At 56.7% G+C, this 57671-nt stretch carries 43 protein-coding genes and 12 pseudogenes (1 of these 55 running past the window's edge); 21 read left to right on the forward strand and 34 right to left on the reverse strand.

The features are described 5' to 3' along the window. Positions 1–709: 709 nt before the first annotated feature. The 4 genes from AC0V2S_RS18720 to AC0V2S_RS18735 form a co-directional block, all read right to left on the reverse strand. Complete coding sequence (locus tag AC0V2S_RS18720) at positions 710–931, reverse strand: hypothetical protein (protein WP_475511039.1); 222 nt, start codon at positions 929–931, stop codon at positions 710–712. A gap of 53 nt (positions 932–984) precedes the next feature. After that, on the reverse strand, positions 985–1812 hold the full coding sequence (locus AC0V2S_RS18725) for an Eco57I restriction-modification methylase domain-containing protein (protein ID WP_475511040.1): 828 nt from the start codon (positions 1810–1812) through the stop codon (positions 985–987). Positions 1813–2278: 466 nt separating this feature from the next. After that, positions 2279–2953, reverse strand: coding sequence for a DUF5710 domain-containing protein (locus AC0V2S_RS18730; RefSeq protein ID WP_475511041.1), 675 nt, complete (start codon positions 2951–2953; stop codon positions 2279–2281). Positions 2954–2985: 32 nt separating this feature from the next. Continuing rightward, a complete protein-coding gene (locus AC0V2S_RS18735) occupies positions 2986–3375 on the reverse strand; it encodes a helix-turn-helix domain-containing protein (RefSeq protein ID WP_475511042.1) in 390 nt (129 codons plus the stop codon). A 320-nt stretch (positions 3376–3695) separates the two neighbouring features. Here AC0V2S_RS18735 and AC0V2S_RS18740 point away from each other — a divergent pair, with 320 nt between their 5' ends. Then, entirely contained in the window at positions 3696–3899 is a 204-nt protein-coding gene (locus tag AC0V2S_RS18740; protein ID WP_475511153.1) for a hypothetical protein, read from the forward strand. Between the two features lie 16 nt (positions 3900–3915). Continuing rightward, a pseudogene (locus tag AC0V2S_RS18745) lies at positions 3916–4418 on the forward strand (transposase); the annotation flags it as partial. Between the two features lie 215 nt (positions 4419–4633). Here AC0V2S_RS18745 and AC0V2S_RS18750 read toward each other — a convergent pair. From AC0V2S_RS18750 to AC0V2S_RS18775, 6 genes and pseudogenes are all read right to left on the reverse strand, one after another. Further along, complete coding sequence (locus AC0V2S_RS18750) at positions 4634–4948, reverse strand: hypothetical protein (RefSeq protein ID WP_475511043.1); 315 nt, start codon at positions 4946–4948, stop codon at positions 4634–4636. Positions 4949–5160: 212 nt separating this feature from the next. Then, positions 5161–6393, reverse strand: a complete 1233-nt coding sequence (locus AC0V2S_RS18755; RefSeq protein ID WP_475511140.1) for an OmpP1/FadL family transporter — start codon at positions 6391–6393, stop codon at positions 5161–5163. Between the two features lie 102 nt (positions 6394–6495). Continuing rightward, on the reverse strand, positions 6496–7251 hold the full coding sequence (locus AC0V2S_RS18760) for a transporter (RefSeq protein WP_475511044.1): 756 nt from the start codon (positions 7249–7251) through the stop codon (positions 6496–6498). A gap of 129 nt (positions 7252–7380) precedes the next feature. Continuing rightward, positions 7381–8025 carry a DUF3313 domain-containing protein gene (locus AC0V2S_RS18765; RefSeq protein ID WP_475511045.1) on the reverse strand — a complete coding sequence of 215 codons (645 nt, stop codon included), beginning with the start codon at positions 8023–8025 and terminating at the stop codon, positions 7381–7383. A gap of 188 nt (positions 8026–8213) precedes the next feature. Next, positions 8214–8477, reverse strand: a complete 264-nt coding sequence (locus tag AC0V2S_RS18770) for an alkyl sulfatase C-terminal domain-containing protein (RefSeq protein WP_475511046.1) — start codon at positions 8475–8477, stop codon at positions 8214–8216. A 10-nt stretch (positions 8478–8487) separates the two neighbouring features. Continuing rightward, positions 8488–9905 (reverse strand): annotated as a pseudogene (locus tag AC0V2S_RS18775) (alkyl/aryl-sulfatase). 763 nt (positions 9906–10668) lie between these two features. On the opposite strand from AC0V2S_RS18775, the gene AC0V2S_RS18780 reads away from it, so the two are divergent. Both AC0V2S_RS18780 and AC0V2S_RS18785 read left to right on the forward strand, forming a co-directional pair. Further along, complete coding sequence (locus AC0V2S_RS18780) at positions 10669–11067, forward strand: Imm50 family immunity protein (RefSeq protein WP_475511047.1); 399 nt, start codon at positions 10669–10671, stop codon at positions 11065–11067. A gap of 63 nt (positions 11068–11130) precedes the next feature. Continuing rightward, the gene (locus tag AC0V2S_RS18785) at positions 11131–11526 is read left to right on the forward strand and encodes a hypothetical protein (protein WP_475511048.1); all 396 of its coding nucleotides are present in this window, start codon (positions 11131–11133) and stop codon (positions 11524–11526) included. Positions 11527–11661: 135 nt separating this feature from the next. Here AC0V2S_RS18785 and AC0V2S_RS18790 read toward each other — a convergent pair whose 3' ends face one another. Then, positions 11662–11994, reverse strand: coding sequence for a hypothetical protein (locus AC0V2S_RS18790; RefSeq protein WP_475511049.1), 333 nt, complete (start codon positions 11992–11994; stop codon positions 11662–11664). A gap of 144 nt (positions 11995–12138) precedes the next feature. Then, positions 12139–12428: pseudogene (locus AC0V2S_RS18795) on the reverse strand (DUF4113 domain-containing protein); the annotation flags it as partial. 1932 nt (positions 12429–14360) lie between these two features. Between AC0V2S_RS18795 and AC0V2S_RS18800 the strand changes: the two are divergent. From AC0V2S_RS18800 to AC0V2S_RS18815, 4 genes and pseudogenes are all read left to right on the forward strand, one after another. After that, positions 14361–14523 (forward strand): annotated as a pseudogene (locus tag AC0V2S_RS18800) (STAS domain-containing protein); the annotation flags it as partial. A 1-nt stretch (position 14524) separates the two neighbouring features. After that, a pseudogene (locus tag AC0V2S_RS18805) lies at positions 14525–14874 on the forward strand (STAS domain-containing protein). 1866 nt (positions 14875–16740) lie between these two features. Further along, positions 16741–16869, forward strand: a complete 129-nt coding sequence (locus AC0V2S_RS18810) for a DUF2188 domain-containing protein (RefSeq protein ID WP_475511141.1) — start codon at positions 16741–16743, stop codon at positions 16867–16869. 280 nt (positions 16870–17149) lie between these two features. Beyond that, entirely contained in the window at positions 17150–17515 is a 366-nt protein-coding gene (locus AC0V2S_RS18815; protein WP_475511050.1) for a hypothetical protein, read from the forward strand. Positions 17516–17612: 97 nt separating this feature from the next. Here the strand turns inward: AC0V2S_RS18815 and AC0V2S_RS18820 are convergent, their stop codons facing one another. Then, the gene (locus AC0V2S_RS18820) at positions 17613–17972 is read right to left on the reverse strand and encodes a histone-like nucleoid-structuring protein, MvaT/MvaU family (RefSeq protein ID WP_475511051.1); all 360 of its coding nucleotides are present in this window, start codon (positions 17970–17972) and stop codon (positions 17613–17615) included. Positions 17973–18028: 56 nt separating this feature from the next. After that, positions 18029–18658, reverse strand: coding sequence for a TetR/AcrR family transcriptional regulator (locus AC0V2S_RS18825; RefSeq protein ID WP_475511052.1), 630 nt, complete (start codon positions 18656–18658; stop codon positions 18029–18031). An 851-nt stretch (positions 18659–19509) separates the two neighbouring features. Between AC0V2S_RS18825 and AC0V2S_RS18830 the strand changes: the two genes are divergently transcribed. The 4 genes and pseudogenes from AC0V2S_RS18830 to AC0V2S_RS18845 all read left to right on the forward strand — a co-directional run. Further along, positions 19510–21426, forward strand: a complete 1917-nt coding sequence (locus tag AC0V2S_RS18830; protein ID WP_475511053.1) for a DUF1302 domain-containing protein — start codon at positions 19510–19512, stop codon at positions 21424–21426. Positions 21427–21451: 25 nt separating this feature from the next. Then, positions 21452–22825 carry a DUF1329 domain-containing protein gene (locus AC0V2S_RS18835; protein ID WP_475511054.1) on the forward strand — a complete coding sequence of 458 codons (1374 nt, stop codon included), beginning with the start codon at positions 21452–21454 and terminating at the stop codon, positions 22823–22825. A 689-nt stretch (positions 22826–23514) separates the two neighbouring features. Further along, positions 23515–25167: pseudogene (locus AC0V2S_RS18840) on the forward strand (winged helix-turn-helix domain-containing protein); the annotation flags it as partial. A gap of 111 nt (positions 25168–25278) precedes the next feature. After that, a pseudogene (locus tag AC0V2S_RS18845) lies at positions 25279–25467 on the forward strand (response regulator transcription factor); the annotation flags it as partial. On the opposite strand, the gene AC0V2S_RS18850 reads toward AC0V2S_RS18845, so the two are convergent. Then, positions 25464–26480 (reverse strand): AraC family transcriptional regulator, encoded by a 1017-nt coding sequence (locus AC0V2S_RS18850; RefSeq protein ID WP_475511055.1) that lies wholly within the window; start codon positions 26478–26480, stop codon positions 25464–25466. The pseudogene AC0V2S_RS18845 and the gene AC0V2S_RS18850 overlap by 4 nt on opposite strands. Positions 26481–26573: 93 nt before the next feature. Here AC0V2S_RS18850 and AC0V2S_RS18855 point away from each other — a divergent pair, with 93 nt between their 5' ends. The 3 genes from AC0V2S_RS18855 to AC0V2S_RS18865 are packed head-to-tail and all read left to right on the forward strand — an operon-like array spanning position 26574 to position 30696. Then, on the forward strand, positions 26574–28157 hold the full coding sequence (locus AC0V2S_RS18855; protein WP_475511056.1) for a GMC family oxidoreductase: 1584 nt from the start codon (positions 26574–26576) through the stop codon (positions 28155–28157). 38 nt (positions 28158–28195) lie between these two features. Beyond that, entirely contained in the window at positions 28196–30175 is a 1980-nt protein-coding gene (locus AC0V2S_RS18860; RefSeq protein ID WP_475511057.1) for an alkyl/aryl-sulfatase, read from the forward strand. 17 nt (positions 30176–30192) lie between these two features. Next, positions 30193–30696 (forward strand): hypothetical protein, encoded by a 504-nt coding sequence (locus tag AC0V2S_RS18865; protein WP_475511058.1) that lies wholly within the window; start codon positions 30193–30195, stop codon positions 30694–30696. A 354-nt stretch (positions 30697–31050) separates the two neighbouring features. Here the strand turns inward: AC0V2S_RS18865 and AC0V2S_RS18870 are convergent, their stop codons facing one another. Then, positions 31051–31290, reverse strand: a complete 240-nt coding sequence (locus tag AC0V2S_RS18870) for a methyltransferase domain-containing protein (RefSeq protein ID WP_475511059.1) — start codon at positions 31288–31290, stop codon at positions 31051–31053. A gap of 821 nt (positions 31291–32111) precedes the next feature. Between AC0V2S_RS18870 and AC0V2S_RS18875 the strand changes: the two genes are divergently transcribed. Together AC0V2S_RS18875 and AC0V2S_RS18880 are read left to right on the forward strand one after the other, a co-directional pair. Next, entirely contained in the window at positions 32112–32696 is a 585-nt protein-coding gene (locus tag AC0V2S_RS18875; RefSeq protein WP_475511060.1) for a hypothetical protein, read from the forward strand. A gap of 236 nt (positions 32697–32932) precedes the next feature. Then, positions 32933–33750 (forward strand): annotated as a pseudogene (locus AC0V2S_RS18880) (transporter). 374 nt (positions 33751–34124) lie between these two features. Here the strand turns inward: AC0V2S_RS18880 and AC0V2S_RS18885 are convergent. From AC0V2S_RS18885 to AC0V2S_RS18920, 8 genes and pseudogenes are all read right to left on the reverse strand, one after another. Next, on the reverse strand, positions 34125–35717 hold the full coding sequence (locus AC0V2S_RS18885) for an arylsulfatase (RefSeq protein WP_475511061.1): 1593 nt from the start codon (positions 35715–35717) through the stop codon (positions 34125–34127). Between the two features lie 155 nt (positions 35718–35872). Beyond that, positions 35873–36873 (reverse strand): annotated as a pseudogene (locus AC0V2S_RS18890) (HAD family hydrolase). Continuing rightward, a complete protein-coding gene (locus AC0V2S_RS18895) occupies positions 36870–38180 on the reverse strand; it encodes a BatD family protein (protein ID WP_475511062.1) in 1311 nt (436 codons plus the stop codon). The pseudogene AC0V2S_RS18890 and the gene AC0V2S_RS18895 overlap by 4 nt, the downstream one beginning before the upstream one ends. Continuing rightward, entirely contained in the window at positions 38177–39781 is a 1605-nt protein-coding gene (locus tag AC0V2S_RS18900) for a VWA domain-containing protein (RefSeq protein ID WP_475511063.1), read from the reverse strand. The genes AC0V2S_RS18895 and AC0V2S_RS18900 overlap by 4 nt, the downstream gene beginning before the upstream one ends. Next, positions 39781–40777, reverse strand: a pseudogene (locus AC0V2S_RS18905) (VWA domain-containing protein). The gene AC0V2S_RS18900 and the pseudogene AC0V2S_RS18905 overlap by 1 nt, the downstream one beginning before the upstream one ends. Continuing rightward, a complete protein-coding gene (locus AC0V2S_RS18910) occupies positions 40764–41252 on the reverse strand; it encodes a DUF4381 domain-containing protein (RefSeq protein WP_475511064.1) in 489 nt (162 codons plus the stop codon). Before AC0V2S_RS18910 ends, AC0V2S_RS18905 begins: the two are co-directional and overlap by 14 nt. Then, complete coding sequence (locus tag AC0V2S_RS18915) at positions 41249–42175, reverse strand: DUF58 domain-containing protein (RefSeq protein ID WP_475511142.1); 927 nt, start codon at positions 42173–42175, stop codon at positions 41249–41251. Before AC0V2S_RS18915 ends, AC0V2S_RS18910 begins: the two co-directional genes overlap by 4 nt. Positions 42176–42195: 20 nt before the next feature. Next, on the reverse strand, positions 42196–43176 hold the full coding sequence (locus AC0V2S_RS18920) for an AAA family ATPase (RefSeq protein WP_475511065.1): 981 nt from the start codon (positions 43174–43176) through the stop codon (positions 42196–42198). Positions 43177–44395: 1219 nt separating this feature from the next. Between AC0V2S_RS18920 and AC0V2S_RS18925 the strand changes: the two genes are divergently transcribed. Next, positions 44396–44569, forward strand: a complete 174-nt coding sequence (locus AC0V2S_RS18925) for a carbon storage regulator (RefSeq protein WP_475511066.1) — start codon at positions 44396–44398, stop codon at positions 44567–44569. Positions 44570–44902: 333 nt separating this feature from the next. Here AC0V2S_RS18925 and AC0V2S_RS18930 read toward each other — a convergent pair whose 3' ends face one another. The 4 genes from AC0V2S_RS18930 to AC0V2S_RS18945 all read right to left on the reverse strand — a co-directional run bounded on the left by AC0V2S_RS18930 (position 44903) and on the right by AC0V2S_RS18945 (position 49038). Further along, on the reverse strand, positions 44903–46063 hold the full coding sequence (locus AC0V2S_RS18930; protein ID WP_475511067.1) for a Wadjet anti-phage system protein JetD domain-containing protein: 1161 nt from the start codon (positions 46061–46063) through the stop codon (positions 44903–44905). 2 nt (positions 46064–46065) lie between these two features. Next, complete coding sequence (locus AC0V2S_RS18935; RefSeq protein WP_475511068.1) at positions 46066–46881, reverse strand: SbcC/MukB-like Walker B domain-containing protein; 816 nt, start codon at positions 46879–46881, stop codon at positions 46066–46068. Between the two features lie 354 nt (positions 46882–47235). Next, entirely contained in the window at positions 47236–47499 is a 264-nt protein-coding gene (locus AC0V2S_RS18940) for a hypothetical protein (RefSeq protein WP_475511069.1), read from the reverse strand. 684 nt (positions 47500–48183) lie between these two features. Beyond that, positions 48184–49038, reverse strand: coding sequence for an SDR family oxidoreductase (locus AC0V2S_RS18945; RefSeq protein WP_475511070.1), 855 nt, complete (start codon positions 49036–49038; stop codon positions 48184–48186). Between the two features lie 73 nt (positions 49039–49111). Between AC0V2S_RS18945 and AC0V2S_RS18950 the strand changes: the two are divergent. After that, positions 49112–49546 (forward strand): annotated as a pseudogene (locus AC0V2S_RS18950) (helix-turn-helix domain-containing protein); the annotation flags it as partial. A gap of 678 nt (positions 49547–50224) precedes the next feature. Here AC0V2S_RS18950 and AC0V2S_RS18955 read toward each other — a convergent pair. The 4 genes from AC0V2S_RS18955 to AC0V2S_RS18970 are packed head-to-tail and all read right to left on the reverse strand — an operon-like array spanning position 50225 to position 54355. Further along, the gene (locus tag AC0V2S_RS18955) at positions 50225–50818 is read right to left on the reverse strand and encodes a TniQ family protein (protein WP_475511071.1); all 594 of its coding nucleotides are present in this window, start codon (positions 50816–50818) and stop codon (positions 50225–50227) included. Further along, entirely contained in the window at positions 50775–51623 is an 849-nt protein-coding gene (locus AC0V2S_RS18960) for a TniB family NTP-binding protein (RefSeq protein WP_475511072.1), read from the reverse strand. Before AC0V2S_RS18960 ends, AC0V2S_RS18955 begins: the two co-directional genes overlap by 44 nt. A gap of 51 nt (positions 51624–51674) precedes the next feature. After that, positions 51675–53576: a transposase gene (locus tag AC0V2S_RS18965; RefSeq protein ID WP_475511073.1), complete on the reverse strand. Its 1902-nt coding sequence runs from the start codon at positions 53574–53576 to the stop codon at positions 51675–51677. Next, positions 53573–54355 (reverse strand): TnsA endonuclease N-terminal domain-containing protein, encoded by a 783-nt coding sequence (locus tag AC0V2S_RS18970; RefSeq protein ID WP_475511074.1) that lies wholly within the window; start codon positions 54353–54355, stop codon positions 53573–53575. Before AC0V2S_RS18970 ends, AC0V2S_RS18965 begins: the two co-directional genes overlap by 4 nt. A 57-nt stretch (positions 54356–54412) precedes the next feature. Between AC0V2S_RS18970 and AC0V2S_RS18975 the strand changes: the two are divergent. Both AC0V2S_RS18975 and AC0V2S_RS18980 read left to right on the forward strand, forming a co-directional pair. After that, positions 54413–55684: pseudogene (locus tag AC0V2S_RS18975) on the forward strand (YifB family Mg chelatase-like AAA ATPase); the annotation flags it as partial. A gap of 164 nt (positions 55685–55848) precedes the next feature. Beyond that, a complete protein-coding gene (locus tag AC0V2S_RS18980) occupies positions 55849–56073 on the forward strand; it encodes a SymE family type I addiction module toxin (RefSeq protein ID WP_475511075.1) in 225 nt (74 codons plus the stop codon). 33 nt (positions 56074–56106) lie between these two features. On the opposite strand, the gene AC0V2S_RS18985 is transcribed toward AC0V2S_RS18980, so the two are convergent. Both AC0V2S_RS18985 and AC0V2S_RS18990 read right to left on the reverse strand, forming a co-directional pair. Beyond that, positions 56107–56967 carry a methyl-accepting chemotaxis protein gene (locus AC0V2S_RS18985; RefSeq protein WP_475511143.1) on the reverse strand — a complete coding sequence of 287 codons (861 nt, stop codon included), beginning with the start codon at positions 56965–56967 and terminating at the stop codon, positions 56107–56109. A gap of 62 nt (positions 56968–57029) precedes the next feature. Further along, on the reverse strand, positions 57030–57671 hold the 3' portion of the coding sequence (locus tag AC0V2S_RS18990; RefSeq protein ID WP_475511076.1) for a Cache 3/Cache 2 fusion domain-containing protein. Its footprint extends 411 nt past the window's final position; the window shows 642 of its 1053 coding nt (coding positions 412–1053); its start codon lies off the right edge, out of view; the stop codon is at positions 57030–57032.

Below are 57671 nucleotides of genomic sequence, written 5' to 3' on the forward strand. Positions count from 1 at the left end.
GTCGTAGCCAAGTACCATAGAGCTGGGTCGAGCTACGTCACCATGCACATGCCAAACCTGACGACGGCCAGCCTGATGCCTGCGAAATAGACTGTATCGAGACTCGCGCGCTGTAAACGCAGGCTATGGAGAGGGCCGACGAATGCCTCTTCAACCGTGAATCATAATTTGTCGTCATGATCACGTCGAAAGGCTCGCAAATTCGGCGGTGTGCCTCGATTGGCTCAATCTGCTTGAGCACTTCGCAAACGCGACTTTCACCGCGTGTTCAGCCTGACTAAAACCGATGCTCTGCCGGGCACAGAGCTCTTCGATAACATTGAAAGCGGCTTATCTTCGAGCTGAAGCACCAAGTCATCGGCCTGAAACCCGTGGGCAAGCTCTTGAAGTATCTGTAGCCATTCTTTTGCGATGCGGCTCGATTGACGCCATTCCCTAGCAACAAAACTATGCTATTTCCTCAGCGAACACGGGGCATGCTCAGCCGGCAACTATGCTGGCACCGGCATCCCGAGCAGCGATGATACCGTTAGGTGTTTGGCACATGCGCCTTGTGCAGCGCCCTTGCGCCAACCAGCGCAGGCATCGCTTGTGATCCAGCGTACGACCCTATCCTGATGGATTGCAGGTGCTCGCACTCGGAACACAGACTCTGAGTACGTACCTTCGCCACTGACGACGATGGCTTTGTGCTCAAGGCAGCGCGTACCTACACGCGGAAGCAAAATATCGCCACCGTGGCCTGTCGATAATCCGAAGACCCTTTACCATCGAGCGAAATCTCCGTTCCAGCATTACGGAAGTCTGAGGTGTGGAAATGAGCGACTCCCAATTGCGAGAACTGCGAACTGCTGCGGCTTCCCCGGATAATCGATACACCCAAGTCTTCCATCGTGACGCCGTGGCTAGCTCGCCGCAGCTGCTCGTCCATCTCTCTGAACTCGTGATGAGTGAGGTCCATACTTTGAACGGCCAGACTGCGGCTTAAACGCCGCATTGAGGCAACGCTGAAGTCCTCGTCAATCGGCCCAAAACGACCTGCCGTGCAGCGGTTCGACCAAAACGGACGATTAGCATGTAGGACTGGACCTCTACCCGGTACCCAAAAGCTTTCCGTGGCAATTCGTAGCATTCGATCTCAGAGGCCTGCTCGATCAGCATTTTTCTGAAGGGAATACTTTGCGAGCCGCTAGGAATATCGGCTCCGACAATAAATGCGCCGGTGCCAGTCGATTTGAGGCGAGATAGCGACTCAAGTACAAAGTAGAGATCAATCGGCGCCCAAGAATAAGCAAACTCTAGATCAGGGCAGAGCGCCAACAAGCGGTTCTTAGCCATGGAGCGGAGATTGTGCATACCGTAGGGAGGATTGCCGATCACGTGATCGAATTCACGCCCCTCCAGAGCCTCGTCCAGCGATGTGGTGCACAGCACATCATGCTCCAGGTATTCAAATTCTGAACGCTTAGTACAGAGCTCTACCATAGAAGGCTCTAACTCGACGCCGACGTAGCTATGTGGCGAAGACACTTTATGCACTGCATCTGCTAGTCGACCAGACCCCGAACCTAGCTCCAGCCAGTCTCCTCCGGACGCGCCCAACAAGCGCAGCAACGCATCAGCCATAGGCGGAGGAGTCATGACCTGACCTAGTCGGGAGCGCGAGTCAATCACCGTTCGATATCGCTTTACTGCCGCTGGATTTCTCACTCCCTCCACCTCCAAGTGCATGAAATTCAATTGGGCTTGTTGGCTTGGCCCATGCTTGTTATCGTACACACCTATGCCAAGAATCGCAATTAAACCAACCATTGAAGTACTAACCGCTCGTAGTCAATTACGGCGCCATATCCATGCGCTTGGGATTTCTGATAACGAGTATTCAAGGCGCTCAGGAGTGCCTCAATACACGATATCGAAGTTTCTGAATGGCCACTTAAAAACCATTACACCCGCAATTGAACAGGCCTTAAATTATGCCAATATTGGCATAGCTCATGACATCAGCCCGCTTATTCAGCATCCAGCCATTCGGCAGGCTTTAGGTCACGCATGGGACGGAACTGAGCAAGGAGCGCAATCGCTGGCCCTGATGATCGATGCGATAGCCCCGGTTCTTCGCTCTTCATCGGAAGGCCTCGGTAGTTCGAACGCAGAGTCACGCCCGCACGCCAGGACTGAATGCAGTAGCTAGGCCGACGGGATACTCCGAAGGAAAAAACCCGCTTCGGCGGTTTTTTTATTAGGCCAAGAGGGAAGTCGATTCACACCTGGCAACTCACGCCTCTCTGATCTGCATGCAGTCAATGAAGTCGTGCGTTGTATATCCAAGCCCACAATTCGCATCGAATCGCTCATCGACCCTGAAGAGAGTGATCCGACTCGCCTGCTGCGGGGAAGTAGGAAAAAACGCACCGCCAGGCTCGGCATGCAAGAAAAAGTCGCCGAGCTTCGACTTGCAGTGCTCGCAGTGATTCATGAAATACCGACTATCTGCGGCCCTGCTGTATGCCTGCCTAAAGTCCTCGGTGAATCGGCGAATCTTACGCAGCACCCGAGGAGAAAGGCTATGGACGCCGGATACCGCCCCCCGGTACCCCTGTGACTGCCATTCTCCCAGGTTCCTTGAGAGCTCGAACTCATCCTCATGGTCTTCAAGATGCTGAAACTCTTCATGCTCTTCGGGAAGCTTGAATGAAAAGACACGCGTTCGACCTTGGCACTTCCAGCAATCAGACAATGATTGCATCACGTAGGAGTACGGCGACCGCACACGAAACTCAGGCTCATGCTCCAAGCTGGACTGATCCGATGCTGGCAGCCATCGAGCCAGCGCACCAATTTCAGCACCATCAGGCGCATACCAAACCTTCTTCACCGAATCCCAGCGAGCACCAAATGACTTGGCTTCATCCTTTTCGGCAAATGGAACCTTTAGGTCTACTCGTGCCATAGCCAAATTCCATTTTAGGTCAGACGTTCCGCCTACTCCGAAGGCTCTGTAAGCGTCGAAACAGCCTTTGTCTTAGCGACTCTGCGCTTGGGAAGCTCTAGATCTTGAAGGCGCCGACCAACCTCATCGTCGCGCGCTAATAGATTGATGTCGTCGAGAAGGTGAAGCGCCGCCAGAATCCGTAGGTAAGTTCCCAGGGCCACTGTAGGCAACCCAAGCTCCGCATTGTGCAAAGTCATTCGAGAGCAAGCCGCTCTTTTGGCCATCGTCTCAGCGGTGATCCGCCTGCGTAGCCGCGCCAGGCGGATGCGCTCTCCGAATTCAGTGAGTATCTTTTGTTCTTTGGGATAAACGAGCATTCGTTTTTTGGCATGTCTAATAAACCAGCCCATAAAAGGCGCAGTGTCTATTTTATCTAGCATGAAAAACACAAATCTACTAAATCCAAATGCATCGGTGTGAGAGCGTCACTAGGTCGGCAAGCGACAGCCATGGTTCGACCAACCGCACTTCCGGAGATTGATGAGGTGGGCGACTTTGGCTAAAGTTCATCGCATCGAAGCGACTGACTAGGTGAGATGGAACGCTTCCCAGCGGCGAGAGCTGTAACCGCGCAACGCGTTCGAAAGTGGTGCCTGGATCTGCTGTAACGAATACAAGGAGGCGCCCTAACCGGCGCCTTTTCCGTTTAAGGCCAGCTTGCACAGACCATCCATAGCTCCGCTATCGAATTGAGGCTGATATGTCCGGCACAGTCATTTTTGATGCCTTTGGCACCCTCTTGCGAATCACCGAGGGCGTGCATCCTTATCGCCAGATTCTGAGAGAAGGCATTCGGAAAGGCCGCAGACCGAAGCCCGACGACGCTCAGATCCTTTTGACGAAAAACCTCAGTCTACCGGACCGCTCACAATCAGCTTATGACTGGCTTTCTACCCTTTTTTAAAGTCAGAAAATGCCCAGAAGGGAATATCAGTGCCTACGTGCCAAAGCCAATGACCTCAAACGCCAAGGCGGATGGGCGTTTCAACTAGGATGCCTTCGTTTATGACGCGACAAAAAATGAATATACCTGCACGGCTGGCGAGGCACTGATTTGGCGTTTATCCAGCATCGAGAAAGGACGAAAAATGCACTGCTACTGGAGCTCATGCTGCCAGAAATGCGCGTTGAAACCGCAGTGCACGCCCAGCACAAATCGCAGAGTCAGGCGGTGGGAACATGAAACGGTGCTGGAGCAGATGCAGAACCGACTAACCAGGCGCCTGACATGATGCGAGTGCGAAAGCGGACTGTTGAGCATCCCTTCGGGACGCTCAAACAATGGATGGGCTCCACGCATTTCCTCACGCCTAAGCTGGTTGGCGTCAGCGCTGAGATGAGCCTGAACGTGCTCGCTTACAACATGAAGCGAGTCTTGAAAATCATCGGCACCGAAGGCTTGATGACGGCGATGACGGCGTAGAACGCCTAGCTTTTGGTGGCGTAAAGTCCCTAAAACGCGCCCTGATGACTCCACAGTGTTGCCGGTACTGATCTTGGCAAATCCTCAAACTATCGCAACGACCAGGAGCCGTAGGCTGCTCCCCAACAACCCGAAAGTGACATACCTAGAGTCGCTTCAATATCTCATTGCGCACCGTTAGACCCGCGACACTGCATCAGCAGGAAATCCAGGAGTCAGGAAGACGAGCTACTGCCGTCGTTGAAAAAGTCATCGCGAGCAACGCGCCCGAAATCGCTGGGTTCCTGGTCCTCATCACTGAACATAAAGTTCACCATACGCTCTCGTTTGAGGCCGGCAAGTGTCCTAAAAAAGCAGGGCTCGCACAGAAGGACCTCATAGCGCTCGCCATCGTGGTTCGCGCCATAACCCCAACTCGCGCTAAGAGTGCCGAATTGCAATCCGTACCCTTCAATGCGTGTGCTGTCACCACAAACGTCGCACAGAACATCACTGACCGATTCGGTCTGTTTCTTAGCGGTGATCTTCATTGGCAAATTCCCATCCCGGTACATGTACGCCTTCACGATACCCCTGGAGAACCCTCCGGGGGGCGATGTGCTACAGCCAAAAGGTACGGATGGCGAGTGTCCATTTAAAGCCGATTGCGGCCAGTCGTGAACGGTCGCAATCGGCCAAAACCGGATGTTTGGTTGAGGCTACTAATGCTTTCCTTTGCATCCAAACTCCGCTCCTTAGTTACTCAAAAACGCCACACCATGCCCGCTCCGATCATATGCAGCGCGGTGTTGGCGTACTCGCCCGACACCGTGCCGCCGGAGCGGGTTTTGGTCTGCGAAACCTCCATATCCCCTAGCCATGCCAGGGTGTAGTTGACGTGCAGATCTACATCTTTTTCCAAGGCATAGCTGAACCCGGTAGCCAGGCGCCAGGTCTCGTTCATGGGGTTGTCCACGGTGCGGTCTTTATCATCAACCGCCGAGGAGTCGTAGCCCAGGCCAAGGTTCCAACGCAGCTGGCTGGTGACTTGGTTCTGTGCGCCGATGGAGGCATGCCAGGTGTCTTTGTACTGGCGGTCAACGCTGGCAGTCGTACCGGCCGCATTGGTGTCGACTTCCACGCCGATCTGGCCGAACTCGCTCCAGTCCTGCCAGCCCAGGCTGCCAAGCAGTTTCCACTGTTCGTTTAGTTGGTAGGAAGCGCTAGCGGTCACCGTTTGCGGCACGGTCATGTCCACATCCAGGCCATCGACATTCACACGACTCAGCGCCAGGTTGAGTAAGGGATTGGTGATATTTTTCAGCTCCGGACGGTCGCTGAATTCCAAGTCGATTTTGCTGGTGTACGCCAAGCCCAGCTCGGTGCGCTCATTGAGTCGATACAACGCGCCGACGTTAAAACCGGTGCCCCAATCGGTGTCCTTGTAGCGCAGTTGGCCGTCGTCTGCGCTTCCCAGGCCCAGCACGTTGTTGTTCACTGCCACTTCGGTGCGGAAGAAACCGTACATAAAGCGCGGGCCGATGCCGATGGACAGGTCGTCAGTAAATTTATAGGCCACTGTCGGCTGAAAGGACACGCCGAGAATGGCTGACTCCTGGGTGAAATACCGGCCCGCCCAATCGTCATCGTAATCCAGCGCCAGTCCGAAGTTGCCGTACATGCCAAAGCCGACGCTGACCCGCTCATCCAGTTCATGACTGACAAACAGGCTGCTACCAGGGATGTACGTCAGAGGGTTTCCGCCTTCGTTGCCGGAAAACGAGTTGTCGCCATCACGAGAGAACTGCATGTCGCCCAAAATCACCTGGGCATTGGCATTCACCTGAGTGCCACGCAGCCGGCTGATACCAGCTGGATTGTTCATCAGCACGCTGGGATCGGTGGCCAACACCGCGGCGCCCGCATTGGCCAGTCCACTGCCTTCCTGACCCGCTTCGTAAATGCCAATGCCGCCCGCTGAGGCTGAGTTAGGCATTGCCAGTACGGTGGCAATCAGGACACAGAGTGAACACGAGACATGGTGGGTAGGCATAGCTCAGCCTCCTTGGTGGCGTCCGCATAACGGTGGTTAAACGATTCAGCGCGGAAACAGAAGCGTCACCGCCGCACGAAATCCCCAGCCTTGGGGGCCGTCATCTGCGCGGTCGAGCCAGTATCGCGGACCTGCTTGCAGGGTCAGCGGTTGGCCATTGATTTTTAACAGCTGGGTAACCGTCAGATTGATCGGCACCGACCACTCCCGAGACTGCCAGTTGTAAGTGGACTCGGTGTTTACGCCGTAGGTAGTTAGGCTGCTGGTGGTGAATGAAAGGAAGGGTTGCAGGAAGGTCTGATTGACCTTTTCCTTATCATCGGGCGGGTTACCGTCGAGCCCCCAGATATGGTTGGCAAGCATGCCCCGAGTCCAGCCATTTGACTGTTTCAGCGCGACCGCTGTCGGCCCGAGACCCCATTGCTCGCTACCCAGCAACTCGTCGCTACCTGTCGGGATCAATATCGCTGGGCCTGCGCCCAATATCCAACCGCTCTCTGTCGGCTGTTTGGGGGAGAGGAAAAAGCTTTGGGTGATATCGCCCACTCCCGATTTATCTGCCGCGCCATCTGGCGCCAGACCGTGCTGGTTGATTACTGGCAGGATGGTGCGGGAGATCAGGTTCCAGTCATCGTTAAGGGTGAACGGCAGCACCGGCTGTATGTTGGTGACGCTGTGCATTCCCTTATCTGTTGGCCCCAACTTCTGATCCCAGTTGTACTGGATCGGCAGGCTGTACATGGCTGCAACCGGGTTGAGGGCCTTTTTCGCCAGTTCTGCTGAATCTTCAGCTTGGGCCATAGCTACACAGCACAACGAAGTGGCGACCGCTGAGAACGCCCATTTCCACTGCTGTCTTGGTTCCATGGCTTGTCGCCCCTCTCTGGCTAAAAGTTGAGAGCACTTTGTTACGGTGCTCTCTGCCCTGACTTATTTTGATCTCAGCATTTCAAATGACTTGGCCATGTCTTTTGCCCATCCATCGAGCACCGCGCGAGCGTCGGTGGGCTGCATGACCTGGGAGGAATTATCCAGTTCTTCACCTGCCCCCATTCGTACGACTTCAGCCACCACTGTGTTGTCGCGCCCATCGAGAAATGCTGCCTCGGTCGCAAGACTGGTGTCCTGATCCCGAATACCTGTGGCAGTACTGATGCCGGCTGCGAGCAGTGCGATAGGAATCACCTCGTATGGCTGCAAGCCTTTTGTTTTGGCGCTGACGGCGGTGATGGCAGGGCGCACGATCAGAACATCATGCCCAGGGCCGGAGGCCAGTGGCAGGACCTTGGCAAACTGGGTTTTCAACGCCTGGTCGTAGTACTGGGTGATGCCCTTCAACGTGGCCGCTGGAATCTTCTCCGTAGGCTGCGGTTGGGGGTAGAGCTGACTCGGCTCGATGTAAACGCTGGTGTAGCGGCTGACATCCACGCCCGACTGTATCCAGCGCATCACAGGCGCTCCGGACGGCGACTTGTCTTCCTTGAGGATGCTGTAGTCGTGGAGGAAACCGGAATAGCTTTGCGGGTCTACGTACTTGCTGGCGCAGCCGCAGAGCGTGAGGGCAAACACGCACATGGGGCTGCCAGGAAGGTCATCTTCATGGGGGAACTCATCAAATGGTCAGTAAAGGCTCTGGTCGGGCGCAAAAGGAAGGATCGCCATCAGCCGAAACCGATGGCGTGTCCTCGATGCAATCAAGCATCAGGTGGAGCGTCAGGGAGTGACGATGTTGAACCAGAGGTCGAAGTTATCCAGGTAGCCCATTAGCTCTTCAAGCTTGCCTTGGGCGCCGTCAACTTGATGTCGCCAGACGCCAAGGCGTCCTTAAGCGTGGTCTGTTTCAAGACCAACTTGTTCAAAGTGTCGCGGGTTAGGGTTACCGTTCGCGTCTGGATTTTTGGCTTGCACGCCTTCGGTGTGGTTGAGCACGCCGTGGCCATTTCCAGCAGGTATTTCTGCTTAAGGTCGGTGAAGTCCATATTCAATGTGATGTGCTTGCCTTCTACCTCAGGGCCTTTCAAACGCATGGCCAGGAAGTCAAAGAACGATCGAGGTCCATAGCCCGTACGGTGTCAGGGCTTGCAGTGTCGGGCGTCGGCATTTCTTCACGCCTTCTCGCAGCTCTTGAGCACCAGTGAGGTAAAAGTTACGCCATGGGCCGCTTTCAGCCTGGTAGCCCTGTTGCTCCAGCGCGTCGGCTTGCAAATTCTTCGCGGCCTGGTTGTTGGGGTCGGCAACACGACATGATTGACCACCTCTGCTACCCAGCGGTATTCGCCCTTGTCGTAATACTCTTTGGCTTTTTTGAGCACTGCATCAGCGCCACCCATCATGTCCACATAGCGCTTGGCCGCATCTTCCGGTGGTAGCTCATGCAAGGTTGCAGGGTTGCCAATGAACCAGCCGAGATAAAGCACATACGTGGCTTTGACGTTGTGGTTGACTGACCCGTAGTAACCCCGATTGGAGAAGCGGTTGGCGATCTCTTTAGGCAGTTCGAACTGCTCCGCAATCTCAGTCATGGTGAGGCCCTTGTTGGCCAACCGCAGAGTCTCGTCGTTGATGTAGCGGTACATGTCACGCTGTAAGGACAGTTGCTCGTTGACTTCCTTGTTGCCCCACACCGGCCAGTGGTGCATGGCGTACATCACCTGAACATCGTTGCCCCACATCTTCATGGCCTCGTTCAAGTACTTGGACCAGGCCAGAGGGTCACGGATTTTGGCGCCGCGCAGTGAGTAAGTGTTGTGCAAGGTGTGTGTGGAGTCTTCCGCAGTGTTTAGAGCCTTTTTCTCCTTGATGTAATAGAGCATTTCTGCCGGCGCCTCACTACCTGGCGCGTACAGGAACTGGTAGGTCAGCCCATCGATGACGTGCGTTTCACCAGTTTTCTGAATGATGTCAGTTGGGGGAATAAGCGTCACAGTACCGGCCGAGGTTGTAGTCCCTAAACCTGCGCCGAGTTGCCCTGTTGCATTCGGCGGCAGCAGGTTCCCGTACATATAGCTCGCCCGACGGCTCATGGCCGTCCCAGCCATAACGTTCTCTGCGACGGCGTGCTCAAGGAAGCCTAGCGGCGCGTAAACCTTGACCTTCCCGGCCTTCACATCGGCTTCGTCTATCACCCCGCGCACGCCACCGTAGTGGTCGATATGGCTGTGCGTGTAAATCACTGCTACCACAGGTTTTTTGGGACGATGCTGGTAGTAAAGGTCCAGAGCAGCTTTAGCTGTTTCAGTTGAGATCAAGGGATCGAAGACAGTGATGCCTTCCTTGCCTTCAACAATGGTCATGTTGGACAAGTCGTAGTTGCGCACCTGGTAGATGCCGTCGGTGACCTCGAATAAACCAGAGATATTGATTAGCTGTGATTGCCGCCACAGGCTTGGGTTGGTGGTATCCGGAGCGGCTTCCCCTTCCTTGATAAAGGAATACTTCGCCGGGTCCCAGATCATGTTGCCCGAGGGGCCCTTTATCGGATCCGCAGGAAGCGGCGCAATGAAGCCCTTGTGTGCGAGCTCAAAGGAGGTCTTGTCATTGAAAGGGAGTTCTTTTAGCAGCGCGTCGTTGGCTGCTTTGGTGGCATCGGTTGCCGGTTTTGGTCCCTCGGCAGCCCAAGCTTGACCAGTCAGCGCCACCGCGCCCGCCAGGAGAAAGGACGTACTGAAAGCCCGGATGCTGCCAAGTTAAAACGAGCGCCTTGAAAGATCGGAGAGTACGAAAGCGTTTTCATCACAAGCTCCTTCTTGCGTGATTCGCTGTACCGTCGTCGGTAACTGCCAGCTGTAAGTCAGAATGACCGCTACTGCTTGGCTTGGCCGAAACTGCTGTCAGTTCAGACCAGACCGCTAACTGTCATTGCACCAAAAGTGCGCAACATTGCGCCCAGTGGAACGTAGTCAGGAATTTTGGTTTTCAAGGTGGATTTACAGGTGGTCACAAAGATTGGCCAATCGAACAGCCTCGTGGGGCTAGGTAAACCGGCCCAATGCAGAGAGGGCTGAAGGGCCGCTTCTGGCCGACAGCTGCCTGTCGTGACCGGCTGCAATCGGCCAAAAGCGGACTTTCAGGATAAAAGGAAATACATCCGTCCCCTTTTCGGTTGATTGCGGCGTTTACGGGATGGCGGGAGTGGATGATTGAGAACGCAAAAGCAGTTATCTTCTCGCGCTCAAGTCGATCAAGGCATCGAAGCCACCTCACCTAAACAGGTCAGCTATGGAAAGCAAAAAAATGATTCCCGGAGCGGAACGTGTCATTGAGGCCCTCGGCTATTGGCCGTCCTTTCATGACGCGGAAGTTATCTCTTTTGCCGTGTCACGTGCAGCCCCAGGCGCAGATGGCCCCACTGTCGCCAAATTGGTGGTCCACGTTCGTGACTACGAGGAAGTTGGAGCAGGGACGGCAGACTGTCAGTGGGTCTGTTGTAGAAGCGTGTTGGTCGAATTTGGATTCAGTAACCTGCGGCGCTTATCGCTCAGCGATTTCAATCACCAGAACGTAATCAACGCCCTCAACATCCATCACGCCGACGACTCATCAATAACCGTGGAAATCGATTCTATCTGGGGATGGGCGGGGAGATTGAATGCGCGAGTGTTGATATTGGGCATATAACAATCCTTCTTTAACCACCTATTCCCTGTTGTCTGTAACCCTGTACAGACTCGGAGATTCGCAATGCGCCGCCGCATCGCACCGAACCTGACCGCCTGCCTTAGCTTCGCCGTCACCCTAATGAGCGCAACCACAGCTTCTGTACCCGGGCATGTATTTTCGAAAATCCAGCTAGTTGTAATCCTCGCCATAAGTATTACGCCGCCCATTCTCTGGCTACTCGGCGGATCTGGACGCAACGCAGGCCTGCTTGGGTTTAATCGCAGCCTGTATCTATCCAGTCTGGTCGGTATCCTCCTCTCGGTGCCTGTACTAATGTTGATAGATAGGCTGATCGATGCCTCGCTGGTTTCCAATCGCTCCTTTGGCATACCAATAGGTTCGTCGGTGTGTCTTCTGCCCGGTTATGTGATTTGGTATTTCGCGGTACATCGTCGGAACTTGCGGCAGTACGGCTGACCATCGATTTAGTGGGTAGCAGATAAATCGACATCGAGTCCGCAGACTTTTCCTCCGAAAGCTGGCGCTGATTACCGGCCGCAATGCCCGATTGCAGACTGTCGTGAACGGCAGCGGCCAGCCAAAATCTGACAGTTACAACGTCTGGCGGGGATTGCCTGAGCTGAAAAATAGACCAAAGCCTTTCTCGAGGAACGCCACGACTTCAGCGACGCTTTCCTTGCTTGGTAGTACTAGGTCCTGAAGCGAAAGTGCCGGGTTCTCACCGTTTGCGCTGTGAATTACGTGCTCGACCTTAAGCAGTGCATTGAATCCTGGCACTGACGGAAACGTAGACTCATTTGGCGGAAAGGAAAATGAAATCATCTCGCCGACTCTTGGTAGTTCGCTAAATTCGATTTTTCCCGAAATGACGCCCTCTGCGGATGGAGCAAGCGTGAAAATAGAGAAATCTATGGCGATTTGCATGGACTAAGTGAGCCTCTTAATGTCTGGTTAACCAATGACCGCTTTTGGCCGAATGCAGACGCTTCGCTCATCTCAAATGCTTTGGACTGCTGCTCGCCACCTCGGCGCATGCCGGCTGCTCGCTCCAACCGGAAGCCCTGCTAGCTAAGACAAAGCCCAAAGCTGATCAAGCCTCGTAGTGTAACTAGCGCTCATCATCTCCCTCCGCATTCCCCAGTCGGGATTAGATGGCACCCTCGCAGGCCTCAGTGTGCCCGTCCCCCAACGATCATTAATCTGATCTAAGACGCCCATCAGCTTACCGGTGGTTTCAGGTTGAACGGGACTGAAGAGATCATCAGTGAATTCGCCTCGCCGGAGAGGCCGAGCAGTAGCACCTCAGCTTTGCTGTAGGCAAACCCTGGACGAAAAAGCCTCTCCAAACCCGCCAACGCGAAGTGGATAAAGCCCTCGTTCATACCGTGTAAAGAGCCTGTATGAGCCACTGATAAAAGGCTGCCGACCTCTGGATTCGATGCTTTGAGGATTAAGCCGTTTTGCGCTCCAACGGCCACGGCAATCCTTTACGGCACTCACACAATGCGAAGAACCAAAGCAACACTGATCTATCGCAGAACCAAAAATCTCCGCGCGGTACAGCTTCTGTTAGGGCATAGTTGCACGCGCGCTAGGACTCTGCGCAAGTCGTCGCTGGTTTGGTTCCAATGAAATCGCGCAGCAATGTGGAAAAGAGCTGGAGCCAAGGGCCCGATGGCGGGGCTAATAGGATTAGCGTTTTAATTGTTGCTAGCAGTAGACGCCATATTCTATCCGCCCAAGATATCAGTACGGCCTCTAAGCCCTCCGGGCTTAGCGCGACATCAATTGGCTTTTGGCGATTAAGCCCTCTCGCGGGCCTGTTAATGCGATATCCTCATCCCAACCCCAGGGGTGGGAGGGAGCAAAATTGAGGTCAAAATCAGCTATCGGCGTGACGGCGTTCCGCGCACGGCCTACATTGATACACGTCTAGTGCCGAACCACTTAGCGGTCAAATTTGTCGTACTGACAACCGAACTCACTGGTGCTGAGGGTACCTTTGCGGAGTCAGATGACCTCGTCCTGGATGAGTTGATCTCGCGTTTGAACATCGTAATTGAAGATGTTCACGCGGTCCCGGTCTCATCTCGTTCCAAGAGTATCTAGTGGGTCCGGGCTTAGGTGGCGCTTCTGGCTTAAGCCCTTATCGCCAGATCAAATAAGGTTAAAAGTCCTCACCAGTTTCTCGCGATTTTTCTCCCTAGCGGTGTTCTCCTGCTCACTGAAGTGAGTAGATGGATAAGGCTGTTTGATAGGCATCGCTCATTTCCAGATACGCCAAGTCGTGAATGGGCTTGAGACCTGACAGTACTTGGCCAGTGAGACTGGAGAAGTCATACAACAAATTCAGCATGGCTCGCAGCAAGTAATGGACGCAACTGGCCAATTCAGTGCGAGGTTGCGGGTGGGGAAATATGGATTGTTTGGTAACGGATCACTCACATGCGAATGATTCAGCGTGATTTTTATGCGGCGGTGTTGGTGCGAGAAATTCGTGCCAACATCCAAAAGAGCGCTTTCGCATCTCGGCATTAAGCAAAAATCCTGCTGTTTTGGTCAGATTTCTTCGTCAAGGGCCGAATTTCTCTCCGCCGCCGTTGAGCCGTTTCCGGGCGAGAGCCACCCTATCAGACCGTCAAAAGACCTATGATCTTCTAAGTTTCGGAGTTTGTTTTTCGGCTGGGTTGTTGCATCGGCGGGGTATACAGAAAATTCAGATAGTCCGTCCCTGATACGCGAGCTTGCCGGTTATCTCCTGCCCTTTAAATTTCACCGATAGGGCATCAGCCCTAAGGGAAGCTCAGCGTGGGTGGTAAGCGTGGAATAAATTCCAGGGACCGTCTCGCTTATCACCACTTGGATGTGGGGAACTTCGATAGAAGCGTTTTCAAATCGAAGACTAAGTCGGCAGTGCCTCTAAAATAGACGGATTTTTTTTGGATCGGATGGCTTTGGTTGGCACGAGTCACCTCAAATTCTTTATGGCCTGAGCGGCTCTTTTGATTCGATTCCGGGTCCGTTCAACACATTCAGGTAAACGCTAACGACAGGTGCACCTTACCTTCCAAAGATGGCTCATACGACGTCTCTCTGCGTTAGCGACCCAAAGGCTGAGATCTTGGCAGGCGTAATGCTCAACCAGACGGCCTCGACTTTTTAAGACCTCTCACCTTTTAAAAATGCGCAATTGTTGAGGATGTTTCCTACAGTATTGACCGTCTATTTCCGCTGCCTAGGCGCACTCTTGCACGTTGTAATTTTTGCCTGACATCAGGCCATCATGAGGCCTAATGGGCGCGGATTGCTTTATCAGCGGTGTTCGCCCGCGAATCGCACAGACGATTGTGCACTTGGGGCTGGATCTTCAGGGTTGTTACTAAATCAAACCTTGCCGACGCCTTGTCATTGGCGTTAATCCGCCTCGGCATCGTTGTATCCAAGGCGCTGTAGCATGGACCGCATTCCTATCCTGCAAGTGGGAACTTGTTGCTTGTTACCATTCTAGTGGATATGCATGATCAGTTGGCCATGACTCTCCCAGACGATCTTGCTGAACAGATTGTCCAGACTTCGGCTCGGGGCGTCGTAATAGACGTTTCGGATTTAGATATTGTGGATTCGTTTATCGGCCGCATGATTGCCACCATTTCCGGATTATCTCGAATCATCGATGCGGAAGCCGTTTTGGTGGAGCTTCAACCGGCCGTAGCGATAACGGTGGTCGAATTCGGAATGACCTTACCGGGGGTTAGCACTGCGCTGAACGTCGAGCGTGGAATGAAATTGCTGAGCAATCGGTAGCGCCAGCCATCCAAGGAAAAATGTTCCATTTGGTGGCTTATTAGCACCTAGGTCCATGTATATCGAATCAAAATTCGTACCCTGAGGCCAATGCTCAGACACTCCGACGCTCGCATCTCAAGACGCTTTACTTTGCCTTTGAACCGCAGCGGTGACTTGATCCCAAATTTCCTGATCAGGCTTCGTACCAATGTCTATTAATAGGAAACGGGGTTTGGGTTGGACGTTCAGCTTGGCTGCGCAGAGTCTGGCCTCGTCTAACGGACGCCGAGCGTCCCCTACATAGACGGCGGAAAAGTCGCGAACGGGGGTATATGTAATATCCCGCTCTTGAATTACGGTCACGTTCTCCATGGGTGTCCCCTTCCCTTTGAATTCACCTGCAAAGCTGTGCGCTGAAACTGCATGCGACGCGGATCCTGGTGTCCTACCGCCACAAACGGAGCCTGAAGGTTAAGTCTTTCTCTTTGGATTACTCGTTAGAAAAAACGTTCTTCAGTTTTCCTGCTGCGTTCGCCAATACAGCATAACCGGCCACATGATGTGCGCGCCGACGGCCTGCTTCTGGTACAAATCAGCTGCAAGCGGGTTCGCTTCGGCACTTTTAGCTTTCGCTGTTGAGATCATTTGACGCTGAGGCTCCATGCGGGGGTGGGGCGCATGGTTAGTAAGGCATACCACGGTAGGTGTCGAAGCTGATGGCAGTGCCATACGTACCTCCATGTTTACGACGTCCATTACCTTGTGGGATGAGGTCAGGTAGTGCTCATGACTGATACACGGATGCACGTCACTCGCGATGACGGTCTAGGCCTCTATCCACTGTAGACGACTATTAGGGAGAAGGATGAAGTCAAGGGAAACGCAATGTGAAGCTGCGGAGTTTTCTGATTAGACCATATCGCTCACTGCCATTTGGCTCCACGATTCGCCCTCCCAAATTCGGTGGCCGTGCACCTTTTACTCCGGCTTTTCCGTCGTGAGCTGAATCAAGAAATGAGCGTTCTGCCGGGCTTGAACTGCCGCCATCGAGTACTCTTTTGCGTACGCAGCATTGCCCAGCATGGTTGCATTTTCTTGCCGCCGAGCGAAGCCACTAGCACCAAAGCCTTCTGGGCTTTGGGAATCTCGATACTCGGTCCAATTGATTGGGACATTTCAGGCGACCTCGCGGGATTCGCAATGGTCCGTCTTTGCCGAGCATAGTAAGTAGGGCGTAGTGAGGCGTTAATGAAAAAAAAGGCTGGATTCCAGCCCCGTTTTTCATCACTACAGCGCAGCGTCAGCTGCGGTTGGCGCCGTGGCTGCGTTGGCAACGTTTTCAAGAGCTTCGGAAGCTTTTCCGCGGTCGTTGGTGAATTTGCCTGGATTGTTCTTGTCTGTGTTGTCGGTAGTTATTTCTTCCCCCAAAAGCACATTTTATTAGCTGCGGAATTTACTCTACAAGATATCAGTCACGCGACAGTGACGATATTTATAAATTTTCTCTATATAAGCATCTGAAATCTAGGAGATATTAATTTGATGAAATGCCGCCGTCACGACTATTTTTGGATCGGTTCTTTACCGGATGAGGAGCACTGGGGGTTCTCGTTTCGTTTGAGCTATGAACGACTATCATTGTTGGGGTAGTTGGGGGTCGAGTCCCTAGATCGCCCAGCCGCTTTCGGGAACGCATCTAGACAAAAGCTTCCCAACTCAAACTCGTTTGTTTTTAGTTCAGCTCTCAATTGAACTGCACGAACACCGCAGCACTTACTAAGAGAAGGTCATGAATAACTATCACATAGTTCCTGTACAGAATGGATGGGCACTTAAGAAATCCAGTACAAGCACCACCATCACTACGGCGGAAACAAAGGAAAGATCCTCTCCAAAGCAACAAAGTTACTTGCTGATGAGACAGCTTCCTTAAAAATTCATCGGGTCGACGGGACAATTGAGGAGGAGCGAACCTATCCGTGCCGAGCCGATCCTCATACCACGCCTGGTTAAGCCTTTAAGCGTTCCACTGAGAACGTAAAACTAACGCCCAGACCTAAGGATCATTGGTTACCAGCCAGAGTTTCTGATAGCTTTTGCATAAGAGAATTTGCGGGTGAATTGAAGTGGCAGAGCTATCGGATACTGAGAAAAAGTTGGCGCTACTAGTGATCCGCGAGATGGAGAAAAATGATCGAAGTCTTAAGATTTAGAGCACGGCGCAGATGCCGTGATTAAGGTGTTTCGGAAGGTAACCGCCCCACCCACGCCGAGCCCGATGAGACGTCGGTGGATGCGACTGTTGCTTCCGTTCGGCTCATACCCACGCGCGACAAATGAAGGACGGGCTTTCCCCCTGAAAAAGGATCAACCGCCTGCCGGCGGTGCTGAGGAGCAAGGAGGCTTCACGCCAGCACCTTATCGTCCTACTGAAGGAATTATTGAAGCCAAGAATGGTAAACAAGCTCGAATCGTTTACACGTGGTGCGAAACCCCTCCGAACCGGATTATGAAAATAAGAGTAATCGTGGAGTCGGAAACAGCCTCAAAATTCGACACCATAGCAGGGGGCGTCATGGGTCCATTCGAATCCATTGAATCTGCAAACAAAGCAGGCGTTCAAATCGCGGACAGCTGGTTCAATACCTACGAGACATAGATACCAAGGCGGCATGTCGAAGGCCGCTAGAAAAACAGGATAGAAGGGACAATGGAAAAAGGCCTCCGCTTGGAAACCTTGGAATATTGAAGAAGCGCTACTGAAGCCAGCCCTCAACTTTTTCCGCGCCAAATTTTTTCTTCCACTCTTTGAGTATTTTATGATTGCCCCCTTTGGTCTGAACGAACTCACCCGTTTCGGGATTCTTGTAGACCTTTAAAGAACGGGCCTTGCGCTTATCACCAGCCAGGTTCTGAGTAGACTCCTTAGAGCGATGCGGCTCGATGATCGCAACAATCCGGCGAAGATCAACACCGTACTCCGTCATGAGAGCCGCAAGCTTGGTCTCAAACTCGATCTCCTTCTTGAGACGCTTGTCGTTCCGCAGAGAATCGAGCTGCTTCATCTGCTCAGCAATGCGTGCTTCTAAGGCTTTAAATTCTGCGAGTTTAGACATAGCGTCTCCATATAAGGTGGGGTTCAATGAAGTTAATTTTCGAGGACGACAGAGTCTCAGGTTCTAATGCTTTCCCTCAAGTAACCATGGCACAAACGGGTCAGCTGCTTGCGAAGCTTATCCTTATCCCGTGAATTGAGGTCTCGCTCCAGCTGTGCACGCATGATTCCGTTCATAGCTGTCAACAGAAGGCTTGCAACCTCCGAGACGTCGTCAATTACCGTCTCTGGGGCGGAAGAAAGAAGCTTCTTGGTACTGCGGTGAAGGCGTTTTGTAATTTGGGCCCCCATTTCTTGTGTATCTAAATCTGCCATCAATCTATAAAGAGCGCGCCACACCTGAGGTTGACGCAACTTATTTTCAGCGAACGCGTAGGCGATCCCCTCACTCATCCTCGTCAGCGAGGCCCCTTCCAACGATTCGCATGCTGCTTCAAAACCGTCGGCGTCCGGCGACATGTGTTGCTCTAACAATGCATACATCAGCGCCTTGATGTGCGGAAAGTACTGATACATCGTGCCCACGGCTACGCCAGCCCGATCAGCTACTCGGGCATTTGTTAAGTTTTTCACTCCCTCCTCAATTAACACGTGAATTGCGGAGGCTGAGATTCTTTCAACTGTGGCCGAAGCGCAAGCTTGTCGTGGTGCCCGGCGCTGTCTGATAACTAATGGCGAGGAGGACATGTGTGAACTCAACTGACCGGTCGTACACAAAATTTAGCGGCTTTACGGAGTTTCACAACTGAAACATTCGAGGCAAGTGAGTTATCGGTAAAGCGCGACAGCCGGAGGCATATTTAGCTACAAGAATCACAGCGCTAACTAATTTCTGGTTTTCTTCTCTAGCTTTGAACAGGGGTCTAAGGGGATAAACAATCGTGAAACTCAGCAAGGACGCGTCCTGAACCAGGAGGCATGTCGACAAGTCCGCTGTGGGCAGGCGGTCCGGCCAGAGGCGGTCCCTGCGCTTCTAAATTTCATGTTGGAGCAACCTCGTCTCGTTCTGAAATCTGTCGCTACTCATACCGATCAAGAGGGAGAAGTTCTTGAGGTTAATTTTGGCGTATTCGAAATAACTGCCAAACCCTGAGGTCGCCCTTTAGCGAATCGATCACGAATTCAGGCCGCATGAGTTCGGTTTTGGGAAATACATCCAACAAGTAGTCATTTCCGCCGGGCCGCTCGCAGGTAAAAGTTGAACTGTGCACCCGTGGTACGGCGAACGGTGAATTTAGGAGCTCTCGCAACAGGTCGAGCTAAAGGCGCTTTCTTTTCCGCCATATCTATCCTTGGCATAGTCCTGACGGAAGCTTTTTTATTGGATCTTGCGCACGCGCACGGCCACAGATCCGTAACGGCCAATCGAGTGTTACCGAGCAGATTACGCCGGCATCGGTTTTTCGCCTTGTTTTTGGACTACGCGACGCATCCAGTCACTACAAAGTATGAGCAGGAAGATCATTACTTCATCCGTTACCGGAAACCTGAGGATTGATTAGCTTTGCCGCCGACCAACCACCACATAGGCGTAGCGCATGACTACAACAACAAAACGCGCGGAATTCCTACCGCATGCATTGGCCGCCGCAATTGCAATGAGTGTTTCGGTAGGCGCACAAGCGGTGAGCTTTAACATCGGCGAGCTTGAGGGGCAGTTGGACTCGTCAGTTTCCCTAGGCGCGAGCTGGTCGATGCGCAGCCCCGATCCCGATCTGATCGGCGCTAACAATGGCGGCGACGGACTGTCGCAAACCTCTGATGACAGCCATGCGAACTTCAAGAAAGGCGAAACCTTTTCCAAGATTTTCAAGGGCATTCACGATCTGGAGTTAAAGTACGGCGATACCGGCGTGTTCGCTCGCGGCAAGTATTGGTACGACTTCGAGCTCAAAGACGAGCATCGCGAGTTCAAGGACATCGATGATTCCAACCGCAAGGAAGGCGCGCAGTCGTCCGGCGGACAGATTTTGGATGCGTTTATCTACCACAGCTATACCGTCGCCGATCAGCCCGGCAACGTGCGCCTGGGCAAGCAAGTGGTGAGCTGGGGTGAGAGCACCTTTATCCTCAACTCGATCAACGCCATCAACCCGATCGACGCCGCTGCGTTTCGCCGCCCGGGTGCAGAGATCAAGGAAGGCCTGATTCCGGTCAACATGCTCTATCTCTCCCAGAGCATCACCGACGATTTCTCGGCTGAGGCGTTCTACCAACTAGAGTGGGACCAGACGGTAGTGGACAACTGCGGCACGTTCTTCGCCCAGGCCGATATCGTCGCCGATGGCTGTACCAACAACCTGCGCGTGCTGTCGCCGCGCTCGGCCATTCCGGCGCCCGCGCTCGGAGCACTGGCGGCCTTTGGCCCGGATATCAACGAAGAAGGCGTGCTGGTTCCCCGTGCAGGCGATCGTGATGCCCGTGACGGTGGCCAGTGGGGCACGGCGCTGCGCTACAACTTCGAGCCGCTGAATACCGAATTTGGCGCGTACTTCATGAATTACCACAGCCGCACGCCGTTCTTTAACCTCTCGCTGCCCGACCAGGCGACCTACAACGCCATCACCACGGGGCTGCCCGGCGGGCTTGCTGCGGTACGCCCGGTGGCAGGCGCTGCGGCTGCCAAGTACTTCCTGGATTACCCCGAAGATATTCAGCTCTATGGCTTGAGCTTCTCCACCACCCTGCCCACTGGCACGGCGTGGCAAGGCGAAATCAGCTACAGGCCTAATGCGCCGGTGCAGTTGAACTCCACCGACATCCTCTACTCCGGGCTGACACCGATGGCCGGCTTCGGCAACGTGTCTGTCTTGCAGGGCACGCCGGGGCAGGAAACCCAGGGCTACCGCCGCAAGGAAATCACCCAGTTCCAGACCACCTTCACCCACTTCTTCGATCAGGTGATGGGCGCAAGCCGCCTGACGCTGGTAGGCGAAGTGGGCGTGGTGCATGTCGGTGGTTTGGAGAGCACCTCCGAAGCCCGTTATGGCCGCGACCCGATCTACGGCCCGGGGCCACTGGCAGGTACTCGTCCGAGCACGGCCGGCAGCTTGTTCCCGGCTGGCGTTTCCTCGGCCTGTGTGGCCCTGAACAAGGGCGCTCTCAATGGCGGCGCCGGCAATGGCGCGAGCGCTGAAAACGTCAGCAAGTACTGTGAAGACGATGGCTTCGTGACCGCCACCTCGTGGGGTTATCGCGCCCGCGCCATCTGGGACTACCCCGACCTGCTCGCCGGCGTAAACGTCAAGCCGAGCGTCTCCTGGTCGCATGACGTCAAGGGCTACGGGCCCAACGGTCTGTTCACCGAAGGTGCCAAGGCGGTCAGCCTGGGCCTGGATGTGGACTACCAGAACACCTACTCGGCCGGCCTTTCCTACACCGATTTCTTCGGTGGCGAATACAACACGTCGGTCGACCGTGACTTCCTGGCGTTCAGCGTTGGCATGAGCTTCTGAAGCAGCACACTAGAAGGATAAAAAAATGATCACCAAGCATGTTTTTCTGCAGTCCAGCGTGCTCGCTCTGAGCTTGCTGGCAACCGCGGCGATGGCCAAGGTTTCCCCCGAAGAAGCGGCCCAACTGGGCACCACCCTGACGCCGGTGGGCGCTGAAAAAGCCGGCAACTCCGATGGCAGTATTCCGGCCTGGACCGGCGGCCTGCCGACCAACGCTGGCGCCGTGGACGCCAAGGGTTTTCTCGCTGATCCGTTTGCCAGCGAGAAGCCGCTGTTCACCATCACCGCGCAAAACGTCGAGCAGTACAAAGCCAAGCTGTCCGATGGCCAGGTGGCGATGCTCAAGCGCTATCCCGATACGTACAAGATCCCGGTGTACCCAACCCACCGCACCGCAGCCCTGCCCGACGAGATTTACGCGGCCATCAAAACCAGCGCCTTGAAGACCTCGACCGTTGGCGGCGGTAATGGCCTGGAAGGTTTCAACGACAGCCGTTATTACGCATTCCCCATTCCCAAGTCTGGCGTTGAAGTGGTGTGGAACCACACCACTCGCTACCGCGGCGGCAACATCAAGCGCTACATGACCCGCGTGCAACCGCAGGTTAATGGCGACTTCAGCATGGTGCAGTTCACCGACGAAGTTTCATATCCCGGAAACCTGCCTGACCTGGACAAAAGCAAGGCCGACAACATCCTGTTCTTCTTTATCCAGTCGGTAACCGCTCCGTCCCGTATGGCCGGTAACGTTCTGCTCGTACATGAGACCATCGATCAGGTTAAAGAACCGCGTATGGCGTGGCTGTACAACGCTGGCCAGCGCCGTGTACGTCGCGCCCCACAGGTAGCCTATGACGGCCCGGCAACCGCTGCCGACGGCCTGGCCACTTCTGACAACTACGACATGTTCAACGGCTCGCCCGATCGCTACGACTGGAAGCTGGTGGGGAAAAAGGAGATGTACATCCCTTACAACAGCTACAAGCTCGATTCGCCGCAACTCAAGTACAAGGACATTCTCAAGGCCGGTCATATCGACCAGAACCTGACCCGTTATGAGCTGCACCGGGTCTGGGAAGTGGTGGCAACCCTCAAGCCGGGTGAGCGCCATATCTATGCGACGCGCCATATGTACTTCGACGAAGACACCTGGCAAGCCGCCCTTATCGATCACTACGATGGCCGTGGCCAACTGTGGCGCGTCGGCGAGGCACATGCCCAGCAGTACTACCACAAGCAGGTTCCCGGCTACACCGCCGAAACCTTGTATGACCTGATCTCCGGCCGCTACTCGGTTCTGGGTCTGAAAAACGAAGAGAAGCAGGCCTACGAGTTCGGCGCCAAAGCCTCTGCCTCCGATTACACACCGGCAGCCCTGCGCCAGGCCGGCGTTCGCTAACTCTTGATGTAAACGCTGCTCTACCCTTTCACGCGGCCTGTATGGGCCGCTTTTTTTTGGCCGCGTGTTTGCGTACCACCAAAGGCTCTGTAAGGATGACTTCATACTGGTTTCCGAGCGAACTCATGGCCCCCTCTCATCCCACCGCCGCACGTCGACTGCCTTCCGGCCACCTGCCTCGGCCACGCCTGCGCGATGCCTTGCTGCAGGCCGACTGCGCTTTCCGGTTGCTGTGCGCGCCGGCCGGTAGCGGCAAGAGTTCGTTGCTGAGTGAATGCCTGCAGCACAAACCGCAGGGTACCCAGGCGGTCCATCTCGACTTGCGTGGTCAATCACTCGGCGTCGAGGCGTTTCTCAATCTGCTGGGGACCGCATTGGGCCTGGCCGAAACGTCTCAGGCAGACATCGAGCGGCATTTGCAGCAACTGGCGCAGCCGCTGTGGCTGGTGATTGACGACTACCCACGCAGCCCGAATACCGCACTGGATCAAACCCTCAATGCCCTGCTGCTCGATGCAGCGCCCCAGGTGCGCTGGTGGATAGCCACACGACGACGCCCACAGCTGCAACTGGCCCGCCTGCTACTGGATGGCGAACTGTTCGAGCTGGGCAGACAGGAGCTGGCTTTCAGCGAAGCGGAGCTGACGGAGCTGTTGCAACTTGCCGGCCATCAGTGGCCGCGGCCGCTCATGCTTGAGCTGCTGCAACAGACTCAAGGTTGGTGCGCCGGCCTGCGGCTGCGCCTGCTGGGTATCAAGCCCGGCCAGAGCTCGGCAGGCGGCAGCGAGTTACTACTGGGCTACCTCAAACGCGAAGTGCTGGACGAGTTGCCTAGCGATTGGCAACTGGCGCTGTACACCCTTGCGCAGTTTCCCGCCTTCGACCACGAGCTCTGCGAACAAGTACTGGGGGCAGGTGAAGGCACGCAGTTGCTAGAACACCTGCGCGAATGCGGTCTGTTTATCGAAGCAGCAGACCAGGACGGGCGCCTGCTACGTGTACACCCGGCGGTTGCCACAACACTGTCGGAGCAGTTGCCGGGCACCATGTCCAAGGCGCTGTTTCGTCGGGCGTGCCAGTGGTACGTCAGCCGCGATCAACTGCGCCCGGCCGTGGAGTACGCGCTTAAGGCAGACCAGCCGGAAGTGGCCGCCACCTTGATGCAGCGCTACACCCAAGACCGCCTGCTGCAAGGACGGGGGTTGGCGCTGCTGCTGGAGTGGCGTCGCGAACTGCCAGCGACATTGCTCAGCAGTACACCCCGCCTGGCGCTGCTCAATGCCTGGGCGCTGCTGCTCAGCGGCCGAGGCGACGAAGGCGCCGACTATGTGGCAGCGCTGGCGCGCTTTGTGCCGCAACCCACGGCCCTGCGTCAGCGCGAGCTGATCGCACAATGGAAAGCGCTGACAGGCAAGCTGGCATTCCATGCTGGCGACGCAGCGAAGGCGCGCACGATGTTGGCAGAAGCTATCGCCGAGCTGCCCGAAGAGGCCTGGAGCCAGCGCCTGATGTGTTACCTGATGCAGATCGAGCAAGCATTGGTCGAGGGGCATTTTGAACACGCGCAAGAACTCACTCGTGTGGCCATCAAGCAAGCCCGCGAGCATGGCAGTCTGGCCATCGAGAGCCTGGTGGCATTGGAGCACGCCAAGCTGTTGGAACTGCGTGGCGAACTGCTACGGGCCGAAAGCTTGCTGACCCGCTTGCATACGGAACTGACCAGCACCAAAGGCGAAACCGAGCCCAGCCCCATGCGCGGGCGTGCTCAATTGCTGCGCGCGAGCCTGCTGGTGCAGCGCGGTTATTACCAGGAAGCAGAGACCACTTTTGCCGCCGGCCTGCAGGAGTGTCAGAGCTGCGCCGACCCGGCCGCGGTATGGGGCCACATTGGTCTGGCCGAATTGAGCGCACTGCATGGCGATATCGGCGATGCCTTCGCGCGCATTGCCGATGCCGAGCGGCTGATGCAATACAGCCATATCAATGCGCAGCTCTATCAAGGCCTGCTACTGCTGACCAAGGCCCGCTTATGGCTGAGCCAGGGGCGCCATGCCCAAGCCGAAAAAGCGCTGCTCGGTGTGCTGGCAGGCAGCGCGTTGCAACCCCCATTCGGCGCCCCGGAACTCAACCTGCGCTTGCGCCTGGCGTTGGCTCAGGCGCAGTTGGTCGGCGACCACCTGACCAAGGCCCTGGAAAGCCTGCATGCGCTGCACGACCAGGCCATGCTCGAGGGGCGGCGGCCGTTGGCCTGCGAAGTGGGCTTCAGCCTGGCCGAAGGCCTGCATGCGAGCAATCGCCAACCCCAGGCCCGGCAGGCGTTGCTAAACGCCTTGGCGCTCGCCAGGCAGATGGGCCTGGCCAGTGTCGAGCGCGCCTTCGCGCAACGTAACCCGGCGATGATGCGCTGGGCCGCCAAGAATACCGATGACGATGAAGGGGTTCCTGCGGCGCTGTTAAGCCGCCGCGAGATGGACGTGCTCAAGCTGATATCCCAGGGCTATTCCAACCAGCAGATCGCCGAGAACCTGTTTATCTCGCTGCATACGGTGAAGACACACGCCCAGCGTATCAACTTCAAACTCGGTGTGGAGCGCCGTACCCAGGCAGTGGCGCGGGCCAAAGAGCTGGGCTTGGCGGACTAGCCTGCGGAATTGTCTTGCCCCTGCAACTGGCGACGCCGGGCACCCGGCGTCAGGCAGTACCAGCGCCGGCAGGCGCGGTTAAACACGCTCTGTTCGCTGTAGCCGAGCATGCCGGCGACCTGCGACAACGGAATATCGCGCTGGCTCAGGTACAGATCCGCCCGCTCAAGACGGATGGCCTCAAGCAATCCTTCAAAGCCCTGCCCCTGTTGCGCCAACTGGCGCTGCAGAGCGCGCTCGTGCAAGCCGAGCTGTTCGGCAATCAGCGGCAGGCGGCATTGCTGTGTTGGCAGCAGGCGCAGCACCAGCCGTCGTACCTGCTCCACGATGTCCGCTGCGCCGGGCAGATGAACCTCGCTCAGGTATTGCACCAGCATGCGATGCAAATTCGGGTCTTGCCGCTCGATACGCTGTCCCAACAGGCGCTCACTGAACACCAGCGCATTGCGGGCCTGGGCGAGGTAAACCTCGCAGCCGAAATACCGCCGATAGCGGGCGTTCGGCAAAGGACTGCTGGCCGACAGCATGACCGACTGTGCAGTGAAACCAGGGCCGCATAGCAACTTCATCGTATTAAGGGCCACGCCCATCGCCAGTTCGGCCATCTGCCGTTGCGGGCCAGGTATGCGCAGCTCGATGACCAGGCTCGGCGCGTGCGGGTCACTGCAGTCAAGGTCCAGTTGAATGCCCGAGCTGTGGTACCCAATAAAACGCACGATCTCCGTGAGCGCATGCCGCACGCTGGAGGCATTGCGGGCAATCAGCGCGATCGGGCCGAGCACATGCAGGTGCTGGTACTCGGCCATGCGCAGACCGAAATCAGCGCAGGCCAGCTCGTCGGCCACCACTTCAAGTACGCCCACCAGCGAGCGAAAAGGCACCCGCGCATCCTCGTCATCGAGTAGCTCCGGGGCCACGCGAAAGCGTTTCAGATACGGCAGCGGGTCCGCTCCGAGTTGGGTAACCAATTCCCGAAAGCCGGCAAACGAGGTGGTGCGAATGAATGTTTCCATGTCGGCAAAGATCAAATATTTGTCGGCAAAGATCAATCTTTAGTCGTCGCCGCCACCAAGAATCTGCAGACACTTCTCTCTCTGGAGTCTCCCGTGGAATTCGACTACATCATCGTAGGTGCAGGCTCGGCCGGCTGCGTTCTGGCCAATCGCCTGAGCGCCATTCCGGCGGTATCGGTATGCCTGCTCGAAGCCGGCCCGAACGATTGGTCACCGCTGGTGCACGCCCCGGCAGGCGTCGCCGCCATCTTGCCCACCCGACACGTCAACTGGGCCTTTGAAACCGTACCGCAACCTGGCCTGGGTGGCCGTCGTGGTTATCAACCGCGCGGCAAGGTGCTTGGCGGCAGCAGCTCGATCAACGGCATGATCTATATCCGCGGCCACCACAGCGACTACGACGACTGGGCCAATCTGGGCAATGCGGGATGGTCGTTCGACGACGTGCTCCCCTATTTCCGCAAGAGCCAGATGCATCACCATGGCGCCAGCGAATTCCATGGCGGCGACGGTGAACTCTATGTCGGCCAGATCGAGGCGCATGCTGCCACGCACGCCTTTATCGAGGCTGGCCAGAAAGCCGGGCACCGCTACAACGCCGACTTCAACGGCGCGCAACAGGAAGGCGTCGGCCAGTACGACGTGACCATCCGTGACGGCCGCCGCTGGAGCACCGCTACCGCCTTCCTCAAACCGATTCGCCAGCTGCGCAAGAACCTCACCGTGTTAACGGGGGCGCATGCCGAACGCATTCTGCTGCAAGGCAAACAGGCGACCGGCGTGCAGGTACGGCTCAAGGGCAGCTCCACCGCCATCAAGGCACGCAAGGAAGTACTGGTCTGTGCCGGGGCCTTTGGCAGCCCGCAATTGCTGATGCTTTCCGGTATTGGCCCAGAGGCCGAGCTCAAGCCCCACGGCATCGCGCTGCAACACGAACTGCCAGGCGTGGGCCAAAACCTGCAAGACCATCCGGATGTGGTATTGGGCTACAAGAGCCCCGACAACTCGCTGCTGGGCTATTCCTTAGGCGGCGGTCTGAAAATGGGCGCGGCGCTGGGCCGTTACCTGACCAGCAAAAGCGGGCCGCTGGCCAGCAACTTTGCCGAGGCTGGGGCCTTTCTCAAGACCGATGCCGCGTTGGCCCGCCCGGACATCCAGTTGCACTCGGTGGTCAGCCTGCTCGACGACCACAACCGCAAACTGCATTGGGGCCATGGCTTCAGCTGCCACGTGTGCGTACTGCGGCCCAAGAGCATAGGTAGCGTAGGCCTGCAGTCTGCCGACCCGATGGCCGCGCCGCGTATCGACCCTAACTTCCTGGGCCACGACGACGACGTGCAAACCCTGCTCAAAGGCTATCGCATCGCCCGCGAAATCGTCGCCCAGGCGCCCATGGCACGGTTCGGTTTGAAGGATGTGTTCAGCCAGGGGCTACACAGCGACGAACAACTGATCGACCTGCTGCGCCGTCGCACCGACACCATCTATCACCCGGTCGGCACCTGCACCATGGGTACCGGTGAAAACGCGGTGGTCGATGGCCAACTACGCGTACACGGTATGCAGAACCTGCGCGTCGTGGATGCCTCCGTGATGCCAACCCTGGTCGGCGGCAACACCAATGCCCCCACCATCATGCTTGCCGAACGCGCAGCCGAGTGGATTGCCCGCGCCTGATTCCTGCGTTCGATTACAACAACAAGAGAGGACTTAACATGCGTCAAACCCTGCAGCGGTACTACACCGCCGCGCTGAGCGTCGCACTGTTCGCCAGTGCCGTTACGCAAGCCGCCCCCGTGCCCAGCAAGCCCGCGACTCCCATCACCCATGCGGCAAACGAGCGCGTGCTGGAACAACTGCCCTTCGCCGACCGGCAAGACTTCGAGAATGCTCACCGGGGCTTTATCGCCAAGCCCGATACCCTGACCATCAAGGATGCCAATGGCAAGGTGGTGTGGGATCTGGAGAGCTACAAGCAGTTCATCACCCAGGACCGCCCTGCTCCCGACACCGTCAACCCCAGCCTATGGCGGCATGCCCAACTGAACCTAGAGTACGGCCTGTTTAAGGTTACCGACGGCATCTATCAGGTACGTGGCTACGACCTTTCCAACGTCACCTTTATCCAAGGCAAGACCGGTTGGGTGGTGCTCGACCCGGCCCTCTCGATGGAAACTGCCAAGGCTGCCTATGAGCTGGTCAGCCAGAACCTGGGCAGCAAACCGGTGACCGCCGTGGTGTACAGCCACTCACATATCGACCACTTCGGTGGTGTGCGCGGGCTGATCAACGAAGCGGACGTCAAGGCGGGCAAAATCCGCATCATCGCGCCCGAAGGTTTCTCCGAACACGCCGTCAGCGAAAACGTGATTGCCGGTAACGCCATGGCCCGCCGCTCCGTGTACATGTTCGGCGCCATGCTGCCACGCAATGCCGAAGGCAGTGTCAACGCTGGTCTCGCGCCCACCGTATCGTCGGGCACCACCACGCTGATCATGCCGACCGAGTTCGTCAGCAAGACCGGGCAAGAGCTGAACATCGACGGCGTGCGGATGATTTTCCAGATGACGCCGGGCACCGAAGCGCCGGTGGAAATGAACACATTCCTGCCGGACTTCAAAGCCATGTGGATGGCCGAGAACACCACCAACACCATGCACAACGTCATCACCCTGCGCGGCGCGCAAGTGCGCGATGCCTTGCAATGGTCCAAGTACATCGGCGAAACCATGGCGCTGTACGGCGACAAGATCGAGGTCAAATTCCAGAGCCACCATTGGCCGCTGTGGGGTCAGGCGCAGATCGCTGACTATCTGAACAAGCAGCGCGCGGTCTACAAGTACATCCACGACCAGTCCGTGCGCATGATGAACCAGGGCATGAATGGGGACGAAATCGCCGAGGCCATCAAACTGCCGCCGGAGCTGGAATCCTTCTGGGCCGGGCGCGGCTATTACGGCACCCTCAAGCACAATGCCAAGGCGGTCTATCAGCGCTACATGGGCTGGTTTGACGGCAACCCGGCCAACCTCGACAAACTGCCGCCGGTGCCGGCCGCGAAGAAATATGTGGAGTACATGGGTGGTGCCGCCGCCGTGCTGGAAAAAGCTCGTGCCGACTTCGCCAAGGGTGAATACCGTTGGGTAGCCGAGGCCACCAAACAGGTTGTGTTTGCCGACCCCGACAACGTGGATGCGAAGAACCTGATGGCCGATGCGTTCGAGCAAATGGGCTACCAGGCCGAATCCGGTCCATGGCGCTCGATTTATCTGCAAGGGGCATACGAGCTGCGCAACGGCCTGCCGCAAGCAGGCGGAACCATCAGCGCCAGCCCGGACGTAATCCGCGCTATGACGCCGGAAATGCTGTTCGACTACCTGGCCGTGCGCCTGAATGGCGAACGCGCCGCAGGCAAGAAGCTGGTGCTGAACTTCAACTTCACCGACCTGAACAAAAGCTACGCGCTGACCGTAGAAAACGGCGTACTGACCTACGAGCCCAAGGCGAGTGCCACGGCCGACGTCGGCCTGACCACCAGCAAAACCACCCTGGAAGCCATCCAGTTGGGCCGCGCTACGCTGGAGCAGAAAGTCGCGTCCGGTGAGCTGAAGTTCGACGGTCGTCCACAGGCGTTCGGCGAATTTATGGGCCTGCTCGACACGTTCGGGTTCTGGTTCAACGTATCCACGCCTTGAAGCCATATGTCCTAGGGTTGGCGCTGCTGCTTGGCAGCGCCAACCCAGCCGGTGCGTGCAGCTTTGATGGCTTGGCGGTCGACCTGACCACAGCCGACCCTGACTCGCTGAACGTGGCGCTCGCCATGCGGGCTGCCTATCAGGACAAGCGTATCGCCGAACCGATTGAGCTGCCCGGCGGCTTCGGTATGCGCCGCGTGCTGAAGACACTGGAGAAGCTCGATACAACCCTGGGTTCGACCGAGGGCCAGGACGGTTTCAGTTTGCTCCTGGTCGAGTCCGGCCTGTGGATACGCTATCGCAACACAGGCTCCACGCTGGCCAGTGAACTGCATGTAGCTAGCCCCACAAGCGACCAAGCGGTAGTGATTACAGGCGAAGGGGTATTGCTGGCCTTGGAAAAAGGCCAATTGAACATCGACGATGCCCTCGGCCTCGACCTACTTTACATCCGCGCCAATGAAACCCAGCGCGAACGTATTACCACACGCTGGCGCCGAGCCTTCGCAGCAAGTCATTGAGCTCAGACTATCAGTCTGGCGTTAGATGCATGTCTACGTAGAAGGTTCGCTTTCGGCCCGGTTGCGGCGATTTATAACACGTTGCAATCGGCCAACATGCAGATGGTTAGAGGTTGAGAAATAAATCATTCTATTTATATCGAAACCGTTCTGAGCGTTTATAAAACTGAGCTCAGCAAAGGAAACATGACGGTATCCCGTCCGCGAAGGGTAGGGTGGGTGTTAATCAACGCCATCAGTTGATCCGCAACCTTGGCTTTTTCGGACGCGGGTAGCGCCGCAATAAAACTCACAGACAAGAATCGGTCCTCTATGAAGGACTGTGCGCTGCCCGAATGGTGTAGTTGAAGCAGGTCAGCCCGGGCTCCGAGACGCGGCTGTTTTTTTGAGCACTCGTGGCCAATCGCCCGTATGAACGCGTGGAGTATCGCCTTCGTAAGGAACAATGATTTTGGTGATGGCAGCCATCCAACCCACCGACTCATCACGGCCACTCCAAATGAGTCCAAGTCGGCCCTTTGGCTTGAGCACCCGTTGAATCTCACTAAGCGCAGCTTCATTTGCGACCCAGTGGAACGCTTGGGCGCAAACCAAGGCTTGCGCCGTTCCGTTTGGAGGGAGATCGACTCCGCCATTCCATCCAGCACCTTAATGTCCGGCAAGTGTTTGGCAAACTCTACTCGCATGGCTTCGTCCGGTTCGATAGCGATCGAATCGAAGTTTGCTGAGGCCCGTTGTCGCGTGAACTTTCCGGTAGCGGTACTCAACTCAATACGCGGTTCCCGGGCCTGCCCCCAAACGGTCGCTTAAACATGCGTGGATTTCGCTCGGATAATCCGGGCGGCCCTGGGTGCGTGTGCCGGTTTCTGCGTTGAAGCAGATCCGAGCTGACTTATGAGTACCTGCCATCGCCGTGAGACCCCCGTGAATGGGACGATCATGGTGTGGCGTCGTTTTGGCCTACGACCACTTGACGCTAAGCAGCGTAGCCATGCCAAGTGAGGCGTTTCAAGTTGGCTAAGTCTTGCGCACATTCAGTCTTTGATAGCTAAACGGAGGACAATACGGCCGCTTTTGGTCCTGTGTGCGTAAAAACGCTGGGCCAAAATTGAAGCTCGCGCGTCTATGCGAAACTGAAATTTATCGATAGGTCCGCAGATATAGATTTTGCGTAGAAACGCGTTTTTTAGCCCGACTTTTGGTCTTGCTGCCCTTGAAAAGGTTTTTACACAGCCTCGGCCATAAGTGGACAGAATCATCCCCATATCCACAACGCCAACGCTCATAGGTCCAAGTCCGCACGCCGCAGCAGCGAGTCCTTGTTCGGGTAGTGATGATGGTAGAGCCCAATAATTGCACTAGGCTGAATCGATCACTGAACGCCAAGCATTGCTACTACGCCGACTGGGGGGAATATGAAAACAGTGCTGCTTAAATTGAAGCATGAAGCGCTCAAGGCGGTTCCGCCCACCTTATTCTTTTTCATCATTCTGCATATCGTGGCCCTCATTCGTGGGCTCATGCTTAAAAGCACGGGTGTTCCGCTTCCAATTTCCGCATCGATTCTGATCGCCTCCTTGGTGCTCGGCAAATCGGTGTTGGTCGCAGAGATGCTGCCCTTCATCAATCGCTTTCCCGAAAAGCCGCTGATCTGGAACGTCTCCTGGAAGACCTTGATGTATTCGTTGGTCGCGCTCGCGGTCCATTATCTGGAGCGGCTGTACGAATTTTGGAAAGAGGCTCCAAGCATCACCGAAGCTAACTCAATGCTATGGACATCTATTAACTGGCCTCAATTCTGGGCGGTTCAAATTTTGCTCATTACCTTGATATTCATGTATTGCATCATCTCGGAATTGGCGCGGGCTTTAGGGCCGGATCGACTGAAAAAAATGTTCTTGGGCCGCTTCCGCCAGCCACGAACTAAAAGCCGAGGCGATTCTCGCAAAAAGGTCCGATGGCTACTTCGACACTCCCAAACAGGCCGATGGGTCTATTGAAATCAGGTTTGGCCCCGAGAAGCCCAACGACATTGCCGACAGCGCCTTTATCTAAACCATACCTAGTCGTAACTTCATCGTGGCCATGCGCATGGCGCCGAAGGCACGTTTTACGACCAAAACTGGAAACCGAATGGCGTGGTGAAGGTGAAGTAAGCAGGATCATAAGTCCCTCACACTCGCGCTATCCATCGATAGCGCTGGTGTCTCGCGATGCAGACGTGGAAAGGTAAAAAATGGCTATTAATCCATTTAAAATTGCGTCATCGATTAGCGCGCTAGCGCTTTGCTTTACCCTATCCGTTCGGGCCGATGACTCGGCCGAGTTGGCGAAAAATCCCTTAACCCCGTGGCAGCGATGTACAGCTTGCCTATCCAGTACAACTGGGATCAGAAAATGGGGCCGACGGACAAGGGCATGCACAGCGTGACCAATATCCAGCCGGTGCTGCCGTTCAATCTGAACGAGGATTGGAACCTGATTTCACGCACCATTCTTCCAATCGTGGATCAGCACGGTCTGGCACCAAATGGCGCCGCAGACAAAACCGGCAGCGGCGATATCACCCAGAGCTTTTTCTTCTCGCCGAAAGAACCCACCGCCGACGGCTGGATTTTGGGCTTTGGGCCGGCGCTGTTGATTCCCACCGCGAGCGACGATTTGCTCGGCAGTGAGCAGTGGGGCGCAGGCCCGACGGTGGTGGCGCTGAAACAGGCCAATGGATGGACCCACGGCATCTTGGCGAACCATATCTGGGGCCTCAATGGCAGCCCGCCAAACAACAAAGACAAGGTCAACCAGACCTTTCTGCAACCCTTCCTTTCCTACACCAACAGCAGCTTCACGACCTTCGGGATGAACACCGAGTCCACCTACAACTGGCAAACCCGTGAATGGGCAGTGCCGGTAAACCTAAACGTTACCCAACTGCTGAAAATCGGAGGCCAACCGCTGACCATCCAGGTGGGACCGCGCTATTGGGCAGACAGTCCGGAAGATGGGGCTCAGGGGTGGGGCTTTCGCGCCATGGTGACGTTGCTGTTTCCCAAGTGATTGGTGGCGATTGAACGGCAGCTATTGGACCAGAGTGTGTAGCGCTGAGCCAAAAATTGAAGTGCGCGCGTCTACGCGAAATCTGAAATTTATCGGTAGGTCCGGCAGATATGGATATCGTGTAGAAGCGCATTTTTCAGTCCGACTTTTGGCCTTTGCTGCGGTTGAAAATGCTTTTACACAGCCACGTCTAAATACGGACAGGCATAAGAGTTGCCGAGGAATTTGGACCGCTCGCAGACAAATTTCGTTTCTCCCCCTTCTTGGCGGCTGCGGACAAAAGCAGGTGCAGAGTTAAATACGACGAAACCGGCGCGAGGGCCGGTTCCGAAGTAAAACAGGTTGGTCGCCACCTGACGAGCAACGGTTAGCGCCTATTGCACGGGCGCTGCGTGTTTCTTGGTTTCCTCTTCGATCTTCGCGTCTACCGCCGCGCGAATCTGGTCGACACTGAAGCTCGCCGGTTTCTGGCTTGGTGGGTACTCGATAAAGGTTTGCAGGAACGCAGCCGACTTGGTTACTGCCAGTTCAGTCAGGAAGACGTTCTTGGTGGTCCAGTCGTAGTACTGGTCGGAAACGATATCTGCGCGTTCATACGGGTCCATGCGCAGGTTGAACATTTTCGGCACACGCAGGCATACGAAAGGTTCGCTCCACACTTTGAAACCGCCTGGCGCACGTTGTTCGCAGAACACCGCCTTCCAGTTCTTGTAGCGCATGGAAACCAGCACGCCGTCATCGTTGAAGTAGTAGAACTCGGTGCGCTCGCTATCAGGCTTTTGCCCGGTGATGTAAGGCAGTTGGTTGTAACCGTCCAGGTGCACTTTGAAGCTCTTGCCACCGGTGGTGGGCGCCCAGCCTTTGAGCAGTTTGTCTTTCACCTCGGTGTCGCCAGCAGCCGCCAACAGAGTGGGGAACCAGTCCAGGCCAGAGAACATCTGGTTGCTGACCTCACCCGGCTTGATCTTGCCAGGCCAGCGGACCATTGCCGGTACCCGGAAAGCGCCTTCCCAGTTGGAGTTCTTCTCGTTGCGGAACGGCGTGGTCGCCGCGTCCGGCCAGGAGAACTGGTTCGGGCCGTTGTCGGTGGTGTACACCACGATGGTGTTGTCGGCGATTTTCAGCTCATCAAGGGTGCCGAGCAGTTTGCCCACATCGCCATCATGTTCAACCATGCCATCGGCGTATTCGTTACCGGCCATACCGCTTTGGCCCCGCATCGATTCGCGCACATGGGTGAACAAGTGCATGCGGGTGGTATTCATCCAGACAAAGAACGGCTTGTTGGCCGCCACTTGTTTCTTGATGAATTCCTGCGCGGCGGCGGTGGTTTCGTCGTCGATGGTTTCCATACGTTTGACAGTCAGTGGGCCGGTGTCCTCAATTTTGCCGTCGGCAAAGCTGTGGATAACCCCGCGTGGAGAGAACGCTTTGGTGAATTGCGGCTCATCTTTTGGCCAGAACTCGCGCTCCGGTTCTTCTTCGGCATTGAGGTGGTACAGGTTGCCGAAAAATTCGTCGAAGCCGTGGGCAGTGGGCAGGTATTCGTCACGGTCGCCAAGGTGGTTCTTGCCGAACTGGCCGGTGGCATAACCCTGGGATTTAAGCGCCTGGGCAATCGTGATATCACGCGCCTGCAAGCCTACGGTGGCGCCTGGTAGCCCGACCTTGGACAGCCCGGTACGCAGCGTTGCCTGTCCGGTAATAAACGTCGAGCGCCCCGCCGTACAACTGTTCTCGGCGTAGTAGTCGGTGAACATCATGCCTTCCTTGGCAATGCGGTCGATGTTCGGCGTTTTATAGCCGACCACCCCGAAGGAATAGGCGCTGATATTGGTCTGGCCGATATCGTCGCCGAATATCACCAGAATGTTGGGTTTGTCAGCGGCGCCGGCGGCTGCCGAGAGTCCCATGACCGCGGCGGCGGTTAACGCCAACCTCGGGAGCCATTTACGTACATGTGTCATTTTTTTGTCTCCATTTCATCCATAAACCGCCTGCAGGCGGCCGACTGATTACTCCGAATACTTCCGTTGTAGCGGCCTCTGCTTGCGCGCTGGCCGTGACGTTCGACTACCTTCGGGTGCCGCATTGTGTTGCGTCTTGCGTTGCTCTGGAGTCGCTACTGCGATTCAAAGGGGTAAACCTTTTTCCATTCCTTGCTCATGTCCACCACCGTCCATTTGTCGGCGGTGGCCCGGGTCAGTGCTTTATCCAGTTCGCCAATCTGTGAGGGGTGGTCGTAGGCCCATTCGCGGGTGGCGTCGGTGTGGTGCACGAGGCCCATCAGGCGTTTGCCCTTGCCCGCTGCCGTCCACTGGAGCATTTGCTGGTCACCGTCAGAGTTGCCGAAGGCCAGAATAGGACGGCGGCCAATGATCGAATCGATGCTTTCCGGTTTGCCGGGGCCGTCGTCGTTATGGGCCAGTTTGGGGGTGCGCAGAATCACCGGCTTGCCATCGTTGAACTGGTATTGGGAAACGAAGGTGGTGCCGATCACCTGCTCCGGTGGAATGCCGTACACCTCTTCGGCAAAGGTGCGCATAAAGGCTACTTCGCCGCCGGAGACGATGTAGGTCTTAAAGCCATTGGCGCGCAAGTAGGCGAGCAATTCGAGCATCGGCTGGAACACCATCTCGGTGTACGGCTTCTGGGTTTTCGGGTGCTTGGCCTTGGCTAGCCAGGCGCGGGCATTGGCCTCGAATTGTTCGGTGCTGATGCCGGTGTGGGTCACGCCGATCACTTTCATCAGGCCATCCATACCGGTGGCGGCAAAGGCTTTTTATCGCCGCTCAGCAGGGCATTAAGCGCGGGGTCTTTTTTCCATTCCGGGTGCTCGGGCGCCAGGCGCTTGAATTCATCGAAGGCAAACAGCACCTGGAAATAGGCTGGCTGCTCGCTCCACAGGGTGCCGTCGTTATCGAACACGGCCACGCGCTCGGCCGGTGCAACGAAATCTTTGCCGCCTTCCTCGGTAACCGCCTGCACGAACGCAGTGATGGCCTGTTTGGAGGGGCCTTCATTCCATGCCGGCAATGGGTCCGCCGCCTGCGCCAACGCCGGCAGTAAGGCCAACAGGCAGAGCCAATGCAGCAGCGAAAACGGGCGGTACAAACGAGTCATTGGCGATCCTTTGCGTGACGAGGGTTTAACGGTAGCAAGGTATGGCGTTGCGGCTTTTGGGCAGGCTGCAACGCGTCGTGCAATTCAGGCAGCAGCGGCTCCAATACTGGCCAAATAGCGGCACCTTGGCCCTCTTTGGCATAGCGTCCGTTGAGCAAGCCTAGCAGCCGCTTTGCCGGTGCGAGGGGAACTTGCACAAAAGTGCGAAAACCTGCCGAGCGGCGCAGCCACAGGTACAGCGCAGTCAGTTGCGGCGGCTGTTGTTGGAGCTGGCCAGGCACTTGCTGCCAGGCGTAGTCGGCGCTGGCCAGCCAAGCCAAACGGCGCGCTTCGCGCTGGCGCTGCCATGCCTCCCGGGCGCGGCGCCACCAAGGGCGGGCGGTATAAATCAGTAACAAGATCAGCACTGCCGCGATGGCGACCAACCAGTAGGCAGTCAGGTGCAGGCGGCGGTTCTGGCCCAGTTGCGCGAGGTCGGCGGTGATGGAAAACGGGGCCTTGTAACCGGCGTTGGCGCTGGCTTTGAAGTCGACGGCGGGCACGCTGACGGTGCGCTTTTGCTGGCTGTTGGTGTCCCACCAACTCAGCTCAATGGCTGGCAACGTGAAGCTGCCGCTCTGGTCCACGCGGTAGCTGATGCTGTCGATGCGTCGCCCGCCGGTAAAGCCGCCCCGGCCGTCGCTAATGGGCTCGATACGCGGTGCAGCGGGGAAGGCCGACAACCCGTCGACCGCCTTCTGTACGGGAGGCGGCAGCAACATGGCTTGGGCGCCATCGGCTTCCAGGGTCAGTTCGCGGACCACGCTGTCGCCGACCTTCAATTCGCCGTCGGGTCGACTGATGCGCTGACTAAAACGCAGGGCATTGGCCACCAACACCGGCTCGCCCGATTTAAAGCCAGGCGGCAACTGGGCCGTGAAATTCAGCGGCAAGCTATGCACGGTGATGGGCGCGGTGGTTTGCCCCGGTGTGGCGGTGATCGCCAGCGCCGGAATGGCAAATACCTGGGCCTGGTTCGGGGATATCAGGTAGGCATAGCGCAGGCCGAACAGGGTTTTGCCGTTCTGTTGCTTGTTGTATTTCTCTGCCTCGCCGCCAGGCGCCTGCACCAGAGCGCCGGGCAATTGCAGCGGTTCCAACTGCGGCGCGCTGGTGAACCAGGTGTCGGTAAATACGGTGACTTCCAGGCGCACGGTGCTCCCAACCATCACCTGCCCGGCCGGCTCCAGTTGCGCTTCCACCTGCAACTGCGGGGCCTCGGCCCACGCGAGGCCGGGCAGCAGAAAAAGCAGCAACAGGCGCTTCATGGCTGCACCTGCTTGGCTGGCGAATTAGCCGCCGCATCCTGCAGGCTGAATTTCTGCTTGAGAAACTTGGCCGGCGAGGTGCTGAGGTTCTGCAGCCACAGTTCATCGGAAGCGGCCTTCTCCACCACCACGTTTTTGCCTTTGCCGGCCGGGTGCTGGTTGTCCACTTTGGTTTCGTCCGGTTTTACGTCCGGGGCTTTTTCCGCCGCGTCCTCGTAGTCCTTTTGCAGGGCGATGGCCAAGGCCAGGTTGAAGGTGGCTTCGGGAAATTGCGGCTGCAGCTTCAGCGCCTGGGTATAGGCGGCGATGGCCTCGGCGAACTTGAAGCGGCGGGTGTAGATATTGCCCAGGTAGAAATAGGCCGGGGCGGTGTTCAGCCTGGCGAAGCTGGCCAGCGCCAGGTCGTAATCCGAGCCTTTATACGCCGCGATGCCTTGCCAATACGGGTCGTGAAACGCGGCCGCAGCCTCGGGCATATGGTCATGCTCGAAGGCCCAGCGGCCTTGTTGATCGGGGGTGAAAAACGCATCCATGATCACCCCGGCCTGGGCGGGCGCCGGGTTGATCGCGAAGCCGCTGGCCAGCAGTAAAGCGGCGGTCCAGTGCAGGCTCCAGCCGCGACGGATAGCCAACAACGCCAGCAGCGCCAGCGGCCAGGTCAGCCAGTAACCGGCGTCTTTCCAGTGCACGTCCTGCTGGGCGTCGTTGGCGTCCTGAAAGTGTTTTTGCGCGTGCAGTTCTATCCAGTCGAGGTCGTCGTTGTTCAGGGTCAGGCTGCCCAGTGGCGCGTCGGCGGCGTCCGCCAATTGCTTAAGCGCGGCTTGATCGAAGCCGCCGAGTACCGGGCGGCCGTTGCTGTCGATCACCGGCTGGCCACTGCCATCGCGCACCATGCCGCCATCGGCATTGCCGACGGCGAGTACCAGCACTTGCAGGTCGCTCCCGTCGAGGTGCTTGGGCAGGTCGGCGAACTGCTGGCTGTCGGCGCCATCGGTGACCAACACCAACGTGCCCGGTTGCGACTCTTCGCCGTTGTTAAGCAGCCGCTTGGCCTGCTCGATGGCGCCAATCGCATCCTTGCCCTGGCGCTCGATCAGGCCTGTGGATAACGCCTGCAGAAAGCCGTCCAGCAGGTCGGCATCGTCGGTCGGCGGCAACACCAGGTGAGCGCTGCCGGCGTAGGCCACCAGCCCCGTGCGTGCGCCGGCGCGGCGTTGAATCAGGTCGTGCAGTTTGTGCTTGGCCGCTTGCAGGCGCGTGGGGGAAATATCGCTGGCGTCCATCGACGGCGACAGGTCCAACGCCAGAATCAGCGGCGCGCGGTTTTCCACAAACGCTGGGCGGTCTTGTTGCCAGGTCGGCCCGGCAGCGGCAATGCCGCCGAGTACCAGCAACGCCGCCACCAGGTGCACCGGCCGCCAGCGCTGCTGCTCGGTGGGGGCAATCAGCAGATGACGCAGCAGGTGCGGGGCAATGCTGGTGCCCAGGCGTTTGATCAGGTCCTGGTTATGCCGCCAGACCAAAACCAGCGCGATGCCGGCAGCGATCAGCAACAGCCACAGCGGCCGCAGAAAATGGAAGGCAGCCAGGTCGATGTCCATCAGCCCTCCTGCTTCTTGGGTGCGGGCTCAAACCGCAGGCGCGAGAGCAGCAACGTCAGCAGGTGATACGCCAGCATCAGCAGCAAGGCGGCACCCAACGGCAGCCAGAAAAAATCGCGCTTGGGCTGGTGGCTGAGTTTTTTTACGTCGTGCGGGGTCAGGCGGTCGAGGGTGGCGTACACCTGCTCCAGCGCCGCGCGGTCGCCGGCCTGGAAGAACTGGCCGCCGGTGGTGCTGGCGATACGTTGCAGGGCGGAGAGGTCCACCTTGGCTTCGCCCTCGGCCGTCGGGTCACCAATGCCGATGGTGTGAATCACGATGCCCTTGGCCGCGCCATCTGTGCCGCATGGTCCGGTGGAATGGCGCTGCTGGTGTCGTTGCCGTCGGTGAGCAGAATCAGCACCTTGTCGGTTTCCTGGGCCTTGTCCAACAGCTTGATGGTCAGGCCGATGGCATCGCCAATCGCGGTATTGGGCCCGGCCATGCCGATGCCCACTTCATCGAGCAGGATGTTCAGGCTGCTGTGGTCGCGGGTCAGCGGTGCTGGGCAAAGGCGCCGGTGCCGAACACGATCAGGCCAAGGCGATCGTCTTTGCGCTGGGCAATAAAGCCGCGCACCACTTTCTTCACCACGCTCAGCCGGTCGCTGCGCTGGCCGGCGGCGTTGGTGAGGTCGGTGGTTTCCATGGACTGGGAAATATCCACCGCCAGCATCAGATCGCGGACCGGCTCGGTGCGCGTAAGCGGCGGCTCCACCCACACCGGGCGCGCCGCCGCCACCAACACCAAGGCCCACACCAGCAGATTGAGCAGTAGTTGCCAGCGGCTGTCGCGGCTGGCGGCGGGGCTGGGCACTTGGCCGACCGCGCGGCTCATGGCGGCAAAAAACGGCACGCGTAGCGCCGTGCGCCCCTCGCGATAAGGGCGCAGCCAGCGGTAGCCCAACCACGGCAGCGGCAGCAATAGCAGCAACCAGGGGTAATCAAGCTGCCACATGGTGTGTCTCCACCCAGCGCCGGGTTTGCGCCAGCAGTGCCGGGCCGCGTGCGCTGGCCAGGGCCTGCAATTGCGCCGGCGGCGCGTAGGCCAGCAGCGCCAATTGGCGGGCAAAGTCGGCCGGCAGTTGTTCGCGGCTGCGGTCTTGCAGAAAGCGCTGCCACTGTTCGCCGCCGAGGCTGGCGGCGGTCACATCGCCGGGCATCGACAGCGCCACGCGTTTAAGCAATTCCGGCAAGTCGCGCAGCGCCTCGCTATTGGCGGCGTAGGCCTGTTCCAGCTCGGCCAGGCGCAGCAACGCTTCGCGGCGATAACGGTCGCGCCTCCAGCGCCAATAACGCCAGGCGGCGAACGCCAGCACGGCGATGACCAGCGCCGCCAACACCAGCAGCCATCCCCAGGTCTGCGGCATATAGCTGACCGGGGTAGGCAGGGCGATTTCTTTCAGCTGGCTGATATCTGGGCGGTCTTTCATTGCACAGTCCTGCCCAGTTCACGGCGCAGTTGCGGCAGGGCTTCTTCGCCGGTGCTGAACAACATCAATGGCACCTGGCTGCGGCGCAGCAGGTCGGCGACCTCGTGCAAACGGCCAGTGAGAAAACTGCTCAAAGGCTGGCGCACCTGTTTGCGCTCCACGGCCAGCTCCACCTGCAACTCGCCCTGGGTGACCAACACGCGGCCGGTGCCCGGCAGCTTGAGGGCCAGCGGGTCGATGACCTGCATGGCCACCACGTCGTTATGTGCCGACAGCTCGCGCAGCAGTTGCAGGGTGCGCGGGCCGGCGCCGGCAAAGTCGCTGACGATACAAATCAGGTGGTCATGACCGGCCACTTGCAGGCAGCGTTGCAGGACCTGGTCGAGCTGGTCTTCACCTTCGGCATCGGGGCTTTGCGCGTGCAGCGCCTGGTTCTGCCGGGCGATGCTGGCGAACAGTTGCTGCAAGCGCGCGCGGCTGCGCAGCGGGGCGATGGCCTCGATACGCTGGTCGTTGAACACCAGCCCGCCGACCCGGTCGCCGGCATGAAAGGCCATCCACGCGGCCAACGCGCCCAGCTCGGCGGCGGTGACGGATTTGAAGCTGCGCGCCGAGCCGAAAAACATCGCCATGCGCTGGTCCACCACGATCAGCGCCGGGCGGTCGCGCTCTTCGGTGTAGCTGCGCACCACCGGTTTGCCGGTGCGCAAGGAGGCGCGCCAGTCGAGGTGGCGCAGGTCATCGCCCGGTTGGTAGCGGCGCAGCTCATCAAAATTCAGCCCGCGACCGCGCAGGCGCGAAGCATGGGCGCCAGCCAGAATGCTGGCGCGTGGCTGGCGGGCGGCAAAGCTCAGGCCCTGCGCCTGAAACTCCAGGGCCATCAGTTGGGCGAGGCCGGTGTACACCAGGCCGTCGATTTCCACGCGGGGCGCGTTCATGGCAGCTAGGCCGGAATGGCCACGCGGTCGAGCAGACGGTCCAGCACCTGGTCGGCGCTGATGCCATCGGCCACGGCGTCGTAGCTCAGTTGCAGGCGGTGACGCAGCACCGGGTGCAGCACGGCGCGCACATCGTCGGGGCTGACAAACTCTTGCCCGTTCAGCCAGGCATGGGCGCGTGCCACGCGGTCGAGGCTGATGCCGCCACGCGGGCTGGCGCCGATGGCCAGCCAGCGGCCGAGGTCGGCGTCGTAGTCGGCGGGGTGGCGGGTGGCGTTGATCAGGTCGATGAGATAGGTATCGATGGCCGGCGCCACATGGATGCCGGCGACCTCTTTGCGCGCGGCGAAAATCGCTCCTTCATCGAGGGTAAACGTGGGCTTGTCACCGCCATGGCCGCTGCCGGCTTGCTCCTCTTCGCGCAGCAGGCGCAGCACCTGGCTTTCGTCGGCAGGTTGCGGGTAGTCGAGGGTAATCTTCATCAGAAAACGGTCCATCTGCGCTTCAGGCAGTGGGTAGGTGCCTTCCTGCTCAATCGGGTTTTGTGTGGCCAGCACGCAGAACAACGGTGGCATCGGATGGCTGGTGCCGGCCACGGTGATTTGCCGTTCTTCCATCGCTTCGAGCAACGCGGCCTGCACCTTGGCCGGGGCGCGGTTGATTTCATCGGCGAGAATCAAATTGCCGAACAGCGGGCCTGGCTGAAAGCGGATCTCGTTTTTGCCCTCCACCTGGTGCAGCACCTCGGCGCCGGTAATGTCCGAGGGCAGCAGGTCGGGGGTGAACTGGATACGGCTCATCTTCGTGGCCAGGTGCTTGGCCAGAGCTTTTACCGTGCGGGTTTTGGCCAGGCCCGGCAGGCTTTCCAGCAGCAGGTGGCCGTTGGCCAACAGGCCCAGCAGCACCTGGCGAATCACCGCTTCCTGGCCGAGCACGCTTTCGGCGATGGCGGCCTGCAGGGCGAGGATGTCGTTGCGTACGGTCATGTTGTGCTCCTTAATGCGTCTGTCTTACCGACGAAGCGCGAGCGCAAGATCCAGAGGTTGGTGTCGGCGCCGCAGCTATTTGGGTCGGGGATTTCGGGTTAAGAGACCAGCCTCCCAATTAAATACATATCGGTACCCGTGTTCTGCCAATCGTGGTCGGAATTGGTCGGGGCACTAGCAGACAACGGAGATGGTGCCCCTCTCCGGAAAACCGCTGAGTGAAACCGCGCATCGCATGCGTAGCTCTTCGTTCGAGTAACAGTCGGCGAGACGGCCCGTCCATCGTTAGCCCTACTGGAAGGATCCAAAAAGGGATAAATAATGACTAGCTCCCATTCTCAGATTCATTTTCTAAACTCTCTGATCTGGAAAGCATGACCACACCAGCGTGCTCGAATTAAGTTAGCAGTGATTCGGAGTTTGGGCAGTGAGGCTAGGGCCATATGCATTGCGGATGGAAGGTAGCAGGCACCTTTACCGGCAACATTAAATCTACGGCCTTTATATACAATCCCCGGTAAATGCTGGCCTCGAATAAGAGTCGCGTGGTTCTGGAACCGATGATTGCGAAGGTACGCATATCCAATATTGGTATGCGGCGGGGAAGAAGCAGTTGTTTGACTTCAACTTCAACTTCACCGACATCAACAAAAGATTTGCACTGACCGTGTAGAGCGCGGCTCTGACCTACGAGCCCAGGCCAGCGCTAAGTCCGAGGTCAGTCTGACTACCAGCAAGACACATTGAAAGCCATCCAGATGGGCAGCCGACGCTGGAAAACAAAGTCGCTTCTGGTGAGTTGAAATTCGATGGTCGTCCCTAAGCGGTCGGCGAATTTATGGCATGCTCAAAAAATTCAGATTGTGGTTCACCGTAGCCATGCCTTGAGGTGATATGTGCTAGGGCTCGCGCTGTTGCTTGGCTGCACGAACCCTGCCCGTGCCTGCAGCTTTGACGGCTTGGCCCTCGTATCGAGGAGCCTGTTGCTCGCCGACGGTTTTGGTACGCGCCGAATTCTCAAAGATAAGCTCAACACAAGTCCGAGATCGACCGAAGCCCGGGACGATTTTAGCCTGTTACTGGTCGAGTTCAGCCTATGGGCGCACTATCACAATACGAGCGAGACGCTGATCAGCGAACTACTGATCCTGAGCGGCAGCTCTGATTGCCCCACCTCATTTGGGCTACTCTTGGCTCCAGGCCAGTTTGGAGGCGCGTTATGTGGGATGAAGTTCTAGTAAAGGGCGAATCCATAATGATAGGTAACAATATCAGGATCACGATCGTAGGTTTTCTCCGCGACGAGGTACGGATTGGCGTGAGTGCTCCCCGACATATTCGCGTAATGCGGGATGACACTATTAACCGCAGCCCAAAGCGCAGAGATCGTTAGCTTCCTATACTCCGATCAAAAGTATCAAAGATAACGTCGTATTAACGGCCTCCGAGAGCGTAAAGCTTTCGGCGTTCGAGCCTGATATCGTCCATGACAGTGGCGTTCGGAAGGTTACTGATGAAGGCCTTGCTGAGGGCGTGACGTTGAATAGCCACCCATCTACCAGCCGGTTCAGTTCTCTGAGCTCCTTGCGGACCCAAAAATCGTTACATTCTGGATGTTTTTTTGGGGCAAGTCGGAGTCGAAGACGCTTGCGTGGCTAACGAGCTTGATCGATCGTTTTTCGAAGTGGCTATGATTTTGTGCAGCTTGAGTAAGCTGTGGTAGTCACTACAGTGCTTCTTGCTCCACAGTGAACTCCGCTGCTACGACCGCGTCTCCCAAGTCTGGCCACCCCGCGAGGTCTGCAAAATGCTTCATTCTTTGCAGCGTCCTAGCTGAGGCGGTTTTTCTCGCATTTAAAGGCACATCGTTGGGGCTCATGGCATAAGGCAGCAGTTGATGCCCGGCCGCTATCGCTACGGATGAAAGCTTCGCTGCGATTCGAAAGCCACCCTCGTCGACATCGCCCCAGTGGGAAACCTGTGTAGTTGTGGGGATGCTTGACAAGAGACGTTGATACATTGAGCTCCAGCCAGGGGAGGGCATCCCGGCTGTGTAGATTAGCAGCGTTGGCTTCTCCGAATCCCGTTTTGCTCTGCTGTGGAAAGTTGTAAGGTTCTCAATGGTGAGGACCGACTCGACTGGGCCTGCTATTGATTGAATAGTGCTACTAGGAAGGCCTGTGTACGGCTTATCAAGAAGCGCACTTACTCTGCTTCGGACGATATTGACGTTGCCTGCAAGCAGCACGGGCTGTTCTTCTTTGAACAATCCTAAATCTTGCCAGATCTCAATCGAAGGTCTCGGTGTCGCCTCCAGCGAGCCCATCAGTAGTATGTCTAATAAGGCGGTCAATCGTTCTATGCGTTTACTGTCTTGAAAAATGCGTGCGCTTGCCTCGCGGAGCACCGAGGGAAGCTCGGGTGTACTAGTGCAGGCACTAATTGTTTTGATGGCATCGAGCCAATCAGCTACGTCACTTGGACCTGAGCCTCGGATCTTCGAAACTCGTGCCCATCTGCTGAGTACCTCCTCAAGCACATCGTGTTGGGAAAGGTAAGGCGCGAGCGATGCTGTGGCATACGAGAGCACATCTGCGTGGGTTGTCTGACCCAAAAAGCGGGCCAATCTTTGTGTATCGACCAAATCGATTCGATCAATCAGACCATCTTCTGGGTTTAGCTTGTCCCGAGTGAGAGTTATTGCGCCGGCATCGCGTGCGGAAAGGAACGCCTCTTCGCATCTCTGCTTCTGATTCCAGTTCCTGAGTTCGCGGTAAGATTTCATTTGTGAGGCTGTTAACGAGGGTGCTCGCCGACGCACCCCAGCTACCGATTTGTTCCCCAGAGCCAAGAGCTTTTGAAGCAGCGCCTGGGCGATTATTTCCATCGTCAAATCGACGCTCCGTTACTCTGCGGCGGCCGGGGTGTCGCATTTAGCGCTTCGATCTCTTGCTCAATCAACTCCGGGTGAAACTCCCAAAGATCTTGTCGAAACTGCTCCCGCATTTCGTGCGTAACTTCCACTCGGTCAACCTGAATGGCATGACGCACCGGGTCTTTTTGAATCTCAAAGTAGCTATCAAGGAAGGCGTTCAGAATGCCCAAGTTTTCTCCAGGGCTAGCGAGCAACACCTGCAAACCGAGCTCTTTCAAATACCTCATGGTGGCTACGATGTTGGAGGTATCCATCTGAATGAATGCTTCATCCAGCATTATCAATCGCAGGCCATCCTGGAAACCCTGGTCCATGCGATATGCAGACCACAGACTTGCGCCGGCAATAACATAGAGTGGCGCGCGGTGCTCGCCACCAGAGCCTGGGCCGATGCGATTGCTGAGGTGTCCAACTGTTTTCGCTGTAACCCCGTCAGCGCTTACATGCTCTATACGAACGTCGAAGGTGTAAAACTCTCGATAATCGTCCAGAGGGCTTTTGGCTCCGGCGTTTCCTTCGGCCGTCTTTTCTTTCAGCAGGTCCTCGAACTGGGGAGGCATATGCCCAGTCTCTCCAAACAGTCCGCCTTCAACACCGTAATCCGCAACGTTCTTGATGAAGTCGAGAAGGGACTTGAGCTCCGGGCGCACTTTATAGAGAAACTGATAGCGCTCACCGTTTGTGAACGGAGGGGTCTTTCTGAGCGCCGAGTTGAGCCGATCAAATGTCTGCCGGAGGAACTGGAGATTTGTATTTAGCGCGATCGCCACGTCCCTACGGAACGTTTCTTGGGAGGCTTCGTAAGCGGCGTCTGCTTCCGTGAGAATCCCCTCCGACTTTGCCTTCGGTTTACCCTGTCATTCAGCATAATTGAGGACGACGAGAGCCCCTCAAACTGGTCCCTTCTGCGAAGCGGGTTTGGTTGGAAGAGCGCGGCTGCCAGACAGGAGCGAGGTTCACTTGTGCCGCACAGACGATCCCTCAGCGAGAATTTTTGTCAGACTGACTGCTCCTGGCCGATTGCTGCCGGACACGGCGGGCTGCTTTCGGCACAGAGTGTGTGAAAACGCTAAGTCAAAATTGAAGTGCGCGCGGCTTCGCGAAATCTGAAATTTATCGGTAGGTCAGCTGGATATAAATTTGGCGTAGAAACGCATTTTTTGATCTTTGCTGACCTTGAAAGCGTTTTTACGCTGCCTCGGCCAGACGCTGCCATCACCAGAGACGCGGCTTAAATCAGCATTCGACTGCTTTCGACCGGTATGGAACGCATGCAGATGAAAATCTTGAGAATCTGCCGATGGCTGCAATAAATAACCAAAACGGCAAAAAAATTGGGCAGAACAGTAGGCCAAAAATGAATTATGCAGCTTTATGCGAAAATTCATAATTGAATGACTAGCCAGTCATCTTGCTAACCTACTCACTTAATTTTGGTCGTCCCTCACGAGCAGAGTAGAGGGAAACGCCCGATCCTTTCGACGAAGCAATTCCCTTTTGACCCCCTTGAACAGATCTAGTCAGTTCGCTGGAGCGAGTTGTACGGAAAGGTGGATTGAGAAATGAAAGCAGGCGCTAGAAATGACAAAGGCGACCTCTTTGAGGTCGCCTTAACCATGTTTCGTCACCGGAATTGATAGCCGGGAGAGGACACCATGGGCAGGATGTTAGGATATCACAACACAGGGGAAATGGACCGATACCGGGCTTGCCGCCGTCTTTCTTCGCTCGCTGCATCAGGGTAGAGCAGTCGCTTTCAGAGTGGGCCAGCCCCTAAAATTGACAGCTTGAACTCGCTGGACTAGTTAACAGGAAGGACTTAACAACCCAAGCGATAAAGGAAGTCGACCATGAGTATTAAGCCCGGCCCGAAAAGAACAAACGAAGACGGTACTCCAGACAAGAGGCAGAGAGTCACGCCCGACAAGCAAAAGGAGCATCCAGCACTGAAACCCCATAAGCATAAACCGGGAGAGTAGGGTCGAAAAAAAAGCAGCTCCCGAGAGCTGCTTTTTTTGTTTTCTCAATCAGCAGGCCGTTACTTTCAGCCCCTCTTACAGGCAGTCAAGATCTCAATTCGGGCGTTTCACTTGCAACAAATCTTCGAGCCCAATACGGCGAAACATTTCTGCCCGAACCCTATCTGCCATAGCGTTAACGATCTCTGCACCATCCTCAGACGGATCGATATGGCGTCGGAAAGGTCGAGTGCCGTAAGGCATTCCTACGATCTCAACAATCGCCCGTGCCACGTCTTTTACGTCAGCGTCATCTGGTTCTAAAGCTGCGAGCCCTTTAAGGCTTTGCTCAGGCAGTCCGGCATACGGCCCCTTATCATATTCAGCAGCACGTGCGGTATCCGCCGGCTTACCCGAATGTAGGAAGTGATTGGTGCCTTTGGTGAAAGCCCCTGGAACGATAATTGATGTTTCGATGCCCCATCGCACGAGCTCACTTGCATAGGAGACAGCAAGGGAGTCCATAGCCGCTTTGGCTGCAAAGTAAGGGGACAGGTAAGGTGGCGTACCACCACGGGCGCTGCTTGAGGAAATCCACAGAAGAAGGCCTTTGCCTTGCTTGCGCAGGTATGGAAGCGCGGCACGGTTGACGCGCTGAGTGCTCAGCACGTTGATGTCATAGAGTTGGGCGAATTGTTCAGGTTCAAAAGCTTCAGCCGGGCCAAAGGACATGTGACCCGCGTTGTGCATAACGACATCAAGGCGGCCACAATCGGCCATGATTTTGGCGATGGCTGCCTCCACCGAACTGCTCGACGCGACGTCGAGTTCTACCGTGCGTAGGTCGACCTGGTTTTCGTCGGCGTAACGCGCAGCCTCTGCAACTTGCGGGGCGTTTCGCCCAGCTGTCTCACGCATGCTGGCGTAGACGATGTGGCCTGCGTCGGCCAAAGCGCGGGCAGTTAGCATGGTGAGCTTGTCGCGCGCGCGTAGCTTGAAAAGAGGTGGCTACTCGGATTCTGACGAAGGCCTGATAAAGGTTGGGGGCCTCGCATCTTGGCGCGAAAATCTGGCCAAACAGATGATCTTCACAAGCCTGAAAAATGGACTCACTGTCGGAGAGCTAGCGATTGCTTGCGCAATGTCTCGCTGTCATTTCTCACGATCATTTAAACGCAGCACTGGACTCTCCCCGCAAGACTGGATTCACCATCAGCGTACCGCTCACGCAAAGGAGCTAATGGCATCCACGAGTATGACTTTCACTCAAGTGGCGGCCGAGTGCGGATTCAGTGATCAGGCACACTTCAATCACATTTTTTTTAAGGTCGAAGGAATAAAACCACGGGCCTGGCGGGACTTTGTTTGCGAAGACTCTGGGTCATCGCGCGGAAACTTAGTGCACCCGGCGAACACGTCGGAACAGCACCGTGGATGTAATTCCGCTACCGAGAGTCCAATGAGCGAACACGCTTGAGTGGATCACTGCTGACGCAGTCTCGCTACCTCTGCCTTTCAGTATTTGCCAATGGTCCTCGCGGGTTCCACCTTTCCTGTCGAATATATCGATGGTTTACAGACGATACTCCGAGGATGCCGTTAACTTCGTCGTTGCTTCCAGTTCCACCATGCTTCAGCAAATAGGCTCTCGCCGCCTGCCTCTCCTGGACGGAAGGCGAATAGTCTTGGTCGAACAACGACTGTCGGACGGGGTTAAATAACCAAAACGGAAGCTGATGGTTGTAATTCACGATGTAGGAGCTCGATACCTTGCAACGTCGAGCTACATCTAGAAATGCAGCGGGCCAGTCAGCCAGTAATTCCTGCGCCTCGCTCAGTGCCCTTGCTCGATCCCCCACACGCAACGACTCAAATCGCCCGGAGACGTTTACCGGTCGAAGGAAGAGCTCATCTTTAGCAGCGGTAAGCCGGCTCGTAATACGAGAAAAGCGCCCCGGCTCGATAATCAAATGGAGTAGGTGCTTCAACCCTTCGTAAAAGAGCGGGGAGTAGTGGCTGGCGCCTGGAAGCTCGGCGCTAAACCCGTTGTATAAAAGATCGTTTAGCTGTTTCTGAAAAGTCACGAGAGCACGCGGGGCCACATGCTCCTCCCATAGCTCATGACACCAGTCTCGCCCACATTTTCCGCACCGCATTAACGGATCTTCATGAGGAAGCAGGGCACGTCCAAGGTCGGAGGTATGAAACTCATTGGTTGCTGGCACCAAGGACAGCAGTCACGAAGGTAAACAGCGTGAGTGGGGCACACGACTTCGAGCGCCAGCCTCCACTGCCGGCGAAAATATGGAATGGCGTCGCTAGCGAGACAAGCGCAGCACACCTGTGTGGAAAAGGACGAAAGCCTACGTCGGTCGTGAGCCGAGCGCCCCATCGGAATCAACCAATCAGCAGGGCCCCTTACGACCATTTGAGACCAGAGCCGACCTTCGTACTCCCAGAGACCGGTTTTGTCGACCTGCTCATAAGGGCACCCAGTCCGACTTGCCAGCCTGGCCAGTAATTCATGGTCCCGAAGGCGGTCCACATCGTGGCAAAGAAGCTGAGGGTAGAACCCCAATATTTCCGTAGTAAAAGAATGAAGCTTGGTCGCGTTTGCCCGAGCTAACCGGGTCATCCACGACAATAGAAGCTCGTCCTCCAGTGGCCGATGTCGAATCGGTAAAAGAGGCCCATGGAAATCTCTGTTAGCGGACCCTCCGGTTCGCTGGCGGAACCCAGCCCAGGGCATCGAAGTACTCCTTGCTTATGTGAGCCGCCTCGATAGTTTCGTCGCCACGGCGGATTGCGAACTCAGCAAGTAGCCTCAAAATGTCTACCGTTTCCCCAAGTAGGCCGTCGCTGAAGATCATCAGTTGGGTCAACGCTCGCTCACTCATTAGCTGCATTGGATTCGCGAGCTTCAAGTGCTTCTCTATGGTTTTAACGAAGCGCGCGTACTCTTCCAGGTGATCCAGCGTCCAGGTGGGCAAGTAAACGGGTCTAAACCGATTCGAGATCGACTCGTCCACGGAGAGAATGCCCTCGATCTTCGGCGTCCCGGAAATAACCACGGGAATACGCAGCTCGATGCAGATGTTTCTCAGTGCATTCAGGACGCGCATACGCTGTGTATGTGTTCCACCGTTGATGTTGTAGAAGTCATCAATAATGATCATCTTCGTTTCGAGGTGGGACAACAGAATCTGTATTCGACGCAGCTTGGATTCGTCGGCTTCTCTGGCACCGGAACTGAGACCGAATTTGTCCAAAATCTTGCTGTAAAGACGCCCCTCTGATGGCGCAGCAGGCATCGTGACGAGCAGCACTGGTAGCAGCGCTTTCTCAGCATTTGGATCCGAAACGGCGGGATGGCGTTTTAGGAAATTCGTAAGGATCATCGACTTTCCATTGTTACTTCTGCCGATAAGCGCCATGCAAGGCATGCGGTTTGTTTCCGGATGCGCTATCAGCCTGTCCAGGTGGCCGCGAACCTCCAGCGCTCGCTCATAGCCAATCCAAACGTCTTTCTTAATATCTAAAATGCGCTGCTCCATCTCAGGAGAACTGCAGCTGCGCATAATTTTCGCCACTGATGACATGTCGTTTTAGACCTCTTCAAATTCATCAAAAACAGCCAAATTTTGTAGGTCTAGGTCTTTCGGAGCTGGGGCATCGCGGCTAGCTATTGGAACGTAGGAAGGCGAGACACTATCTACATCCCTTGAACTCGTGGGCTTACCGGCGATTTTCTGGTGCGCTCGCTGGCGCTCCCGCTCCTTCGCTGCGCTGCGGGTCAAAGCCGTTTCGACATTTAAGATTTCCCGCCTTGCCTCTCGGGAGCGGAAGATGGCCTCCTCATCAACGTCTTTAATGCCTTGAGCCGTCATGTATCTGCGGACAGCCGTTAGCTCCCAGTAACTAATCGCGGGGCGCATTACGTTCCTGTAGGAAATGGGGAAGTACTTCCGAAGCTGTGGGTCCCAAAAATACAGCGTACTGATGTCGCGGGGATCGTATCTGAACAAGAACTGGCGTCCGTTACGTTTATCACCAGGTTCGTCTGAACCGATCCATTTATCCAGAACGGCATCGTAGTAGTCGATGTAGTCAAATTTGACGCCGTAGACCTGAATGGTACGACTGAGAGTAGGCAGGAAATCCAGACGTAGTTGCTCTGGGGTCCCGGAGATAGGAAGCGTCCCGAGGCCAGGAAACTCGGAAGTACCAAGCAGCCCTTCGTTAAAACGGGAGAGCGGTGGCTTCCCAAGCTCTGAATGCATGCGTAAATGGTAGTCACCTAGGATTTCGTGCGCCAACCACCGTTCGAAATTGTCCAGTGTGAGGACTGCGTTGCCAGCGGAGTCGTACTCCTCCTTCGCGCCCACGTTCGAGAACGTGGTGCCTTCAATGGTGTGGATTTCTTTCGAAAGTGTGCCCAAAAGACGCTCGATATAGCTCCCGTACTGCGGCTTCTTTTTCTTCCGAAAGCGCAGTTCGAAACCATGCTCCTGGGACGCGGTTTGCAATGCAGTTCCGTGAAACTCCTTCGCATTGTCGCAATGGATAACGCGCGGTTTACCCTGACATGGCCACAAGTAGTTGATTCCCAAACGGGCCATAAAGCTATCTTTCGCTAGTACCGCGCTGGTAATGGCGAGGCCCGTGCCAAGAGAACCAGGGGGGTCGAACGAGATGTACCAACCCACGACCATTCGAGAAAAAGTGTCGATCACCAAAGTGATCCAGGGACGCCCAATAGCAATCCTATCCACAGAATCGACTAGCTCAATATCCACCTGGGTGTGGTCAATCTGCCAAATAGAGTAGAGCGAGTTCGTGCCACCAGGCAGCGAGCCCTTAATTGCTCGGAATTTTAGGGCTGCATTCGGTCCCCTTCTGCGGTGCTCTCGCTCCTCAGGGAGGATCAACTCAATACGACGTACCAACGTGTTTTTGCCAGGGACAGGCAGCTTCAATCGATGACACTCATCCTTCACCTCTTTGTACGTGGCGGTGGGGCTGCGCTTGAGAGTCGTAAGATATTTTTCACGTACGACACGCTCGATAACGTCTTCGACCTCTTTACTAAGTCGCTTCTCGCCAATATCGCCGCGTCGCTGCCTCAAGAGGCATCGAATGTTGCCCTGCTGCTCCAGTTTCTTGATCCAGCGGTACATCGTCATTCGCGAAACCAAGAGCTCTTGCCCTACAGCCTCGACGTCTGCATGAGTGCGGTCGGGCTTGAACAGCAACGGTTCGATCCATTTAAATTTCTCTAACGCGTCACTCCAAGCGTCCTGGTCAACCTCGTTCAGGTCCCACTCGCTGACTACAGCTCGACTACCGACAATTTGCGCGATTTCGGAGACCGAGAAAACCTTCTGCTGACCTGTTTCCACTACTGAAACTAAAACCGAGTCGTGCGTTTGAAAACGAAGGACGCACAGGTGTTGATCGTCTTTTTTAAGGATCGCACCGGGACCGATATGCACCGTGGACATCGTCATTTCATGGTTCCAACCACTATTTCGCCTTTGGCGGTAAGCCAAATAGAAGAGCTCATATTGAGAGGCAGGCTCAAATCGACCCCGATCACGCGCTGCGTGATGAGATTCCATAGCCACGGAATCAGTTCTGCCTGCACTCGGGAATCGGCGGTGATTTTTTCCAAAAGCCCCTTGGGGGTATCCGTTTCGCCGCTTCTCAATGCTTGAAGCAACAGCCGCTGCGATTTTCCGGCATTGGGCTGCTCGCCGAGTCGAATCGAACGGTAGTGAGTCAGGTGCTGGACATTCTGTAAGTAAGGGGTTCGGATTTCCTTGTCTGTCATTATTTGAAAGCGGCAGCCATACATGCGCGCCCAGGAGACGGCAGCTTTGAATTTTGGCTTCATATCTATCCAGTTCTCGGCCAGGACTTCGCGCGGTTTCACCTCCACCACGGTAGTCCTCAGCCATGGCTCAGCTGCCATAGCCGCAGCGGTGTAAGAAACGACCACGTCGGGCGTGTACTCACGCCAACGACCATTCGGGTGTTTCCACCGAATGGTGAACGGCTGAGATTGGTAGCCCCTTACACGTTCGTCGAAGTCGAGAAGCGTGAGGTACTCATGCTCTAAAAGTGATTCGCTTCGCTGGATGCGCGGCCCTTTCGAGGAGGGGATGTAACCGGTATTGGTAAAGCTGCTAGGTCCGATTTTACGAGCGGGCATGATCAGGCCCTCCAGCAAATCGGCCAGAAAACGCGGAAAAAGAGGCGGCGGAACATCCTTGATGTAGGGGTGCATAGCGTCCAGTAACGAATAGCGAGGGTCTTAGTATCATATTACATAGTCCTTGATACCAAAGACGGTGGCCGCTTTGACCTCGCCATCGCCCTGGGCATTCTTGCCGCCAGCGGCCAGGTACCGATCGCCGCGCTGGAGAATGTGGAATGCCTGGGTGAGCTGGCGCTGTCTGGTGCCGTCCGCCCCGTGCAAGGCGTATTACCTGCGGCACTCGCCGCACGGGCTGCGGGCCGAATCTTGATAGTGCCGCGCAGCAATGCCGAAGAAGCCAGCCTGGCGTCGGGCTTGACCGTGTTGGCCGTCGATCATCTGCTGGAACTGACTGCGCACTTCAATGGCGTAACGCCCTTGGCGCCCTTTGAGGCCCAGGGCTTGTTGCGCCAATGTGCGCCGTACCCCGACCTCAACGAAGTGCAGGGCCAGATAGCTGCGAAACGGGCCTTATTGGTGGCAGCGGCAGGCTCGCACAACCTGCTTTTCAGTGGACCGCCAGGCACGGGCAAAACCCTGCTCGCCAGCCGTCTTCCAGGCTTATTGCCTCCCTTGGAGGAACAGGAAGCACTGGAAGTAGCGGCTATCCAATCAGTGGCCAGCCACACACCGATGAGCGCCTGGCCGCAGCGCCCGTTCAGACATCCACACCACACGGCTTCCGGGCCGGCATTGGTCGGTGGCGGTAGTCGCCCGCAGCCCGGTGAGATCACCTTGGCGCACCATGGCGTGCTGTTTCTTGATGAGCTGCCGGAGTTTGATCGGCGTGTACTGGAAGTGCTGCGCGAGCCGCTGGAAAGCGGCCAGATCGTAATTGCCCGCGCCAAAGACAAAGTGCATTTCCCGGCCCGCTTTCAGCTGGTGGCGGCAATGAACCCGTGCCCATGCGGCTATCTGGGCGACCCCAGTGGCCGTTGCCGCTGCAGCACCGAACAACTGCAGCGCTACCGCGGCAAGTTGTCTGGCCCGCTGCTTGACCGCATTGACCTGCACGTCACTGTTGCGCGAGAAACCACGGTGCTCCACGCCGCACCCATTCAAGGCGCAGACACCGCTACGGCTGCCGCCCTGGTGGCTTCAGCCAGAGCCATTCAAATGCGTCGCCAGGGCACGGCTAATGCCTTCCTCGATTTACCCGCGCTGCGAGATCACTGTGTGTTGCAGCCCGAAGACCAAACCTGGCTGGAGACTGCCTGCGAGCGGCTGGGCCTATCGTTGCGCGCGGCACACCGGATTTTGAAAGTGGCGCGCACGTTGGCCGACCTGGAGCACAGCAGCCCAATCACTCGAACCCATCTGGCTGAAGCCCTGCAATACCGGGGCGTGACACCAACCTAGCGAAATTTGTAGGAATTCTCGGCGGCACGCTCAAAAATTGCCGCCCCAAACCCAGACAGCAGTGGATGGATATCCAGTATAAAAATACGCAGACTGCAGGTGTAAGGCCGGTTCGTGCAATGTCGTACGACCGCTAATCACACGCCGTTGCGCAGGAGTTCACCATGACTGTCCATGAAATCGCACTCGCTCCCGAATTCACCGAGCGCCACCTGAAAGTGGCGGCCAACTACACCCCGGCCGGCAAGCGTGACAGCCAATACGCGCTGCCGAAAAAAACGCCCTGGATCCAGCTGAAGGGCCAATGGCTGCAACAAGCCGGGTTCGAGGTGGACGACACCGTGAAGGTGCGTGTAATCAAAGGCTGCCTGGTGATTACCGCCGCCTGAAAAAATCCCCGGTCTTGGCCGGGGATTTTTCGTTTACTGGAAGCGCCCGACCTCGGCGCGTAAATCTGCTGCCAGCTTGTCCAGCTCCTTGGCCGTTTCTGCCAGGTTGGTGATCACTTCATGCTGTTCGCTGTTGGCCAGGGCAATGCTCTGCAGGTTGCTGCTGAGCATCGTGGCTGTGCTGCTTTGCTCGCCGGTGGCGGTGGTGATGGCGGCAAACTGCTCGCCTGCGGCCTGGCTTTGCTCGGCAATTTGCGTAAGCGCCTGCGCCACCTTGGCGTTGCGTTGCAGGCCATCCTGCATTTGCAGCTTGCCCTGCTCCATGGTGGCAATGGCGCTGCTGGTTTCGCCTTGAATGCTTTGGATCATGGCGGAGATTTCGTTGGTTGCATCACGGGTGCGGCCGGCCAGGCTGCGCACTTCGTCCGCGACTACTGCAAAGCCGCGGCCTTGCTCACCAGCGCGTGCTGCTTCGATGGCGGCGTTAAGCGCCAACAGGTTGGTCTGGTCAGCGATAGAGGTAATCACGCTGACGATGCCGCCGATTTCCTGCGAACGCTGGCCGAGGGTATTGATCACATCGGCTGTGCCGTTCAGCGAGCTGGAAATCTGCTCCAGTGCCGCCGAAGCCTCTTCCATCGAGGTGCGGCCGATACGGGTTTGCTGCGAGTTTTCGTTCGCCAGGCGCTCGGTGTGGCGCATGTTGTCCGCGATGTTCAGCGACGTGGCGCTGAATTCTTCGACGGCGCCGGCCATGCTGCTGATTTCGCCGGATTGCTGCTCGATGCCTTCATAAGCGCCGGACGACAAACCGGCCAACGCCTGGGCGCGGCTGCTTACATTTTCGGCCGCACCGCGAATACGCGACACCATGGTCGACAGCGCTTCGCCCATCTGGTTGAAGTTGCGCGCCAACTCGCCAATTTCGTCGTGGCTGGTGATATTCAGGCGCACGCTCAGGTCGCCGTTGCCAAGTGCTTGTGCCTGCTCCACCAGGTCACCCAAGGCCGTAGTTTGCGGCGCAGCAGCCAGATGACCGCGCCCACTGCCAACAGTAGCGTCAGCAAGCTGCCGATCGCCAATTGGCTGCCCACGTGCCAGGTCACTGCCTGAATTTCTGCGTTGGGCATGCTGGCCAGAACGGTCCATGGGCCGCCGGCAAATGGCATGGCCACGCTGTAGAAGGTCTGCTCGCCGTCCTCCCAGAACACGCCTTGCCCAGGTTTGGCGGCCAGCGCCGCAACTTCGTCGATGGCTTTCTCAGGCTGCTTGGCCCCGGCCGGGGCGACCAGCCAATGCTTCTGCTCGTCCAGCAAGGCCAGCGAGCCGGTCGAGCCTATGCGAAAGCGTTTGAGGTTATCGAACTGGGCGTTCTGCGCAGCGGTGTAATCGAAGCCGACAAACAGCACCGCAATCACGCGGCCCGCCGGGTCGGTGACCGGCGTGTACTGGGTCATGTAAAAGCGGTCAAACAACAGCGCGCGGCCCACGTAATTCTGGCCACCGAGCAAGCGTTGGTAGGCCGGATGGGCGTGATCCAGTGCGGTGCCAATGGCGCGGCTGCCGTCCTGCTTGGTCAACGACGTGGTGACGCGAAT

The sequence above is a fragment of the Pseudomonas sp. CC11G genome (genome assembly GCF_056174845.1).

Excerpts from the sequence above, each read along its gene's own strand:
- AC0V2S_RS18720 (WP_475511039.1), bottom strand. The coding sequence starts at position 931 with ATGGACGAGCAGCTGCGGCGAGCTAGCCACGGCGTCACGATGGAAGAC.
- AC0V2S_RS18725 (WP_475511040.1), bottom strand. The coding sequence starts at position 1,812 with ATGGTTGGTTTAATTGCGATTCTTGGCATAGGTGTGTACGATAACAAG.
- AC0V2S_RS18730 (WP_475511041.1), bottom strand. The coding sequence starts at position 2,953 with ATGGCACGAGTAGACCTAAAGGTTCCATTTGCCGAAAAGGATGAAGCC.
- AC0V2S_RS18735 (WP_475511042.1), bottom strand. The coding sequence starts at position 3,375 with ATGCTAGATAAAATAGACACTGCGCCTTTTATGGGCTGGTTTATTAGA.
- AC0V2S_RS18740 (WP_475511153.1), top strand. The coding sequence starts at position 3,696 with ATGTCCGGCACAGTCATTTTTGATGCCTTTGGCACCCTCTTGCGAATC.
- AC0V2S_RS18750 (WP_475511043.1), bottom strand. The coding sequence starts at position 4,948 with ATGAAGATCACCGCTAAGAAACAGACCGAATCGGTCAGTGATGTTCTG.
- AC0V2S_RS18755 (WP_475511140.1), bottom strand. The coding sequence starts at position 6,393 with ATGCCTAACTCAGCCTCAGCGGGCGGCATTGGCATTTACGAAGCGGGT.
- AC0V2S_RS18760 (WP_475511044.1), bottom strand. The coding sequence starts at position 7,251 with ATGGCCCAAGCTGAAGATTCAGCAGAACTGGCGAAAAAGGCCCTCAAC.
- AC0V2S_RS18765 (WP_475511045.1), bottom strand. The coding sequence starts at position 8,025 with ATGTGCGTGTTTGCCCTCACGCTCTGCGGCTGCGCCAGCAAGTACGTA.
- AC0V2S_RS18770 (WP_475511046.1), bottom strand. The coding sequence starts at position 8,477 with ATGCGTTTGAAAGGCCCTGAGGTAGAAGGCAAGCACATCACATTGAAT.
- AC0V2S_RS18780 (WP_475511047.1), top strand. The coding sequence starts at position 10,669 with ATGGAAAGCAAAAAAATGATTCCCGGAGCGGAACGTGTCATTGAGGCC.
- AC0V2S_RS18785 (WP_475511048.1), top strand. The coding sequence starts at position 11,131 with ATGCGCCGCCGCATCGCACCGAACCTGACCGCCTGCCTTAGCTTCGCC.
- AC0V2S_RS18790 (WP_475511049.1), bottom strand. The coding sequence starts at position 11,994 with ATGCAAATCGCCATAGATTTCTCTATTTTCACGCTTGCTCCATCCGCA.
- AC0V2S_RS18815 (WP_475511050.1), top strand. The coding sequence starts at position 17,150 with ATGCGACTGTTGCTTCCGTTCGGCTCATACCCACGCGCGACAAATGAA.
- AC0V2S_RS18820 (WP_475511051.1), bottom strand. The coding sequence starts at position 17,972 with ATGTCTAAACTCGCAGAATTTAAAGCCTTAGAAGCACGCATTGCTGAG.
- AC0V2S_RS18825 (WP_475511052.1), bottom strand. The coding sequence starts at position 18,658 with ATGTCCTCCTCGCCATTAGTTATCAGACAGCGCCGGGCACCACGACAA.
- AC0V2S_RS18830 (WP_475511053.1), top strand. The coding sequence starts at position 19,510 with ATGACTACAACAACAAAACGCGCGGAATTCCTACCGCATGCATTGGCC.
- AC0V2S_RS18835 (WP_475511054.1), top strand. The coding sequence starts at position 21,452 with ATGATCACCAAGCATGTTTTTCTGCAGTCCAGCGTGCTCGCTCTGAGC.
- AC0V2S_RS18850 (WP_475511055.1), bottom strand. The coding sequence starts at position 26,480 with ATGGAAACATTCATTCGCACCACCTCGTTTGCCGGCTTTCGGGAATTG.
- AC0V2S_RS18860 (WP_475511057.1), top strand. The coding sequence starts at position 28,196 with ATGCGTCAAACCCTGCAGCGGTACTACACCGCCGCGCTGAGCGTCGCA.
- AC0V2S_RS18875 (WP_475511060.1), top strand. The coding sequence starts at position 32,112 with ATGAAAACAGTGCTGCTTAAATTGAAGCATGAAGCGCTCAAGGCGGTT.
- AC0V2S_RS18885 (WP_475511061.1), bottom strand. The coding sequence starts at position 35,717 with ATGACACATGTACGTAAATGGCTCCCGAGGTTGGCGTTAACCGCCGCC.
- AC0V2S_RS18895 (WP_475511062.1), bottom strand. The coding sequence starts at position 38,180 with ATGAAGCGCCTGTTGCTGCTTTTTCTGCTGCCCGGCCTCGCGTGGGCC.
- AC0V2S_RS18900 (WP_475511063.1), bottom strand. The coding sequence starts at position 39,781 with ATGGACATCGACCTGGCTGCCTTCCATTTTCTGCGGCCGCTGTGGCTG.
- AC0V2S_RS18910 (WP_475511064.1), bottom strand. The coding sequence starts at position 41,252 with ATGAAAGACCGCCCAGATATCAGCCAGCTGAAAGAAATCGCCCTGCCT.
- AC0V2S_RS18920 (WP_475511065.1), bottom strand. The coding sequence starts at position 43,176 with ATGACCGTACGCAACGACATCCTCGCCCTGCAGGCCGCCATCGCCGAA.
- AC0V2S_RS18925 (WP_475511066.1), top strand. The coding sequence starts at position 44,396 with ATGTGGGATGAAGTTCTAGTAAAGGGCGAATCCATAATGATAGGTAAC.
- AC0V2S_RS18930 (WP_475511067.1), bottom strand. The coding sequence starts at position 46,063 with ATGGAAATAATCGCCCAGGCGCTGCTTCAAAAGCTCTTGGCTCTGGGG.
- AC0V2S_RS18940 (WP_475511069.1), bottom strand. The coding sequence starts at position 47,499 with ATGAATTTTCGCATAAAGCTGCATAATTCATTTTTGGCCTACTGTTCT.
- AC0V2S_RS18945 (WP_475511070.1), bottom strand. The coding sequence starts at position 49,038 with ATGCTAACTGCCCGCGCTTTGGCCGACGCAGGCCACATCGTCTACGCC.
- AC0V2S_RS18955 (WP_475511071.1), bottom strand. The coding sequence starts at position 50,818 with ATGCCCTGGGCTGGGTTCCGCCAGCGAACCGGAGGGTCCGCTAACAGA.
- AC0V2S_RS18960 (WP_475511072.1), bottom strand. The coding sequence starts at position 51,623 with ATGGAGCAGCGCATTTTAGATATTAAGAAAGACGTTTGGATTGGCTAT.
- AC0V2S_RS18965 (WP_475511073.1), bottom strand. The coding sequence starts at position 53,576 with ATGACGATGTCCACGGTGCATATCGGTCCCGGTGCGATCCTTAAAAAA.
- AC0V2S_RS18970 (WP_475511074.1), bottom strand. The coding sequence starts at position 54,355 with ATGCACCCCTACATCAAGGATGTTCCGCCGCCTCTTTTTCCGCGTTTT.
- AC0V2S_RS18980 (WP_475511075.1), top strand. The coding sequence starts at position 55,849 with ATGACTGTCCATGAAATCGCACTCGCTCCCGAATTCACCGAGCGCCAC.
- AC0V2S_RS18985 (WP_475511143.1), bottom strand. The coding sequence starts at position 56,967 with ATGGGCGAAGCGCTGTCGACCATGGTGTCGCGTATTCGCGGTGCGGCC.